Annotated in this window: 44 protein-coding genes and 1 riboswitch (2 of these 45 only partly in view); of the genes, 24 read left to right on the plus strand and 20 right to left on the minus strand. The window is 68.0% G+C overall.

What is annotated here, in order from left to right; genetic code table 11:
- Positions 1-339, plus strand: partial view of an anhydro-N-acetylmuramic acid kinase gene (locus Cte04_RS14835; protein WP_066479549.1) — the 3' portion only. Its footprint begins 798 nt before the window's first position; only the last 339 of its 1137 coding nucleotides appear in the window; the start codon falls outside the window, past its left edge; its stop codon occupies positions 337-339.
- A 104-nt stretch (positions 340-443) separates the two neighbouring features.
- A complete protein-coding gene (locus Cte04_RS14840; RefSeq protein WP_066479554.1) occupies positions 444-2918 on the plus strand; it encodes a putative bifunctional diguanylate cyclase/phosphodiesterase in 2475 nt (824 codons plus the stop codon).
- 129 nt (positions 2919-3047) lie between these two features.
- On the opposite strand, the gene Cte04_RS14845 is transcribed toward Cte04_RS14840, so the two are convergent.
- The 5 genes from Cte04_RS14845 to erpA all read right to left on the minus strand — a co-directional run bounded on the left by Cte04_RS14845 (position 3048) and on the right by erpA (position 10865).
- Complete coding sequence (locus Cte04_RS14845; RefSeq protein WP_066479559.1) at positions 3048-4349, minus strand: NCS2 family permease; 1302 nt, start codon at positions 4347-4349, stop codon at positions 3048-3050.
- Positions 4350-4529: 180 nt separating this feature from the next.
- Positions 4530-6986, minus strand: coding sequence for a xanthine dehydrogenase molybdopterin binding subunit (gene xdhB / locus Cte04_RS14850; RefSeq protein ID WP_066479567.1), 2457 nt, complete (start codon positions 6984-6986; stop codon positions 4530-4532).
- A gap of 17 nt (positions 6987-7003) precedes the next feature.
- Entirely contained in the window at positions 7004-8617 is a 1614-nt protein-coding gene (gene xdhA / locus Cte04_RS14855) for a xanthine dehydrogenase small subunit (RefSeq protein ID WP_066479570.1), read from the minus strand.
- A gap of 330 nt (positions 8618-8947) precedes the next feature.
- On the minus strand, positions 8948-10375 hold the full coding sequence (gene mdtD / locus Cte04_RS14860; RefSeq protein WP_066479573.1) for a multidrug transporter subunit MdtD: 1428 nt from the start codon (positions 10373-10375) through the stop codon (positions 8948-8950).
- A 124-nt stretch (positions 10376-10499) separates the two neighbouring features.
- A complete protein-coding gene (gene erpA / locus Cte04_RS14865; RefSeq protein WP_066479575.1) occupies positions 10500-10865 on the minus strand; it encodes an iron-sulfur cluster insertion protein ErpA in 366 nt (121 codons plus the stop codon).
- A gap of 258 nt (positions 10866-11123) precedes the next feature.
- On the opposite strand from erpA, the gene Cte04_RS14870 reads away from it, so the two are divergent.
- A complete protein-coding gene (locus tag Cte04_RS14870; protein WP_066479577.1) occupies positions 11124-12101 on the plus strand; it encodes a Bug family tripartite tricarboxylate transporter substrate binding protein in 978 nt (325 codons plus the stop codon).
- A gap of 42 nt (positions 12102-12143) precedes the next feature.
- Positions 12144-13337 (plus strand): amidohydrolase family protein, encoded by a 1194-nt coding sequence (locus tag Cte04_RS14875; protein ID WP_083526686.1) that lies wholly within the window; start codon positions 12144-12146, stop codon positions 13335-13337.
- An 80-nt stretch (positions 13338-13417) separates the two neighbouring features.
- On the opposite strand, the gene rpsI is transcribed toward Cte04_RS14875, so the two are convergent.
- Together rpsI and rplM are read right to left on the minus strand one after the other, a co-directional pair.
- On the minus strand, positions 13418-13810 hold the full coding sequence (gene rpsI, locus Cte04_RS14880) for a 30S ribosomal protein S9 (RefSeq protein WP_066479580.1): 393 nt from the start codon (positions 13808-13810) through the stop codon (positions 13418-13420).
- 10 nt (positions 13811-13820) lie between these two features.
- On the minus strand, positions 13821-14249 hold the full coding sequence (gene rplM / locus Cte04_RS14885) for a 50S ribosomal protein L13 (RefSeq protein ID WP_003059004.1): 429 nt from the start codon (positions 14247-14249) through the stop codon (positions 13821-13823).
- Positions 14250-14580: 331 nt separating this feature from the next.
- On the opposite strand from rplM, the gene Cte04_RS14890 reads away from it, so the two are divergent.
- A complete protein-coding gene (locus Cte04_RS14890) occupies positions 14581-15447 on the plus strand; it encodes a 23S rRNA (adenine(2030)-N(6))-methyltransferase RlmJ (protein WP_066479583.1) in 867 nt (288 codons plus the stop codon).
- Between the two features lie 122 nt (positions 15448-15569).
- Here the strand turns inward: Cte04_RS14890 and Cte04_RS14895 are convergent, their stop codons facing one another.
- From Cte04_RS14895 to Cte04_RS14915, 5 genes are all read right to left on the minus strand, one after another.
- Positions 15570-16313: a septal ring lytic transglycosylase RlpA family protein gene (locus Cte04_RS14895; protein WP_245633395.1), complete on the minus strand. Its 744-nt coding sequence runs from the start codon at positions 16311-16313 to the stop codon at positions 15570-15572.
- A 69-nt stretch (positions 16314-16382) separates the two neighbouring features.
- Positions 16383-17210 (minus strand): methylenetetrahydrofolate reductase [NAD(P)H], encoded by an 828-nt coding sequence (gene metF / locus Cte04_RS14900; protein ID WP_066479589.1) that lies wholly within the window; start codon positions 17208-17210, stop codon positions 16383-16385.
- Positions 17211-17279: 69 nt separating this feature from the next.
- Positions 17280-18464 (minus strand): TlyA family RNA methyltransferase, encoded by a 1185-nt coding sequence (locus Cte04_RS14905; RefSeq protein ID WP_066479592.1) that lies wholly within the window; start codon positions 18462-18464, stop codon positions 17280-17282.
- Positions 18465-18646: 182 nt separating this feature from the next.
- Positions 18647-20062, minus strand: a complete 1416-nt coding sequence (ahcY, locus tag Cte04_RS14910) for an adenosylhomocysteinase (RefSeq protein ID WP_066479599.1) — start codon at positions 20060-20062, stop codon at positions 18647-18649.
- An 81-nt stretch (positions 20063-20143) separates the two neighbouring features.
- A riboswitch (S-adenosyl-L-homocysteine riboswitch) is annotated at positions 20144-20223 on the minus strand.
- 7 nt (positions 20224-20230) lie between these two features.
- A complete protein-coding gene (locus tag Cte04_RS14915; protein WP_066479605.1) occupies positions 20231-21487 on the minus strand; it encodes an MFS transporter in 1257 nt (418 codons plus the stop codon).
- A gap of 135 nt (positions 21488-21622) precedes the next feature.
- Between Cte04_RS14915 and Cte04_RS14920 the strand changes: the two genes are divergently transcribed.
- Genes Cte04_RS14920 through cobJ form a run of 4 tightly spaced genes read left to right on the plus strand, consistent with a single transcriptional unit; the run spans position 21623 to position 25188 of the window.
- Positions 21623-23056: a ferredoxin-like domain-containing protein gene (locus Cte04_RS14920; protein ID WP_245633396.1), complete on the plus strand. Its 1434-nt coding sequence runs from the start codon at positions 21623-21625 to the stop codon at positions 23054-23056.
- Entirely contained in the window at positions 22978-23607 is a 630-nt protein-coding gene (locus Cte04_RS14925; RefSeq protein ID WP_066479608.1) for a precorrin-8X methylmutase, read from the plus strand. Before Cte04_RS14920 ends, Cte04_RS14925 begins: the two co-directional genes overlap by 79 nt.
- Positions 23597-24361 (plus strand): precorrin-2 C(20)-methyltransferase, encoded by a 765-nt coding sequence (gene cobI, locus Cte04_RS14930; RefSeq protein ID WP_066479610.1) that lies wholly within the window; start codon positions 23597-23599, stop codon positions 24359-24361. Before Cte04_RS14925 ends, cobI begins: the two co-directional genes overlap by 11 nt.
- A complete protein-coding gene (gene cobJ / locus Cte04_RS14935; RefSeq protein WP_066479619.1) occupies positions 24355-25188 on the plus strand; it encodes a precorrin-3B C(17)-methyltransferase in 834 nt (277 codons plus the stop codon). Before cobI ends, cobJ begins: the two co-directional genes overlap by 7 nt.
- Here cobJ and Cte04_RS14940 read toward each other — a convergent pair.
- On the minus strand, positions 25140-25916 hold the full coding sequence (locus tag Cte04_RS14940) for a cobalt-precorrin-6A reductase (protein WP_066479627.1): 777 nt from the start codon (positions 25914-25916) through the stop codon (positions 25140-25142). The genes cobJ and Cte04_RS14940 overlap by 49 nt on opposite strands.
- On the opposite strand from Cte04_RS14940, the gene Cte04_RS14945 reads away from it, so the two are divergent.
- The 12 genes from Cte04_RS14945 to Cte04_RS15005 all read left to right on the plus strand — a co-directional run bounded on the left by Cte04_RS14945 (position 25915) and on the right by Cte04_RS15005 (position 42791).
- Entirely contained in the window at positions 25915-27138 is a 1224-nt protein-coding gene (locus tag Cte04_RS14945) for a bifunctional cobalt-precorrin-7 (C(5))-methyltransferase/cobalt-precorrin-6B (C(15))-methyltransferase (protein WP_066479632.1), read from the plus strand. The genes Cte04_RS14940 and Cte04_RS14945 overlap by 2 nt on opposite strands.
- Complete coding sequence (locus tag Cte04_RS14950) at positions 27135-27917, plus strand: cobalamin biosynthesis protein (RefSeq protein ID WP_083526688.1); 783 nt, start codon at positions 27135-27137, stop codon at positions 27915-27917. Before Cte04_RS14945 ends, Cte04_RS14950 begins: the two co-directional genes overlap by 4 nt.
- Positions 27914-28744 carry a precorrin-4 C(11)-methyltransferase gene (gene cobM, locus Cte04_RS14955; RefSeq protein ID WP_066479640.1) on the plus strand — a complete coding sequence of 277 codons (831 nt, stop codon included), beginning with the start codon at positions 27914-27916 and terminating at the stop codon, positions 28742-28744. The genes Cte04_RS14950 and cobM overlap by 4 nt, the downstream gene beginning before the upstream one ends.
- Positions 28741-29562 carry a precorrin-6A synthase (deacetylating) gene (gene cobF / locus Cte04_RS14960; RefSeq protein WP_066479655.1) on the plus strand — a complete coding sequence of 274 codons (822 nt, stop codon included), beginning with the start codon at positions 28741-28743 and terminating at the stop codon, positions 29560-29562. Before cobM ends, cobF begins: the two co-directional genes overlap by 4 nt.
- Before the next feature lie 230 nt (positions 29563-29792).
- Positions 29793-31421 carry a peptide chain release factor 3 gene (locus Cte04_RS14965; RefSeq protein ID WP_066479663.1) on the plus strand — a complete coding sequence of 543 codons (1629 nt, stop codon included), beginning with the start codon at positions 29793-29795 and terminating at the stop codon, positions 31419-31421.
- 161 nt (positions 31422-31582) lie between these two features.
- On the plus strand, positions 31583-32386 hold the full coding sequence (locus Cte04_RS14970; RefSeq protein ID WP_066479672.1) for an HAD-IIB family hydrolase: 804 nt from the start codon (positions 31583-31585) through the stop codon (positions 32384-32386).
- Between the two features lie 254 nt (positions 32387-32640).
- Positions 32641-36639: a trifunctional transcriptional regulator/proline dehydrogenase/L-glutamate gamma-semialdehyde dehydrogenase gene (gene putA / locus Cte04_RS14975; protein WP_066479674.1), complete on the plus strand. Its 3999-nt coding sequence runs from the start codon at positions 32641-32643 to the stop codon at positions 36637-36639.
- A 202-nt stretch (positions 36640-36841) separates the two neighbouring features.
- Positions 36842-38344 (plus strand): sodium/proline symporter PutP, encoded by a 1503-nt coding sequence (gene putP, locus Cte04_RS14985; RefSeq protein WP_066479679.1) that lies wholly within the window; start codon positions 36842-36844, stop codon positions 38342-38344.
- A gap of 186 nt (positions 38345-38530) precedes the next feature.
- Entirely contained in the window at positions 38531-39517 is a 987-nt protein-coding gene (locus Cte04_RS14990) for a TRAP transporter substrate-binding protein (protein ID WP_066479680.1), read from the plus strand.
- 192 nt (positions 39518-39709) lie between these two features.
- Positions 39710-40225 carry a TRAP transporter small permease gene (locus Cte04_RS14995; protein WP_066479688.1) on the plus strand — a complete coding sequence of 172 codons (516 nt, stop codon included), beginning with the start codon at positions 39710-39712 and terminating at the stop codon, positions 40223-40225.
- A gap of 13 nt (positions 40226-40238) precedes the next feature.
- Positions 40239-41525, plus strand: a complete 1287-nt coding sequence (locus tag Cte04_RS15000) for a TRAP transporter large permease (RefSeq protein WP_066479690.1) — start codon at positions 40239-40241, stop codon at positions 41523-41525.
- Positions 41526-41594: 69 nt separating this feature from the next.
- Complete coding sequence (locus tag Cte04_RS15005) at positions 41595-42791, plus strand: low temperature requirement protein A (RefSeq protein WP_066479693.1); 1197 nt, start codon at positions 41595-41597, stop codon at positions 42789-42791.
- Positions 42792-42805: 14 nt separating this feature from the next.
- Here Cte04_RS15005 and Cte04_RS15010 read toward each other — a convergent pair whose 3' ends face one another.
- Positions 42806-43243: a hypothetical protein gene (locus tag Cte04_RS15010; protein ID WP_066479696.1), complete on the minus strand. Its 438-nt coding sequence runs from the start codon at positions 43241-43243 to the stop codon at positions 42806-42808.
- A 94-nt stretch (positions 43244-43337) separates the two neighbouring features.
- On the opposite strand from Cte04_RS15010, the gene Cte04_RS15015 reads away from it, so the two are divergent.
- A complete protein-coding gene (locus Cte04_RS15015; RefSeq protein ID WP_066479705.1) occupies positions 43338-43709 on the plus strand; it encodes a hemerythrin domain-containing protein in 372 nt (123 codons plus the stop codon).
- A 6-nt stretch (positions 43710-43715) separates the two neighbouring features.
- Here Cte04_RS15015 and Cte04_RS15020 read toward each other — a convergent pair whose 3' ends face one another.
- The 4 genes from Cte04_RS15020 to Cte04_RS15035 all read right to left on the minus strand — a co-directional run bounded on the left by Cte04_RS15020 (position 43716) and on the right by Cte04_RS15035 (position 53387).
- A complete protein-coding gene (locus tag Cte04_RS15020; protein WP_066479708.1) occupies positions 43716-44057 on the minus strand; it encodes a hypothetical protein in 342 nt (113 codons plus the stop codon).
- Between the two features lie 10 nt (positions 44058-44067).
- On the minus strand, positions 44068-50019 hold the full coding sequence (locus Cte04_RS15025; protein WP_066479711.1) for an excinuclease ABC subunit UvrA: 5952 nt from the start codon (positions 50017-50019) through the stop codon (positions 44068-44070).
- A 408-nt stretch (positions 50020-50427) separates the two neighbouring features.
- Entirely contained in the window at positions 50428-51441 is a 1014-nt protein-coding gene (locus Cte04_RS15030) for a porin (protein ID WP_066479717.1), read from the minus strand.
- 263 nt (positions 51442-51704) lie between these two features.
- Positions 51705-53387 carry an MFS transporter gene (locus Cte04_RS15035; RefSeq protein WP_066479720.1) on the minus strand — a complete coding sequence of 561 codons (1683 nt, stop codon included), beginning with the start codon at positions 53385-53387 and terminating at the stop codon, positions 51705-51707.
- 302 nt (positions 53388-53689) lie between these two features.
- Between Cte04_RS15035 and Cte04_RS15040 the strand changes: the two genes are divergently transcribed.
- Both Cte04_RS15040 and Cte04_RS15045 read left to right on the plus strand, forming a co-directional pair.
- Positions 53690-53998, plus strand: a complete 309-nt coding sequence (locus Cte04_RS15040; RefSeq protein ID WP_066479722.1) for a DUF485 domain-containing protein — start codon at positions 53690-53692, stop codon at positions 53996-53998.
- Complete coding sequence (locus tag Cte04_RS15045) at positions 53995-55725, plus strand: cation acetate symporter (protein WP_066479724.1); 1731 nt, start codon at positions 53995-53997, stop codon at positions 55723-55725. Before Cte04_RS15040 ends, Cte04_RS15045 begins: the two co-directional genes overlap by 4 nt.
- Before the next feature lie 282 nt (positions 55726-56007).
- Here Cte04_RS15045 and Cte04_RS15050 read toward each other — a convergent pair whose 3' ends face one another.
- Positions 56008-56670: a 3'-5' exonuclease gene (locus Cte04_RS15050; protein ID WP_066479726.1), complete on the minus strand. Its 663-nt coding sequence runs from the start codon at positions 56668-56670 to the stop codon at positions 56008-56010.
- On the minus strand, positions 56667-57671 hold the 3' portion of the coding sequence (locus Cte04_RS15055; RefSeq protein WP_066479734.1) for a putative nucleotidyltransferase substrate binding domain-containing protein. Its footprint extends 828 nt past the window's final position; 1005 of the gene's 1833 nt are visible here — the last part of the coding sequence; its start codon lies beyond the right edge, outside the window; it ends in the stop codon at positions 56667-56669. The genes Cte04_RS15050 and Cte04_RS15055 overlap by 4 nt, the downstream gene beginning before the upstream one ends.

The following is a 57671-nucleotide window of genomic DNA, read 5'->3' on the forward strand; positions in this document are numbered from 1 at the left end:
GCGGCCGGGCGCGCGCCAGCGGCCGACATCCAGGCCACGCTGACCGAATTCACCGCCGCCAGCTGTGCCGATGCCGTACGGCGCTTCGGCCGGGGCGGCGTCGAGCTGCTGGTCTGCGGCGGCGGCGCGCTCAACACCCATCTGATGCACCGGCTGGCGGCGCTGCTGCCTGGCGTGCAGGTCGCGACGACGGCGGCGCGCGGGCTGCCGCCGCTGCAGGTGGAGGCCGCGGCCTTTGCCTGGCTCGCGCGCCAGGCACTGCTGGGCCTGCCCGGCAACCTGCCCAGCGTGACCGGTGCGCGCGGCCCGCGCATTCTCGGCGCCATCTACCCGGCCTGAGAGCGGACCCGCCGGCCGCCAACATGCTGTTGCAGAGGGCGCCATGCCCGTATGACAGAATGCCGTAACAACTCGCAACGCTCACGAGGCCCGACCACTCTTCCATGCCCCGCACCTTCGTCCATCTGCATGCCTGGCGGCTTCGTGGCCTGATCCGCACCACGGCCTGTGCCGCGGCCTGCATGCTGATCGCCGCCGCGCCTGCCAGCCAGGCGGGACCGGGCGCACAGGCTGCACGCCCCCAGGTGCTGGTGCTGATGTCCTACCATCCGGGGCACAGCTGGGAAGACCGCATCCTGGCCGGCCTCAACGAATGGGGCGGCAATGGGCCAGCCAAGCCGGTGTTTCATACCGAGTGGATGGACACCAAGCGCTACCCGGGCATGGAGCAGCGCCAGCGCCTGGCCCGCTATCTGAGGGACAAATACGCGCACCAGCGCTTCGACCTGATCGCCACGGTCGACGACAACGCCCTCGAATTCGTGGCCCGTCAGGATGCGCTCTTCGGCGGCACGCCCGTGGTGTTCAGCGGCATCAACGGCGATCCGGCCCAGATCGTCGGCGACCGGCCCAAGGTCACGGGCATCCTGGAACGCTTCGACCTGACGCGCACGCTGCGCACTGCCCTGTCCCTGCATCCGGGGACACGGCACCTGGTGTTCATCACGCCGCAGGACGAGACCGGCGCCGAACTGCGCAACGGTGTCGACACCGCCCTGGCGCTGCTGCCGCCCGGCCCGCAGGTGGAGCACTGGATAGCGCCCGATCTGTCGCGCATCGGCGAGCGCCTGCAGCAGCAGCCGCGGGACACGCTGGTCTTCGTGCTCGGCTCCATCCCCGCGCAGGCGGACCAGCCGCCGCTGGAGCCCGAGGAGGTGACGGCCTTTGTGCACGAGCGCACCGCGCTGCCCGTGTATTCCGACCTGGACACCTCGGTCGGCCGCGGCGCCGTGGGCGGCTACCTGAACAGCGGACTGGAAACCGGCCGGCTGCAGGCCGCCATGGCTCGGCGGATACTGGAGGGCCAGGCACCCTCGCAGATCCCCTATGTGCGCGAGACGCCGCTGGCCCTGCTGTTCGACTACCAGCAGTTGCACCGGCTGGGCGTGAACACCCGCCACCTGCCCGAAGGCAGCACGCTGCTCAACGAGCCCGCGTCGATCTTCGATTCCGAATACCGCCAGCCGCTGATCGGCTTTTCGCTGGTGGTGCTCCTGCTGCTGGCCAGCGTGGCCATCCTGGTCATCCGCAGCCGCGTGCTGGCCGAGCGCCAGCAGGCCCTGCACTACCAGGCCACGCATGACGACCTCACGGGCCTGCCCAACCGCCAGGGCCTGCCCGAGCTGCTGCAGCAGGCCGCCCGCAATGCGGCCGGCGAACAGGAGCATGTGGCGCTGGTGATGCTGGGCCTGAACCGCTTCAAGCTCATCAACGACACCTACGGCCATGCGTTCGGCGATGCCATCGTCGCCGCCATGGCCGAGCGGCTGCGGCGCTGGCGCGCGCAGCGCGAGGCGCTGGTGCGCTTCGGCGGCGACTCCTTCGTCATCGTTTCGCCCTTCCGCGGCGAGCAGGCGCTGGAGCACCTGCGCGCGCGCTGCGAAGCCCTGTTCAGCACGCCCTTCGTCATCAACGGCCAGCGCATTCCCGTCACCGCGGCCTTCGGCATGAGCTCGGCACCGCCGAACGCCCTGGACCCCGAACGCCTGCTGCGCGAGGCCGACACGGCCATGTACGAAGCCAAGCGCAACCGCCGCACGCAGGTCGTGACCTTCGACCGCCGCATCCATGTGCGCACCACGCGCCAGTTCCAGATCGAGGCCAGCCTGCCCGATGCCATCGCCCGCGGCGAGATCGAGGTGTATTTCCAGCCCATTCTCGACACCACGCGCGGCTGCATCGCGGGCTTCGAGGCGCTGGCGCGCTGGCAGCATCCCGAGCTTGGCGCCATACCGCCGCCCGAATTCATCCGCGCCGCCACCGAGTCGGGTCACATCGGCGCGCTCACGCAATGCGTGCTGCGCAAGGCCTGCCTCGATTTCCTGCCGCACCTGGCCAGCCCCGCCCAGCCATACCTGGCCGTGAACGTGTCGGTCAGCGACATCTACGGCGGCGAATTTCCCGCACAGCTGGCCAAGACCCTGGCCAGCCTGGGCATGCCGGCGAACCGCCTGGTGCTCGAGGTGACCGAGGACATGCTGCTGGGCGACGAACAGCTGGCGGCCGAGACACTGGCGCAGCTGCGCGCCCAGGGCGTGCGCATCGCGATCGACGACTTCGGCACCGGTTATTCGTCCATGGGCTATCTGTCGCACTACCAGGTCCACATCATCAAGATCGACCGCAGCTTCGTGCGCAACATCGCTACCAGCCCCCAGGACCAGAAGATCGTGCGCGCCATCATCTCCATGGCCGCCGACCTGGACCTCAGCGTGATCACCGAAGGCGTGGAAACCCAGGAGCAGTCGGCGCTGCTGCGCTCCATGGGCTGCGTGCTGCAGCAGGGCTATGTGTTCAGCCGCCCGCAGCCGGCCGCGCAGTGGGCCGGCATGACCCGGCTGCCGGCCGCCGCCGGATAGGCCGCCGCGGCAGCCCGGGCACAAGGAAAAAAGAAAAGGGAACGTGGCGACACGTTCCCTTTTGCGCTTTTTCGCGCTTCTCCTCCTCCCGGGTGACCGCCCGGGAGTCCCTGTATTTTTATGCGGGCGTCAATGTCCGCCGAGGTAAATGAACTTGAACAGGAAAACGGCGGCGATCAGCCACACGATCCAGTGCACCTCGCGGGCCTTGCCGGTGAACAGCTTGAGCACGGCATAGGTGATGAAGCCGAAGGCCAGGCCGTTGGCGATGGAGTAGGTGAACGGCATCATCAGGGCCGTGACCACGGCGGGCACGGCTTCCGTGGTTTCGTCCCACTGCACTTCGGTCAGGTCCTTGAGCATCAGGCAGGCCACGAACAGCAGCGCCGGCGCCGTGGCATAGCCGGGCACCACGCCGGCCAGCGGCGCGATGAACAGGCAGGCCAGGAACAGCACGGCCACGGTGAGGGCCGTCAGGCCGGTGCGCCCGCCGGCCTGCACGCCGGCAGCGCTTTCCACATAGGCCGTGGTGCTGGAAGTGCCCAGCATGGAGCCCACGAAGATGGCGCCGGAGTCGGCCAGCAGCGAACGGTTGAAGCGGCCCATGCGCTCGGGCACCAGCAGGCCCGCGCGGCGCGCCACGCCCATCAGCGTGCCCGTGGCGTCGAACAGCTCCACCAGGAAGAACACCAGCACCACGTTGAGGATGCCGCCCGTCAGCGCGGCCTTGATGTCCAGCTTGAACAGCGTGGGCTCGATGGAAGGCGGCATGGAGAACACGCCCTTGAACTCGTTGCCGCCGAAGAAGAACGAAGCCACCGTGACGGCCAGGATGCCGATCAGCAGCGCGCCCGGCACCTTCAGACGGTCCAGCACCACGATCAGCAGAAAGCCCAGCGAAGCCATGATGACCTCGGGCTTGTGCAGATCGCCCAGCGTCACATAGGTGGCGCCGTCGGCCGCCACCACGCCGGCCGTCTTGAGCGCGATCAGCGCCAGGAACAGGCCGATGCCCACGGTGATGGCCACGCGTATCGAGTGCGGAATGCCCTTGATGATGAGCTCGCGCAGGCCGAACACCGTGGCAAGCAGGAACAGGCAGCCCGAGACGAAGACCGCGCCCAGCGCCGCCTCCCAGGTGAAGCCCATCTTGAGCACCACCACATAGGCGAAGTAGGCGTTGAGCCCCATGCCCGGCGCCAGCGCGATCGGGTAGTTGGCATACAGCGCCATGATGGTGGTGCCCAGCGCCGCGATCAGGCAGGTGGCCACAAAGACCGAGCCCTTGGGCATGCCCGCATCCCCGAGGATCGAGGGATTGACGAACATGATGTAGGCCATGGTGAGAAACGTGGTCAGGCCCGCGACCAGTTCCGTGCGCACGTTCGTTCCGTGCTCACTGAGTTTGAAAACCCGTTCTGTCAGATTCATCGCATTGTCTCCGTGTTGTTTTCGCGTGCGAGGCGCAACGGTCAGTGAACGCGCCAAGGTCCGGCGCCACGCAAGCCGTGGCGCTAGGAGGACCGCACCGCCAGGAGCGGCGGGCAGCCCGGGACGTCTGCATCCTCCTGCCGCGGGCCAGCGCTGCAGGCGGATGCCAATAGGGTCGGTTTATGCCGCCTGGGCCTGCAGCGCCTGCACGGCGCGCAGGATGGCCTCGGGGGTGGCCGGTGCGCGCAGCGGCGGATTGCTGCACTCGCCGCCCGCAGGCGCCACGGACGCCACCGCATCGCGAATGGCGAAGAATACCGAAAACGGCAGCAGCAGCGGGGGCTCGCCCACCGCCTTGCTGCGGTGGATGGAATCCTCGTGGTTCTGGCCCTCGAACAGGCGCACGTTGAACACGGGCGGGCAATCGTTGGCCGTGGGGATTTTGTAGGTGCTGGGCGCGTGGGTGGTGAGCTTGCCGCTTTGCGGATGCCAGACCAGCTCCTCGGTGGTCAGCCAGCCCATGCCCTGGATGAAGGCACCCTCGACCTGGCCCACGTCCACGGCCGGGTTCAGCGACTTGCCCACGTCGTGCAACACGTCGGCGCGCAGCAGCTTGAATTCACCGGTCAGCGTATCGACCACCACCTCGCTCACGGCCGCGCCATAGGCAAAGTAGAAGAAGGGCCTTCCCTTCATGGTCTTGCCGTCCCAGTGCAGGCCGGGCGTGGCATAGAAGCCGTCCGACCACAGCTGAACGCGGCGCAGATAGGCGTTGCGCACCAGCTCGGGAAAGTCCACGGCCTTGCCGTTCACATGCACCTGGTCGTTGGCAAAGCGCACGTCCCCGGCATCGCCGCCATGCATCTCGGCCGCACAGGCCGCCAGGCGCTCGCGCAGCTGGCGCGCCGCATCCTGGGCCGCCTTGCCGTTGAGGTCGGCGCCCGTGGAGGCCGCCGTGGCCGAGGTGTTGGCCACCTTGGTCGTGTCGGTGGCCGTGACGCGCACGCGCTCGAAGGCCACGCCCAGCTCGTGCGCCACCACCTGGGCCACCTTGGTGTTCAGGCCCTGGCCCATTTCGGTGCCGCCATGGTTCACGAGGATGGAGCCGTCGGTGTAGATGTGCACCAGCGCGCCGGCTTGGTTGAAGTGGGCCACGTTGAAAGAGATGCCGAACTTCAGCGGCGTCAGCGACAGCCCGCGCTTGAGCACCGGGCTTTGCGCATTGAAGGCGTTCACGGCCTCGCGGCGCGCGCGGTAGTCGCTGCTGGCCTCCAGTTCGGCCACGAGATCGTGGATCACGTTGTCCACCACGGTCTGTTCGTAGGGCGTGACGTTGTTGCCGTCCGTGCCGTAGAAGTTCACGCGGCGCACGTCCAGCGCATCGCGGCCCAGGTTGCGCGCAATCGTCTCCATGATGTTCTCGATGGCGATCGCGCCCTGCGGGCCGCCGAAGCCGCGGAAGGCCGTGTTGCTCTGGGTGTTGGTCTTGCCCATGTGGCCGTGCATGGACACGTCGGGCAGCCAGTAGGCATTGTCGAAGTGGCACAGCGCGCGCGTCATCACCGGCGCCGACAGGTCGGCCGAGTGGCCGGCGCGCGAGACCATGGTGATCTCCGCGCCCAGGATTCGGCCTTCGTCGTCGTAGCCCACCTCGTACTCGTACCAGAAGCAGTGGCGGCGGCCGGTGATCATGAAGTCGTCGTCACGGTCCAGGCGCAGCTTCACGGGGCGGCGCAGGCGCGTCGCGGCCACGGCGGCCACGCAGGCGAACAGCGCCGATTGCGACTCCTTGCCGCCGAAGCCGCCGCCCATGCGGCGGCACTCCACATGCACCGCATGCGAGGCCACGCCCAGCGCATGGGCGACCAGGTGCTGCATTTCGCTCGGGTGCTGGGTGGAGCAGTGGATGTGCACCGCGCCGTCTTCCTTGGGTATGGCGTAGCTGATCTGGCCTTCCAGGTAGAACTGCTCCTGGCCGCCCACATCCAGCGTGCTCTTGAGGCGGTGCGGCGCCCTGGCGATCGCGGCGCGCGCGCCGCCTTCGCTGGTGCTGCGCTCCAGGTGCATGGAAGGCATCACGTACTGGCCCAGCGCATGCGCCTGCTGCGGCGTCAGCACGGGCGGCGCCTCGGTGATCGTGGCCACGCTCTTGGCCAGGGCGGCCGCGCGGCGTGCGGCATCGCGGCTTCTGGCGATGACGGCGAACAGGGGCTGGCCCACGTAGCGGATCTCGCCGTCGCAAAGGATGGGGTCGTCGTGGATGATGGAGCCGCAGTCGTTGGCGCCGGGGATGTCGGCCGCCGTGATCACGTCCACCACCTCGGGCATGGCGCGCACGGATTCCAGCGCCAGCGCCGTCAGGCGGCCATTGGCGACCGGCGACAGGCCCAGCGCGCAGTGCAGCGTGCCTTCCAGCTCGGGCAGGTCGTCGATATAGGCGGCCTCGCCGGCCACATGCAGGTGCGCCGACTCATGGGGGCGGCTGATGCCCACGCGGGCGCCGCCCTGCAGCGCATGGGCCTCGGTCTTCACATCGATGCGGGACGCCGTGTTCTTCAGGTAGTGGGCAAAGGCCTCGGCCGAGCCGGCGGCGGGCGTGGCGACCAGGGACGCAATGGGTTCGCGGAGGTTGTTCATTTCAGGCTCCTACAGTCTCAGGCCACGGCATGGGGCATGACGCTCCAGACGCTGGTTCCGGCGCTCGGGACGGGCTGCTGGACACGAGTCTCCAGCCACAGGCGCTGGATCAGGTTCTGCGCCACCTGCAGCCGGTATTCGGCGCTGGCACGCATGTCGGACATGGGCTTGAAATCCTCGGCCAGCGCGGCCTTGGCGGCATTCACGCTGTCCTGGTTCCAGGGCTTGCCGAGCAAGGCGGCCTCGGCCCCCGCGCCGCGCTTGACGGTGGCGGCCATGCCGCCGAAGGCCAGGCGCACGGTCTTGACCATCTCGCCGTCCAGCTCGATCGAGAAGCCCGCGCACAGCGCCGAGATGTCGCAGTCGAAGCGCTTGCTGATCTTGTAGGCACGCACCTGGCGGCTCAGCACATGCAGCGGAATCGCCAGGCCCTGCACGAATTCGCCGGGCTCCAGCTGGTTCTTCATGTAGTCGAGGTAGAACTCGGGCAGCGGCATGCGGCGCACGCGCGCGCCCTTGCGCAGCTCGATCTGCGCATCCAGCGACATCAGCACCGGCGGCGAGTCGCCAATGGGCGAGCCGTTGGCCACGTTGCCGCCCATGGTGCCCGCATGGCGGATGGGCACGGAGGCAAAGCGCAGCCACACGTCGGTCAGGCTGGGAAAGCGCTGCACCAGCGCGCCCCAGGCCGCTTCCAGCGAGGCGCCGGCGCCGATATAGAGCTCGCCGCCTTCGGCATCGGGGCGTTCCTCGATGCGCTTCATCTCGGCCACGTCGCCCACATAGATCATGTCGCCCAGGTCGCGGAACTGCTTGTTGACCCACAGGCCCACGTCGGTGGAGCCGGCGACGATGCGCGCCTTGGGCTTGGCCTCGCAGAGGGCGGCCAGCGCCTCCAGCGTGCGCGGTGCGTGGAAATGGTCGGTGCGCGCGTTCCGGGTCGCGGCGTAGTCGAACGAGGCGGCGCCCTGTTGCTGCTGCAGCCCTTGCAGCGCCGCCACCACGGGCGCGGCGTCCAGGCGCACGGCGGGCAGGTCGAACATGCGCTGGCCGGCGTCCAGGATGGGGCGGTAGCCCGTGCAGCGGCACAGATTGCCCGACAGCTCGTCGGCCAGTTGCTGGCGCGTGGGCACGGTGCCCTGCTGCTGGTGGTGCTCGTAGGCCGACCACAGCGACATCACGAAGCCCGGCGTGCAGAAGCCGCACTGCGAGCCGTGGCACTCCACCAGAGCCTGCTGCACGGGATGCAGTGCATGGCCCTGGACCTGGCCGCTCGCATGGCCGCAGGCACTTTTGCCGGGCTGGCCGGCCTTGCCCGGGCACTGGCCCTTGAGGTCTTCGACGGTGAACAGGGCCTTGCCCTGCAGGCTGGGCAGGAACTGGATGCAGGCGTTGACGGTCTGCAGGCGCAGGCCGTTCACCGCATCCGGCGCGCCGGGTTCGGCCAGTTCGCCGATGACCACGGTGCAGGCGCCGCAGTCGCCTTCGTTGCAGCCTTCCTTGGTGCCGGTGCAATGGGCATCCTCGCGCAGCCACTGCAGCACCGAGCGCGTGGGATGCGGGCCCTGGACTTCGACGATTTCACCGCGGTGGAAAAAGCGTATGGGCTGTGAACTATGGGTTGTGCTCATGATCGTGGGACAGACACGCTGCCGTGGTTGACGAGCCTGCATGCAGACGCCTGCGCAGGCCATGGTGCAAGCCTAAGTCCGAGCGCCTGCTTGCTCATATTGCGCTATCCATATTGCCTATGTGTCACCGCATATATCTGCGCCGAAATCCAAGGGTGAACCCGTAAAAAAAGGCCGCACCTGGTACAAATACCTAGATTGGTGCGACCCTGCCATGGCCCTTGGTGGCTTGGTTTTTTGATAGCTGTCAGCGCTCGCTACATCTCATTTTCACATTCATTTCCATCTGAAGACAAGAAATAACGCGCGCAGGCAGCTATCGCTTTTCATTCATGCATCGCCGCCGTCGGGCGCGGGACGCACGGGCTCGTCCTTTTCGAGCTGGCTGAACACCATGGTCGCGGCCAGCGTCATCAAGGCCACGGTGGCAAAGGTGGCGCGGATGGCGGACATGCGAAAGCCCTCGTGGCTGTGCCACATGTCGGTATAGCCGGTCAGCAGCGCGCCGGCCAGGGCCACGCCCATGCTCATGGCCAGCATCTGCACCATGGACAGCAGGCTGTTGCCGCTGCTGGCGAAGGCGCCCTCGATGTCCTTGAGCGTGACCGAGTTCATGGCCGAGAACTGCATGGAGTTGAAGCCGCCGAAGATGAACAGCTGCAAGAGCAGCAGCCACAGCGGCGTGCCCGCCGAGACCAGGCCGAACGAGCCCAGCATCAGCGCCAGCATCACGGAGTTGACCTGCAGCACGCGCTTGTAGCCGAAACGGTGCACGGTGCGCACCGCGATGCGCTTGACCAGCATGCTGCCCACCACCGTGGCCAGCATCATCAGGCCGGCGTTCATGGGCGACATCTTCAGGCCCACCTGCAGCAGCAGCGGTATCAGGTAGGGCGCGGCGCCGCTGCCGAAGCGCGCGAACAGATTGCCCAGCAGCCCCACGCGCAGCGAGCGTACCTTGAACAGGTCGGGCGCGAACAGCGGCTCGGCCACGCGCAGCGCATGCATCCAGTAGCTGGCCAGGCTGGCCAGGCCGAACACCATGAGAACCACCACCAGCGCCATGCCCAGGCCCATGCCCGAAAGGCCGTCCAGCGCGATCGAGATGCTGACCATGCCAAAGGCCAGCATGGCATAGCCGGCCGTGTCGAACTTGCGCACCGCCACGAGCGCGCCGCGCGGGAACCAGCGCCAGGTGGCCCACAGGCCGATCAGGCCCACGGGCACGTTGATCCAGAAGATCCAGTGCCAGGAGGCGTACTCCACCATCCAGCCGCCCAGCGCGGGGCCGATCAGCGGCCCCACCTGGCCGGGAATCGCGATGAAGCTCATGGCGCGGATGAATTCGTCGCGCGGATAGGTGCGCAGCACGGCCAGCCGCCCCACGGGCAGCATCATGGCGCCGCCCACGCCCTGCACCACGCGCGCCGCCACGAGGAAGCTGAGGTTGGGCGAGAGCGCGCACAGCACCGAGCCCAGCACGAACAGCGCAATGGCCGTGCCGTACACGCGCCGCGTGCCGAAGCGATCGGCCACCCAGCCCGTGGCCGGGATCAGCATGGCGGTCGTCAGCGCATAGGCGACGATGACGGACTGCATCTTCAGCGGGCTCTCGCCCAATGCCTCGGCCATGGACGGCAGGGCCGTGTTCAGAATGGTGGCATCGAGCGACTGCATGAAAAAGCCGATTGCCACCAGCCACAAAAGCCGCTCCTTGCGCTGTGCGGGCGCAGCGGTTGTTGCGGTCAGCTCTGCCATGGACTACATCCTCTCGTGGGCCGGGTCGGAAAAACAAAAAGCCGCTGACGGGCAGCGGCTGGCGGGGAGTGCGGGCACCAGGCGTGGACGACTGGCGCTGCAACAAGCATGGGGTTCGGGGAATTCAGACCGAGAAGCTCGAACCGCAGCCGCAGGTGGTGGTGGCGTTCGGGTTCTTGATCACGAACTGGGCACCCTGCAGGTCTTCCTTGTAGTCGATCTCGGCGCCGACCAGATACTGGTAGCTCATGGCGTCGATCAGCAGGGACACGCCATTCTTGGTCATGGTCGTGTCGTCCTCGTTGGTGATCTCGTCGAAGGTGAAGCCGTACTGGAAGCCCGAGCAGCCGCCGCCCTGCACGAACACGCGCAGCTTCAGATCGGGATTGCCCTCTTCGGCAATCAGATCCGCCACCTTGGCGGCAGCGCTGTCGGTGAAGACGATGGGCGCAGGCATTTCCGTCACGGGGGTTTCTGCAACATCACTCATGGCGATAACTCCGGGGGATAGGTCAAAACTGCCCACATGCTACTGCATGCACCCCAGGCATGCAGCGGCGCGCAGACGAGACGGCGACTGCAGTAAGGGCATTGAACAGCGCTGCCCGGAGGGCCGGCGCCTGTCTCCTGCGGGATAGCCGCCGCAGCCATTGCACCGGCGCCGGCGATAGAGTTTTCCGCTGCGGTTGCGTGTGCGCAGCCGCCTTGCCCCCGATACTGCACAGCCCCCATATCCAGCGAGACCCGCATGGCGCAGACCTTCCACCTTTCCAAGACATTGCTGTCCCTGCCGCTGGCCGGCGCCTGCCTGCTTGCGCATGCCGCCTGGCCGGAACGGCCCGTCACTATGGTGGTCGGCTTCACCGCAGGCGGATCGGCCGACATCCTGGCGCGCACGATCGCCGATCCGCTGGCGCGGCGCCTGGGCGTGCCGGTGATCGTGGACAACGTGGCCGGCGCCGGCGGCAGCATCGCCGCGCAGAAGGTGGTGCGCGCACGCCCCGACGGCTACACCATCTTCCTGGGCTCCAGCAGCGAGGTCATCCTGTCGCGCCATTTCAACAATGCCATTGCCTACGACGGCGCCAGGGATCTGCGCGCCGTGACGCTGGTCGGCGTCATGCCCATGGTGCTGGTGGCCGGCCCCCGGACTCCTGCCACCACGGTGGACGCCATGCTCGCGCGCGCCAGGTCCCACCCGGGGCAGGAGAACTACGCCTCCTCGGGCACCGGCACCGCCTTGCACATTGCCGGCGCGCTGATCAACCAGCAGGCCCATGTCTCGCTGCAGCACGTGCCGTACAAGGGCGCCGTGCCCATGCTCACGGACATCGTCGGCGGCAATGTGGACTACGGCTTTTTCATGGTGCCATCCATACTCGGCTATCTGAAGGAAGGCAAGGTCAAGCCCATAGGCACCACGTCCAGGACCTCGTGCGCCGTGCTGGCCGGCGTGCCGGCCTTGTCCTCCGCCAAGGCCCTGGCCGGCTACGACTTCGGCATCTGGACCGGAATCTTCACGCCGAAAGCCGTGCCCGATGCCGTGGTCGCCCGCCTCAACCAGGAGATCAATGCCGTGCTGCATGAGCCTCCGGTGGCCGACAAGCTCGACCAGGCCTGCATCGAACATGCGGGCGGCACGCCGGCCGAATTCGAGCGCCTGATCCAGGCCGACGTGCAGAAGGTGCGACAGGTCGCCAGGCCCGAAATCGGCGCGGTGCGGTGAACAGTGGGGCCGGCCCCGGTACGGCCATTACAGGAAATGCAAATGAACACTCCCGACCTGCTGCTGCAGAACGTCCGCCCCATGGGCGAAGCAATCTGCGATGTACTGATTGAACAAGGCCGCATCACCCGCATCGGGCGGGCACTGGCGGCCCCGCCAGGCGTGCAGCCCATCGACGGCCAGGACCAGCTGCTGCTGCCCGGCCTGGTCGAGTCCCATACCCATCTGGACAAGACGCTGTGGAACCTGGACTGGTACCGCAACGAGGTCGGCAACCAGCTCATCGACCGCATCGAGAACGAGCGCGCCTACCGGGCGCAGACCGGGCACGACAGCGCCGCGCAGTCGCTGGCCCTGGCCCGCGAGTTCCTGGCCCAGGGCACCACGCGCATCCGCAGCCATGCCGACGTCGATACCGAGATCGGCCTGAGGCATGTGGAAGGCGTGCTGCAGACCCGCGAGGCCATGGCGCCCTGGCAGGAGATCCAGATCGTGGCCTTCCCGCAATCGGGCCTGCTGCAGCGCCCGGGCACCGCACAGCTGCTGGACGAGGCACTGGCGCTGGGCGCCGACGTGCTGGGCGGGCTGGACCCCTGCGCCATCGACGAAGACCCGGTGCGCTCGCTCGACGTGCTGTTCGAGATTGCCGAGCGCCATGACAAGCCGCTCGACATCCATTTGCACGAAGCCGGCGACATGGGCGCGTTCTCGCTGAAGCTGATCCTGGACCGCACCGAGGCCCACGGCCTGCAGGGCCGCGTGGCCATCAGCCACGGCTTCTGCCTGGGCGATCTGGCGCCACCGGCGCGCGACGCCCTGCTGGCGCGCATGGCCCGGCTGGGCGTCACGCTCATCACCAGCGCCTCGCCGTCCCGCTCGGTGCCGCCGCTGCTGACCTGCGTTGCGGCCGGCGTGCGCGTGGCCGGTGGCAACGACGGCATACGCGACACCTGGTCGCCCTATGGGCGGCCCGATATGCTGGAACGCGCCATGTTCATCGGCATGCGCTACAACCTGCGCCGCGACGACGAGATCGCGCAGGCCCTGCACTGCGTGACCCGGGCCGGGGCCGAGGTCTGCGGCTTTGCCGGCTACGGCCTCGCACCCGGCTGCCGCGCCGACCTGGTGCTGGTGCCCGCGCAAGGCATTGCCCACGCCGTCTGCGCCAGGCCGCCCCGCTCGTTGGTCATTGCCAACGGCCACGTCGCAGCCCGCGACGGACAGTGGATGCTCTGAAACAGAAAAGCCGCCGGAACTTGCGTTCCAGGCGGCTTTTGGGGAAAGGCCCCGAAGGGCCTTTCTCGCAGGGCAAGCGATTAACGCTTGGAGAACTGCTTGGCGCGGCGTGCGGAGTGCAGACCGACCTTCTTACGCTCGACTTCGCGGGCGTCGCGGGTCACGAAGCCGGCTTGGCTCAGGACGGGCTTGAGCGCTGCGTCGTAGTCGATCAGGGCGCGGGTGATGCCGTGGCGGGCAGCGCCAGCCTGGCCGGATTCACCACCACCGTGGACGTTGATCTGGATGTCGAAGGTCTCGACGTTGCCAGTCAGCACCAGGGGCTGCTTCGCGATCATGATGGAGGTTTCGCGGCCGAAGTACTGCTGAATGTCCTTGCCATTCACAGTGATCTTGCCGGAGCCCTTCTTCAGAAACACGCGGGCGACGCTGGACTTGCGACGGCCGGTGCCATTGTTCCAATCACCAATCATCTAGCTCTCCTTAGATTTCCAGAGCCTTGGGCTGCTGTGCGGTATGGGGGTGCTCGGCACCGCCGTACACCTTCAGCTTCTTGATCATGGCGTAGCCCAGGGGACCCTTGGGCAGCATGCCCTTGACGGCCTTTTCCAGAGCGCGGCCAGGGAACTTAGCCTGCAGGTCGCGGAAGTTGGTGGCAGTGATGCCGCCGGGGAAACCGGAGTGACGGTAGTACACCTTGTCCAGGTTCTTGGTGCCGGTGACCTTGAGCTTGGAGGCGTTGATGATGACGATGTAGTCGCCGGTGTCAACGTGAGGTGTGTAAATGGCCTTGTGCTTGCCGCGCAGACGGAGTGCCACTTCGCTGGCGACACGTCCGAGCACCTTGTCGGTGGCGTCAATCACAAACCACTCGTGTTGCACCTCAGCGGGCTTTGCGCTGAATGTAGACATGAGTTTTCTCTTTCAGAGGGTTTGGTGGATCCTTTTCCGCGGTCGGTGCTTCTTCTTGAAAAAGACGGATCTTTTAAAGGAAGCCTCTTAGGCGGGGTTTCCCGGACCGGCTTACACTCGGCCCAAGACTTCGCCGCGGGACCCATAAAATCGCTGCGAAGCCCGCCATTATACAAAAGCAGCCGTTTTCTGGCTTTTTTCTTGCACCCCTTGTTGCAAACAGGGGTTTAGCGGCCTCTCGCCACCGGGCGAGCGGGCCGGACAACCTTTCAGCCGCCAAGGGCATCGAGGCCTTTATGCGCCCTGCCCGGCTGGTTACCATCCCGCTTGTATGTTCAGCTACCGCCACGCCTTCCATGCCGGCAACCATGCCGATGTGCTCAAACACACCGTGCTGATTGCCACCGTGCAATACCTCACGCAGAAGGAGGCCGCCCTCATGGTGCTGGACACCCATGGCGGTGCCGGCCTGTACCGCCTGGACGGCGACTACGCGAGCAAGAGCGGCGAAGCCAGCGAAGGCGTGCTGCGCCTGGCCGAGGCCTCCCCGGCCGAACTGGCGCCGGTGCTGCAGGCCTATATGGAAAAGGTGCGCTCCTTCAACCAGGGCAGCAGCGTGCGCAACTATCCGGGCTCGCCCTTCATCACCCAGTCGCTGCTGCGCGGCCACGACCGGCTCAAGGCCTTCGAGCTGCACCCCACCGACATGCGCTCGCTGACCGGCAACCTGGCGCAGCTGGAAGTGGGCCGGCAGGTCGCTGTGCTGCACGAGGACGGCTTCGAGGGCGTGAAGAAGTTCCTGCCCCCGCCGTCGCGCCGCGCGCTGCTGCTGTGCGATCCCAGCTATGAACTCAAGAGCGACTACGGCCGCGTGCTGGACATGGTGACGGACAGCCTCAAGCGCTTTCCCACCGGCACCTATGCCATCTGGTATCCCATCATTCCGCGCCCCGAGGCCCACGACCTGCCCAAGCGCCTCAAGACCATGGCCACCAAGGCCGGCAAGAGCTGGCTGCATGCGACCTTGACGGTCAAGAGCAACAAGACCTCCGAGCGCGGCGGCCTGCCCGCCAGCGGCATGTTCCTGATCAACCCGCCGTACAACCTCAAGGACCAGCTCAAGCCGGCCATGCCCCAGCTCGTCAAGCTGCTGGGCCAGGACAGCAATGCGGCCTATACGCTGGAGTCTGGCGGGTAGACATTCTTGCCCTTGGGGTGCTTCGCACCCTCGCGCAAAGGGACAACGGCCTTGGCTGGAGCCGCCCTGCTGCGGCGCAGTGCGGCCGCCTGGGGCTCTTGCCGGCCGTCTCCGGGAGAAGCTCAGTGACCGCGCCTGGCGGTCTGCGAGACCTTGCGCGCCGGCTTGGAAGCCGATGCCGAGCGCACCTTGGCGGCCGCAGCGCCGGCCACCGCGCTGGGATGGCGCTTCTTGCCCGAGGCCGTGAGCCGGGTCGGGCATTCGTCCTCGTCCTCGTCGAGCTGCCACAGCTCCACGGGCTTGATGCCCAGGCCCAGCATGCCCAGCTCCTGAGCGGCGGCCTTGCTCAGGTCGATGACCCGGCCGGGCGCGAAGGGGCCGCGGTCGTTGATGCGCACGATCACGCTCTTGCCGGTGACCGAGCTGCGCACGCAGACACGGCTGCCGAACGGCAGGCTGCGATGGGCGGCGGTGAAATCCGAGCTGTCGAAGCGTTCGCCGCTGGCGGTCTTGCGGCCATGGAACTGCTCGCCATACCAGGAGGCCAAGCCCTGCTGGTCGCTCTCGCGCGGCGGGTTGAGATCGTATTTGTTGGCGTCCTCGGGGGTGTCGCTGTCATCCGAGGGAGCGGGCTTGTTGGCGCGGATGCCCAGGCCTTTTTCGCGGTAGTTGCTGCGCGCATAGGCGTCGGGCCGTGCGGTCCTGGACAACGTGGTCGAGGACTTGAGCTCGGCCGAGTTGCTCACCAGGGCCGGGCCCTCGCCATCGGCCGCTTCCGGGGTGGGTGCGCAGCCGACCAGCACGACCGACATGCACGCCAGGAACAGCCATTGGCAACAGCGCCGATGCGGGGGTTGCGAATGCATGGGCGGGATCTCCTTGATAGCTCAAGTGAGTGCCGCCCAAGACTGCCCCGAGGGCCTGCGCAAGAATGCTTACAGGCCCAGACGGTCGCAGATCTCCAGAGTGGCGACGCTCTGGTTCATCGTATAGAAGTGCAGCCCGGGAGCGCCCTGGCTGCGCAACTGCTCGCATAGATGGGTCACCACATCCAGGCCGAACGCACGAATGGATGCCGTGTCATCTCCGAACGCCTGCAGACGCAGGCGAATCCAGCGCGGGATCTCGGCGCCGCAGGCGTCCGAGAAGCGCATCAGCTGTGTAGAGCTGGTGATGGGCATGATTCCCGGCACGACGGGAACCTCAAGGCCCAGGCCCTGCACATCTTCCACAAAGCGGTAATACGCGTCGGCATTGTAGAAGTATTGGGTAATGGCGGAATCAGCGCCAGCGCGTACTTTAGCAACAAATGCCTCCAGATCGGCGCGTGGGGATTTGGCCTGGGGGTGGCTTTCGGGATAGGCGGCCACTTCGATGTGGAACCAGTCGCCGAATTCCCGGCGCACAAAGGCGACCAGATCGCTGGCGTACTGGAACTCGCCGCCCAGGCCGTAGCCGCTGGGCAGGTCGCCGCGCAGGGCCACGATGCGCTTGACGCCCATGGCCTTGAGCTGCGTCAGTTCCTCGCGCACCTTGTCGTGCGTGGCGCCGATGCAGGAAAAGTGCGAGGCCGCGCTCACGCCTTCGTTCTGGATGTCGCGCACCATGGTGAAGGTGCCGGCCTGGGTGGAGCCGCCGGCGCCATAGGTGACCGAGCAGAACTCGGGCTTGCGCGCATACAGCTGCTGGCGCACGTTCACATGCTTGGCCGCGCCTTCGGGCGTCTTGGTCGGGAAAAACTCGAAGCTGATCGGGAAGCTCATGGCGGATTGGTCTCTGGATCGGGTACGGGGCGGCACGGTGCCCGAGGGCACAGGCCGTGCCGGCGGCGCTCAGCGCTCGTTGCGTTTCTTCTGCTTGGGGCGTGCAGGTCCGGGCTGGCCGAAGCTGGCGCCTTCCGGGTCCTCGTTGATCACGCGCTCGTTGCGCTGCTCGCGCAGCACGGTGCGGGACACGCGCTTGGCTGCAGGCTTTGCGGGAGCCTCCTCCTCGGCCGGCGCCTGGGCCGGCTTCACCTCGGCGCCCTGCTGGGCATGGACGAAGAATTCATGGTTGCCGTCGCCGCCCTCAATGGGCGAATCCAGCCACTGCAGCACCTTCAGGCCCTGTTCGGCCAGGCATGCGCGGATGCGCTGCTCCACCTCGGCATACAGCGCCGCATCGCGCACGATGCCGCCCTTGCCCACCTGGCCCGGCTGCAGCTCGAACTGCGGCTTGACCAGCATCAGCAGATGGCCGTGCGGCTTGAGCAGCCGCGTGACCGCGGGCAGCACCAGCGTGAGCGAGATGAAGGACACGTCGCCCGTGACGAAGTCGAACTCGGGCGTCACGTCCACGTCGGCGAACTCGGCCTTGCGGCGGCGCTCGGTGGCCACAGCGCCCTCTTCGCGCGCCCGGGCCTTGCTGGCACGCTCGAGCTTGAAGTTCTCGATGTCCTGCTCCTTGGCGTCGTCGCTGTCGTCGTAGTCCTCGTCGACCACGCCGCCGTTGCGCATCCATGCATAGGGCGCGACGGGCTGGGTATCGTTGTCTTCGGGGTCTTCCTCCCAGCGCTCGGACAGCACTTCCTCGCAGGCATCCTGCAGGCTCTCTGCGGTCATGGCGCGGGCGTTCAGGCCTTCCACGCAGATCACGCGCACATCGGCGCGCAGCCTTTCGTGCAGCTGGCCGTGGCCCACGTCCACGCCGATCACCTGCGCCGCGCCCTGCTGCAGCAGGCAGTCGGTGAAGCCGCCGGTGCTCTGGCCCACGTCCAGGCAGCGCAGGCCCGCGACCTTGAGGCCCGTGGCCGCCAGCGCGCCCTCGAGCTTCAGGCCGCCGCGCGAGATGTACTTGGCCTCGGCCGCATCGAGCAGCTGCAGCTCGGCGCCGGCCGGGATGTCGTCGCCGTTCTTAGCCACCTTCTTCCAGGGCGCCAGCGGCGTGAGCCGCCATTCGACGCCCGAGGCAATCAGGCGCTGGGCCTGGGAACGGGTGGAGGCATGGCCGGCTTCCACCAAAAACACATCTGCGCGCATCGCGTCGCTTCCTTAGAGATCAACCAGGGCCGGGGCCGCCAGCGGCGGTCGCCCAGCTTATGCTTTGTTTATTGCAGCAGCTTGCGCCTGCCTGCCCTGCATTTCTGCTTGAAATACATCGCAAGACAAGGCAGACCGTGCGCAAGCTGCTACAAAGCTTGCGCACCGGAACCGATCAAGGATCAGTAGCGGTAGGTGTCGGGCTTGTAAGGGCCTTCCTTCTTCACGCCGATGTAGTCGGCCTGGGCCTGGGTCAGCTCGGTCAGCTGGGCACCGACCTTCTTCAGGTGCAGGCGGGCGACCTTCTCGTCCAGGATCTTGGGCAGCACGTAGACCTTGCCGACCTGGTAGGCGTCGGGGCGCGTGAACAGCTCGATCTGCGCCAGCGTCTGGTTGGCGAAGGAGTTGCTCATCACGAAGCTGGGGTGGCCGGTGGCGCAGCCCAGGTTCACCAGGCGGCCCTTGGCCAGCAGGATGATCTTCTTGCCGTCGGGGAAGGTGATGTGGTCGACCTGGGGCTTGATCTCTTCCCACTCGTACTTCTCGATCGACGCCACGTCGATCTCGTTGTCGAAGTGGCCGATGTTGCAGACGATGGCCTCGTTCTTCATGGCCACCATGTGCTCGTGGCGGATGATGTCGCGGTTGCCGGTGGTGGTCACGAAGATGTCGCACTTGTCGGCGGCATATTCCATGGTCACCACGCGGTAGCCTTCCATCGCGGCCTGCAGGGCGTTGATGGGGTCGATCTCGGTCACCCACACCTGAGCGCTGAGCGCGCGCAGGGCCTGGGCGCAGCCCTTGCCCACGTCGCCGTAGCCGGCCACCACGGCCACCTTGCCGGCGATCATCACGTCGGTGGCGCGCTTGATGCCGTCCACCAGCGACTCGCGGCAGCCGTACAGGTTGTCGAACTTGCTCTTGGTCACCGAGTCGTTGACGTTGATGGCGCGGAACTTGAGCGTGCCCTTGGCCGACATCTCGTTGAGGCGGTGCACGCCGGTCGTGGTTTCCTCGGTCACGCCGATGATCTGGGCGCTCTTGCGGCTGTACCAGGTCGGGTCCTCGGCCAGCTTGGCCTTGATGGCGGCGAAGACGATCTTCTCTTCCTCGCTGGTCGGGCTGGCCAGCACGGACAGGTCCTTCTCGGCGCGCATGCCCAGGTGCATGAGCATGGTGGCATCGCCGCCGTCGTCCAGGATCATGTTCGGGCCTTCGCCTTCGGTGCCCTTGGCGCCGAACTCGAAGATGCGGTGGGTGTAGTCCCAGTAGTCCTTGAGCGACTCGCCCTTGATGGCGAACACGGGCACGCCGGTCTCGGCAATCGCCGCCGCGGCATGGTCCTGCGTGGAGAAGATGTTGCACGAAGCCCAGCGCACCTGCGCGCCCAGAGCCGTCAGCGTCTCGATCAGCACGGCGGTCTGGATGGTCATGTGCAGCGAGCCTGTGATGCGCGCGCCCTTGAGCGGCTGGGCGGCGGCGAATTCCTCGCGCACGGCCATCAGGCCGGGCATTTCGGTTTCGGCGATGCGGATTTCCTTGCGGCCCCAGTCGGCCAGGGAAATGTCGGCGATCGCGCGGTCTTGGGTATTGCTCATGAAAACTCCTGCTCGGAACAAACTTGGAAACGGTCCACGATCTGCAGCAGGAGGGGAAAAAGCGCCGCACCGCACAGAAAGCGTGGGTGAGCGTCGTTGCGAGTGTCGGGTCCGAGCCTCACGCCCCGCCTGATGGGGACGCTGCAACGCTCCTCGGATAATCGCCGATTATAAGGGCTTGCCCGAGGCCTGCACACGCCCGGCCAGAGCCGCGACCAGCGCCAGCACCGCCAGCGAGACCAGGCCGACCCCGTTCCATCCCCAGCGCCCCCAGAACCAGCCGACGCCAGCGCCCAGCACGCTGGAGCCCATGTAGTAGCCCCAGAGATAGAGCGAGGAAGCATGGCCCTTGGCCTGGGCGGCCAGCCGCCCGACCCAGCCGCTGGCCACGGAGTGTGCGACGAAGAAGCCCGCCGTCATCAGCACGATGCCGGCCACGACGGCCGCGAAGGCGGGCAGCAGGGTCAATGCCACGCCGGCGGCCATGAGCAGCGTGCCTGCGACCAGCACCGGCCCGCGCCCCAGCCGGTCGGCCAGCGCGCCGGCCACGGGCGAGGCGACGATGCCGAACAGATAGGCATAGAAGACATGGCTGATCTGCAGCTGGCTCATGTGGTATGGCGCTCCGCCCAGCAGAAAGCCCGCGTAGTTGTAGACGCTGACGAACACGCCCATCAGACCGAAGGCGACCAGGAACAGCAGGCGCAGCCCCGGATGGCGCAGATGCTGCCCCCAGGCCTGCAGGTGATGGCGGGCGCCCAGGCCTGCGCGGCGCACGAAGTTGCGCGAAGGGGGCAGCAACCAGGCAAAGCCCAGCGCCGCAGCCAGATCGATCGCCGACAGCAGGGCCAGCGCGTGGCGCCAGCCCCAGAATTCCGTCATGGCGCTCATGCCCACGCGGCCCAGCATGCCGCCCAGGGCCGTGCCGCCCACATACAGGCCCATGGCAAAGCCCAGCCCCTTGGGGTCTATCTCCTCGGACAGATAGGCCATGGCCACGGCCGGCACGCCACCCAGCAGGATGCCTTCGAGCGCGCGCGCCGCCAGCAGCGCATGCCACTGCGGCAGATAGGAGGCCACCAGATTGCATACGGCCGCCAGCGCCATGGAGATGAACATCAGCTTGCGCCGCCCCAGCCCTTCGGACAGCGCCCCGGCCAGCACGATGGAGACCGCCAGGCAGGCCGTGGAGACCGACAGCGCCAGCGCGCTCTGCGCCGGGCTCACGGCAAAGGTGACGGCCAGCTCGGGCAGCAGCGGCTGCACGCAGTACAGCAGCGAGAACGTGGCAAAGCCGGCCAGGAACAGGGCCAGGCTCACGCGCCGGTATTCGGGCGTGCCGCGCCGTATCCAGACCGGCAAGGCACTGGCGGTCCCGGTGGCGGGCTGGGAAGAAGGAGTCACATCCGGCGTGGCGCGGTTCATGGCAAGAGGCAATCAGCTGACCGCGCGATTGTGCGCCGCACAGTCCTGCCTGGCTGGCTGCGGGTTGTTTGGCGCGTGGCCGCGCAGTGCCAGCCGTTACAGTCTCGTCCTGTGCGCAATGCCTGACACCCCATCGTGACCCCTGCTCCCCAGATCAAAGGCTGGTGCCCCGGCGCCTGGCAACCCATGGCCTCCGGCGACGGCCTGGTGGTGCGCGTGCGCCCGCCCCAGGGAAGGCTGAGCGCCGGCCAGGCACTGCAGCTGGCCGAGCTGGCCCGTGTGCACGGCAGCGGCGTCCTGGAGCTGTCCAGCCGGGCCAATGTGCAGCTGCGCGGCATTGCGCCCGACCGCCATGCCGCAGTGCTCGATATCCTGGCCGGCTGCGGACTGCTGGACGCCGATGCGCGCCGCGAAAGCCTGCGCACCATCGTGCTCGACCCCCTGTGGCAGCCCGGCGACGGCGTGCGCGAGACAGCCCAGGCCCTGGAGGCCGCACTTTTTCAGCCTGAAGCACAGGCCGCACTGCAAGGGCTGCCCGCGAAATTCGGCTGGCTGGTCGCAGGACGCGGCCACCGGGCGCTTGCCGGCGTGCCCGCGGACATCCGCCTGCTATGCCTGCCCGCAGGCCGGGCCGCCGACACCGGGCACCGCTGGCATCTTCTGGTCCAGGGCCTGCCCCGGCTGCTGGCCGCAAGCACGCTGCCGGCCGCCATTGCCGCGGCCCTGGAGCTGGCGCGCTGGTGCGCGGACCAATCCCGCACACGCAAGGCAAAGGGCCTGCACCCGGGCCGCATGGCTGGCCTGCTGGCGCAATACCAGGCCGCCCATCACCGGCTGCCCGACTGGCAGTTGCCCGCAGGCGCCAGCCTGCAGGCTTTGGAGGACGCCGCCTTCTGCATGCCATCGGCACCTGATCCGGCTCCGGGTCGGCAAGGCCCGGACGGCCCCTATCCGGGCCTGCTGGCCGGCGCGCCGCTGGGACGGCTGTCCGCCAACGCCCTGTCCCGGCTGGCGCGGGTGCTGCGGGATACCCGGGACCGGGACGGGCAGGCGCCCCATCTGCGCATCACGCCGTGGCGCATGCTGCTGATCGAAGGCCGCGCCTGGTCCCCTGCTGCGCTCAGGCAGGCCGGACTGGACGATGCCCGGGAATGGATCACCGATGCCGGCGACGCGCGCCTGCGGGTATGCGCCTGCACGGGCGCACCGGGCTGCAGCCAGGCGCTGGCGCCCACCCTGGACCTGGCCTTGCAGCTCGCGCCCCAGGTGCCGCCCGGTGCCCTGCTGCATGTCTCCGGCTGCGCCAAGGGCTGCGCCCGGCAACGCCCCGCCGACATCACCCTGCGGGCCCAGGCCGGCACGGCAGCCGACGGAACGCCTACCGCCTCGTTCGCCGTGGTGCAAAACGGCACGGCACGCGACGTGGCGCAGCAGGAGCTGGAAGCCTGCGCCCTGCGCGACAATCCCCGCCTGTTCTCCGAAAAGATCGAATGGCTCACGTCTACGAAACCAATGGCGCCGAAATCTATCGCCAGTCCTTTGCCACCATACGCCGCGAAGCCGACCTGACCCGCTTCACCCCTGACGAGGAACGCGTGGTGGTCCGCATGATCCATGCCGCCGGCATGGTGGAGCTGGCGCCCCATGTGCAGTTTTCCGGGGAACTGGCCGCGGCCGGCCAGCGCGCCCTGCAGGCCGGCGCGCCCGTGCTGTGCGATGTGCGCATGGTCAGCGAAGGCATCACGCGCTCGCGCCTGCCTGCGGGCAATCCCGTGATCTGCACCCTGCACGAGCCCGGCGTGGCCGAACTCGCCCAGCGCCTGCAGACCACGCGCAGCGCCGCGGCGCTGGAGCTGTGGCGTCCCCACCTGGAGGGCGCGGTGGTGGCCATCGGCAACGCGCCCACGGCCTTGTTCCATCTGCTCAACATGCTGCAGCAGCCCGGCTGCCCGCGGCCCGCGGCCATCATCGGCTGCCCCGTGGGCTTCATCGGCGCGGCGGAATCCAAGGAGGCGCTGATGCAGGACCTGCCCGCGCCCGCCATGATCGTGCGCGGCCGCCTGGGCGGCTCGGCCATGACCGTGGCCGCCGTCAACGCACTCGCCAGCCATGCAGAGTAAGCCCGAGCACGCCGCGACCGCCGGCATCGTCTGCGTGGGCCTGGGCCCCGGAGACCCCGATCTCATGAGCGTCAAGGCCGACCGCCTCGTGCGCCAGGCGCGCCATGTGGCCTTCTTCCGCAAGAAGGGGCGTCCCGGCAAGGCCCGCCAGGCCGTGCAGGGCATGCTGGCCGAGGGGGCCGCCGAGTACGCGATGGAATACCCGGTGACCACCGAGCTTCCCGTGGAAAGCGAGGCCTACGTCGAGCTGCTGTCCCGGTTCTACGACGACTGGTGCCTGCGGCTGGCCGAGCTGGCACGGCACGAGCAGGTCATCGTGCTGTGCGAGGGCGACCCCTTCCTCTACGGCTCCTTCATGCACCTGTACACGCGGCTCAGGGAGCGGGGCGACGTGCGGCTGGAGGTCGTTCCCGGCATCCCCGGCATGGTGGGCTGCTGGCACGCGACGGGCCTGCCCATCACCTGGGGCGACGATGTGCTCAGCGTCATGACCGGCACGCTGCCCGAGGACGAACTGGTGCGGCGCATGCAGGCCGCCGAAGCCCTGGTGGTGATGAAGGTGGGCCGCAACCTGCCGCGCATCCGCCGCGCGCTGCAGCGCTGCGGCCGCGCCGATGCCGCCTGGCTGGTGCAGAACGGCACCACGGCCGCCCAGCAGGTGGCCAGGCTGAGCGAGGTGGGGGACGAGGTCTGTCCCTACTTCGCCATCGTGCTGGTGCACGGCCAGGGCCGCCGTCCGGAGGCCGCATGGTGACGGCCTCCCCCATCCGGCAGGGCCGCCTGACGATTGCCGGCCTGGGCCCGGGCGCGCTGTCCCAGGTCACGCCCGAGGCGGCCGGCGCCCTGCGCCAGGCCAGCGATGTGATCGGCTATCTGCCCTATGTGGAGCGGGCCCGCGCCCTGCTGCAGGCGCAGGGCGGCGCGCCACCATCCATCGGCTTTCATGCCTCGGACAACCGCGTGGAGCTGGAGCGGGCGCGCCTGGCCCTGGAGCTTGCGGCCCAGGGACGCCAGGTGGTCGTCGTGTCCTCGGGCGACCCGGGCGTCTTCGCCATGGCCAGCGCCGTCTTCGAAGCCATGGAGCGGGCCACCCCGCAGCAGGCGGCCGCATGGCACGCGCTGGACGTGCAGGTGCTTCCCGGCATCACGGCCATGCTGGCCGCCGCCGCGCGCGCCGGTGCGCCGCTGGGCCATGACTTCTGCTGCATCAATCTCTCGGACAACCTCAAGCCCTGGCCCGTGATCGCCAGGCGCGTGCAGCTGGCCGCCGAAGCCGACTTCGCCATGGCCTTCTACAACCCGCGCTCGCGCAGCCGCCCCGAAGGCTTTGTGCGCCTGCTGCAGCTGCTGCGCAGCCACTGCGAGCCCCAGCGCCTGCTGGTCTTTGCGCGCGCCGTCTCCACGCCCCAGGAATCGCTGCAGGTCTGCAGCCTGCAGGACGCCCACCCGGACATGGCCGACATGCGCACCGTGGTGCTGGTCGGCAGCAGCACCACGCGCCGCGTCGGCCCCTGGGTGTATACGCCGCGCTCCTATGCCGCGGAGTCCCCTGCCCCGGCGGCCGCCGGCAGCGCGCCATGAGCAATCCAGTGCAGGACTTCGCCCGCGCTGCCCGTGCGCAGGCGCTGCGGCAGCGCGGGCCGCTGCACCATGACGACCGTCAGGCCCAGGTCCCGCGCCGCGTCCAGCTTGCCGCGCGTGGCCTCGCCGCCCGCATTCTTGGTGACCAGCCACTCGATGCCGTGCGCCTCGAGCAAGGCCCTGTCATGCGCGGCGCTGAACGGGCCGCGCTCCACCAGGACCGTGGCACCGTCCAGCGGCAGCTCGCCCGGCCCGGGCGCATCCACCACGCGCAGCAGGTAGCGGTGCTGCCGCTGCGCCGCGAACGCCGCGAGCTGCTTGCGTCCCACGGACAGAAAGACCTTCGCGGCCCGGACCGGCAGGGCAAGCGCCGCGGCCTCCATGTCGGGCACGCAGATCCAGCGGTCGCCCTCGCCGGCCTGCCAGGGTGCGCGCTCCAGCGCGATCAGCGGCGTGCCCGTGAGGGCGCAGGCCTCGCAGGCATTGCGGCTCATCTGGGCGGCAAACGGATGCGTGGCATCGACCACATGGGTGATGCCGTGCTCCCGGATGAACCGCGCCAGCCCCGCGGCACCGCCAAAGCCGCCGCTGCGCGTGGGCAGGGGCTGGGCCACGGGGTTGCGGGTCGCGCCCGCATAGGAAAACACGGCCCGCACGGCCGCGCCGTGCAGGGCCCGGGCCAACTGGCTGGCGTCGCTGGTGCCGCCCAGCAGGAGAACATGTGTCATGGCTGATCCGTGGCTGACCTTGATCGGAATGAATGAAGACGGGCTGCAAGGCCTGAACGCGGCCGCACGCCGCGCGCTGGACGCCGCGCACACTGTGTTCGGCGCCCCCCGCCACCTGGCGCTGGCCCAGGCCGGCGAACGCGGCCGGCCCTGGCCCGTGCCCTTCGATGCGGCGCCCGTTCTGGCGCTGCGCGGACAACCGGTCGCGGTCCTGGCCTCCGGCGATCCGTTCTGGTTCGGCGCAGGCGGCAGCCTTGCCAGGCTGCTCGAGCCCCACGAATGGCGCTGCCATGCCCAGACCTCCACATTCTCGCTGGTCGCCGCACGCCTGGGCTGGCGCCTGGAAAACACCGACTGCCTGGGCCTGCATGCCAGCCCCATGGAGCAGGTGCTGCCGCGCCTGGGCCGGGAGCGCCAGCTCATCGTGCTGCTGCGCGATGGCGACGCCGCCGCCGCCCTGGCGCGCTGGCTGCAGGAGGAAGGCTGGGGCGCGAGCACGCTGTGGGTGATGGAATCCGTGGGCGGCCCGCAGGAGCGCTGCCGCATGTTCACCGCCGGGCAGGCAGGCGACGCACTGGCCCTGCAGCCCGCGCAGGCGCCGGTCTGCGTGGCCCTGCTGGCGCGCGGCAGCGACGGACAGGCCGGCCTGCCCGCCACGCCCGGGCGGCCCGACAGCTGGTATGCGCACGACGGCCAGATCACCAAGGCGCCCGCGCGCGCCATGACGCTGGCCGCCCTGGCCCCGCGGCGCGGCCAGTGCCTGTGGGACCTGGGCGCCGGCTCGGGCTCGGTGTCCGTGGAATGGTGCCTTGCGGGCGGCCAGGCCGTGGCCGTGGAGCAGCACGCCGCGCGGGTGGACAACATACGCCGCAACGCCGGGCGCTTCGGACTGCAGCAGGCCCTGCACATCGTCCACGGCCAGGCGCTGCAGGCCTTGCAGCTGGTGCAGACCTGGCCCGGAACGCATGCCGTCCCGCAGGCGATCTTCGTGGGCGGCGGCTTCGACGCCGTTCTCTTCGAGGCGCTGCAGGCATGCATGCCGCCCGGCTGCCGCCTGGTCGTCAATGCCGTGACGCTGGAAACCCAGGCCTTGCTGGTGCAGCTGCACGGCAGGCATGGCGGCCAGCTGCTGCGTCTGGAGCTATCCAGCGTGGAGCCCCTGGGCCGCCTGCACAGCTGGAAGGCCGCGCGGCCGCTGGTGCAATGGGTCTGGCAGCGATGAGTTTGCAGCCTCCCTCCCACGGCGCCGGGCCGCAGCCGCAGATACCGCATGGGCAGACCGCCCGCATCGTCCTGGGCCTGGGGCTGCGCGCCAGCGCCACCTCCCGCAGCCTGCAGGGCCTGTGGCTGCAGGCCTCGCAGCGGCTGGCCTGTCCGGCCTTTGCCGCGGCCGCCGTGCTGCAGGCCAAGGCCGCGCACCCCGCACTGCACGCCTGGCTGGCGCAACTGCCCTTCGAGGCCCTTCTGGTACCCATTGCGCCGGCGCAACTGCCGGGCCAGGCCGTGGCCACGCACTCGGCGCGCCTGCAGGCGCGCTACGGCACGGGCAGCGTGGCCGAGGCCGCGGCCCTGGCCGCCGCCGGCCGCGGCGCCACGCTGATCCTGCCCCGCCTGGTGAGCCAGGACGGCTGCGCCACGCTGGCCGCCGCGCTGGCCGCCGGCGACTCCATGGAACGTGTTGACGATCTCCACGCAGCCGCGTTGGAGTGCCCTCGGGATGCGTTCGAAGCGATGCGCTCGCTGCCTGCACCGGGGTGCAGGCAAGAGGCAGCGCGAAGAATTCGCCCGATTTCGCTCCAACCGTTCGGGACAGCGGCTTTGCGGCCATCCGGGTCAGGGGCGGTCTGCGGCGTTGCCAATCCTCGCAACAGCACAGCCATGGCTGCGGTATGGCGCGCGGGCGGCCGCTCCCCAGCACCCTATCCCGCCAAGTCGCTGTCGTGGCGCGAGGAGAGCGTCAACACGTTCTTCAACCCCATATCCCAAGGAGCGACGGAATGACCGTGCACTTCATAGGCGCCGGACCTGGCGCCGCCGACCTGATCACCCTGCGCGGCCGCGACCTGATGGCGCGCTGCCCGGTGTGCCTGTATGCAGGCTCCCTGATTCCGCGCGAGCTGCTGGCCCACTGCCCGCCCGGCGCGCGCATCATCAACACCGCGCCGCTGAGCCTGGAGCAGATCATGGAAGAGATCGGCGCCGCCGAGGCCCGCGGCGAGGACGTGGCCCGCCTGCATTCGGGCGACCTGTCGGTGTGGTCGGCCATGGGCGAGCAGCTGCGCCGCCTGCGCGCCCTGGGCATTGCCTACACGGTCACGCCCGGCGTGCCTTCCTTCGCCGCCGCTGCCGCCACGCTAGGCGCGGAGCTGACCCTGCCCGGCCTGTGCCAGTCGGTGGTGCTGACCCGCACCTCGGGCCGCGCCACGGCCATGCCCGAGGGCGAGAACCTGGCCGCCTTTGCCGCCACCGGCGCCGTGCTGGCCATCCACCTGTCCATACACGTGGCGGGGAAAGTGCAGTCCGAGCTGCTGCCCCACTATGGCGCGGACTGCCCGGCCGCCATCGTCTGGCGCGCCAGCTGGCCCGATGAAACCGTGGTGCGCACCACCGTGGGCGAACTGGCCCGCGCCGTGGCCGCCAGCATGGAGCGCACGGCCCTGATCCTCGTGGGGCGCAGCCTGCAGGCCGAGGACTTTGCCGAAAGCCGCCTCTACGCCGCGGACTACGACCGCCGCTACCGTCCCCTGGGCAGGGAGCCGCGCTTTCCCGCGCCGGGCGCCGAAATGGACACGGCTACCGACAGGCCGCTGCCCGAGGGCCGCGCATGAGCCCGCCGATCCGGCCCCTGCCGCCCCTGGAGCTGAGTCTGATCGGCATTGGCACGGGCAACCCCGACCATCTCACGCGCCAGGCCATGGCCGCCATGAACGCGGCTGACCTCATACTGCTGCCGCACAAGGGCGAGGACAAGGCCGAGCTGGCCGCGCTGCGCCGCCAGCTGTGCGATGCCGTGCTCGCGCATGCCCCGCGCATCGCAGGCTTCGACATGCCGGTGCGCCGCAGCCACGGAGACGATTACCTGGAGCAGGTCGACGAGTGGCATGCGGCCATCGCCCGCTGCTGGCAGCAGGCCATCGCCCGGGCGCTGGAGAGCGGACCGCCGCCGGAAGGCGGCCCTGCATCGCCGCTGCGCGTGGCCCTGCTGGTCTGGGGCGACCCCTCCCTCTACGACAGCACGCTGCGCATCGCTGCGCGCATGCAGCCCGCGCCCGTGCGCGTCACCGTGGTCGCCGGCATCACCGCCATGCAGGCCCTGACGGCCGCCCATGCGCTGGCCGTCAACGAGATCGGCCAGCCCTTCATGGTCACCACGGGCCGCCAGCTGCGCGACCACGGCTGGCCTGTGGGCGCGGACACGCTGGTGGTGATGCTGGACGGCCAGTGCAGCTTCACCACGCTGGCGCCCGAGCTGGCGCGCGAGGTGCGGATTTGGTGGGGCGCCTACCTGGGCATGCCCCAGCAGCTGCTGGAGCACGGCCCCCTGCCCGAAGCCGCGCCGCGCATTCTCAGCCGGCGTGCCGCCGCGCGGGCGCAGCACGGCTGGATCATGGACATCTACCTGCTGCGCCGCGGCACCGCGGCCTGAGGGCTGGCACGAGACGGGCCGACAGGAGCGAGTCCCTGCCTTGGGCCCTGGCTTCATGGGGTCCGCAGGACGCCACCGGGCAGCAACGGGCCGCCAAAGTTAGAATATCGGCCTCTGGCCCATGCCGCTTTCCGGCACGCCCTGGCACAGCGCCTGCCGTGCCGTCAGCGCCGCGGCCCCCGTCTTTTCCACTGGCCGGCTCCACCCTGCCACCAAGCGCACCCATTACCGTGTCATACGCCTCAGAAACCCGGCGCCGCCGCACCTTCGCCATCATTTCCCACCCGGACGCGGGCAAGACCACGCTGACCGAAAAGCTGCTGCTGTTCTCGGGCGCGATCCAGATCGCCGGCGCCGTCAAGGGCCGCAAGGCCAGCCGCCATGCGACCTCCGACTGGATGGAGATCGAAAAGCAGCGCGGCATCTCGGTGGCCTCGTCGGTGATGCAGATGAGCTACCGCGACCACGTGATCAACCTGCTCGACACCCCCGGCCACAAGGACTTCTCGGAAGACACCTACCGCGTGCTCACGGCCGTGGACTCGGCGCTGATGGTGATCGATGCGGCCAACGGCGTGGAAGCGCAGACCCGCCGCCTGATCGAGGTCTGCCGCCAGCGCGACACGCCCATCATCACCTTCGTCAACAAGATGGACCGCGAAGTGCGCGACCCGCTGGACATCATGGACGAGGTCGAGCGCGAGCTGGGCATGCCCTGCTGCCCCATCACCTGGCCCGTGGGCCAGGGCAAGAGCTTCGGCGGCATCATCAACCTGCGCACGCAGAGCATGACGGTCTTCACTGCCGGCAGCGAAAAGCGCCCCCAGGACTTCGAGGTGATCCCGCTGGCCGAGGCCGACAAGCTGCGCGCGCGCTTTGGCCAGGCCTTCGACGATGCGCTGGAGAGCATGGAGCTGGCCGTGGGCGCCTCGGCCGAGTGGGACCATGAAGCCTTCCTGGCCGGCAAGCTCACGCCCGTGTTTTTCGGCTCCGGCGTGAACAACTTCGGCGTGATGGAAGTGCTGGACGCGGTGGTCGACATGTCGCCCCCGCCCGGCCCGCGCGTGGCCTTCGCCGAGGTCAACCGCAACCGCGAGGAGCGCATCGTGCGCCCCGAGGACGAAAGCTTTTCGGGCGTGGTCTTCAAGGTGCAGGCCAACATGGATGCCAACCACCGCGACCGCATCGCCTTCGTGCGCGTGGCCAGCGGCAAGTACACGCCGGGCATGAAGATGAAGGTGCAGCGCACCGGCAAGGAGCTGCGCCCCACGTCCGTCGTGACCTTCATGAGCCAGCGCCGCGAAGCCGTCGACGAAGCCTATGCCGGCGACATCATCGGCTTCACCATCCACGGCGGCGTGCAGTTGGGCGACTCCATCACCGACGGCCCCAATCTGCAGTTCACCGGCCTGCCCTTCTTCGCGCCCGAAATGTTCATGACCGTGGTGCTCAAGAACCCGCTGCGCACCAAGCAGCTGCAGCAGGGCTTGATGCAGCTGGGCGAGGAAGGCGCGATCCAGGTCTTCAAGCCCGATGTCGGCGGCAACATGCTGCTGGGTGCCGTGGGCCAGCTGCAGTTCGAAGTGGTGCAGCACCGCCTCAAGACCGAGTACGACTGCGACGTGCGCCTGGAAGGCTGCCAATACACCGGGGCCCGCTGGATCACGGCCGACTCGCCCGCCGAGTTGCGCGAATTCGAGAACGCCTACCCCATGCGCCTGGCGCACGATGCGGCCGATACCCTGGCCTATCTGTGCACCAGCCCCTACGACGTGCGGCTGGCGCAGGAGCGCTTCCCCAAGATCCACTTCCATCCGCTGCGCGAGCATGCGGGGCTGTCGCTGGGCAGCGCGAACTAGCCTGCCCCCGAGCGGCTTTGCCCAGGCGGCACCGCCGCCTCCCCTGGAAGGGGTCGACATCTTCGCTGCGAGGCGGCGCGGCCGGCTTGGGCATCTTGCGCGGTGCCTCTGAGCGGGACCGCGCCGGCTTCCAGCGACGATCACCTTGAGAGAGTTTTGTTGTGAGCCAAGAATTCCTGCGTCCCTTGTCCGAACTGCCTGTCCCCGCGAACCTGCTGGGCGTGCTGACCGATATCGACGACACGCTGACCACCGAGGGCGTGGTGCCCGAGCACGTGGTGGCAGCCATTGCCCGCCTCAAGAAGGCGGGCCTCAAGGTCGTGCCGATCACGGGCCGCCCGGTAGGCTGGAGCGTGCCGTTTGCCCAGGCCTGGCCCGTGGATGCCATCGTGGCCGAGAACGGCGCCGTGGCGCTGCGCCGCCATGCCGGTGAGGACAGCGCGCTCGAAAAGCTCTACCAGCAGGACGACGCCACGCGCGCGGCCAACTTCGCGCGCATGCAGCAGGTGCTGGCCGAGGTGGAGGCGCGCGTGCCCGGCGCCAGCCGCGCCACCGACTCGGCCGGCCGCGAATGCGACATTGCCGTGGACCACAGCGAGTTCACGCAGATGGCGCAGGCCGATATCGACGCCTGCGTGGCCATCATGAAGGCTGCGGGCATGAATGCCACGGTCAGCTCCATCCACATCAACGGCTGGTTCGGCGAGCACAACAAGCTCGAAGGCGCGCGCTGGATCGTCAAGGCGCTGTTCGGCCTCGACCTGGACGCCACGCTGGACCGCTGGGTCTACATCGGCGACTCGACCAACGACCAGCTGATGTTCGAGCACATGCCCCACAGTGTGGGCGTGGCCAACATCGCGCGCTTCGTGCCCCAGCTCCAGCACCTGCCGCGCTATGTGACCCAGGCCGAGCGCGGCGACGGCTTCGTCGAGCTGGCCGAACATTTGCTGCAGCAGAAATAAGAGCAGCTTGCGGCTGAGGCAGCTGCATTTCAGTATGAATCTCTGCTGAAATCCTCTAGGAACAAGCGCCAGCCGCTATCCATTTGAAGCATGGCTGCCCGGAACGGCCGTGCTCTCGGCCGCACCTGCACGAAATTCAAGGGTTTACCCGATTTTCATAAAGGCGCAACCTCTGCGACATTTCACGCCACAAAAGGTTGCACCTCGCTTTTGCAGTCGCTTCCGAGAGCCCGCTTTTCCATTCATTCCCAACCATGTCCACCACCATAGGCATCAAAGTCGATGACGCTTTGCGCGAGCGTATCCGCGCGTCTGCGCAGCAAATGGGCCGCACCCCGCACTGGCTGATCAAGCAGGCCGTCGTGCAATATGTCGATGCGCTGGAGCGCGGCGCCTCCACCATCCGCCTGGCCGGCATGCAGGATGCGGGCGACGAGGCCGGGCACGAGGAGGTGCAACCCGAAGCTTCGCAGGAGGTGCAACCTTTTCTCGCCTTCGCCCAGTCCATCCTGCCGCAGACGCCGCTGCGCGCGGCCATCACCGCCGCCTGGCACCGGCCCGAGCCCGAGTGCCTGCCCGTGCTGCTGCCGCTGGCCCGCGCCCAGGATGCCGAGCAAGCCGCCAAGGTGCGCGAGCTGGCCACGCGCCTGGTGCAGGGCCTGCGCGATGCGCCCGCCGGCAGCGGCGTGGCCGCGCTGGTGCAGGAGTTCTCGTTGTCCAGCCAGGAAGGCGTGGCACTGATGTGCCTGGCCGAGGCGCTGCTGCGCATCCCCGACCGCGCCACGCGCGATGCGCTGATCCGCGACAAGATCAGCAAGGGCGACTGGAAGTCGCACGTCGGCCGCTCGCCCTCGCTGTTCGTCAACGCCGCGGCCTGGGGCCTGGTGCTCACGGGCAAGCTCACCGCCACCAGCAGCGAGAAAAGCCTGTCGTCGGCGCTCACCCGCGTGATCGGCAAGGGCGGCGAGCCGCTGATCCGCCAGGGCGTGCACCGCGCCATGAAGCTCATGGGCGAGCAGTTCGTCACCGGCCAGGACATCGCCGAGGCGCTGGCCAACAGCCGCGCCTATGAGAAGCAGGGCTTCCGCTACAGCTACGACATGCTGGGCGAGGCCGCCACCACCGATACCGACGCGCTGCGCTACCTGCAGGCCTACGAGCAGGCCATCCACGCCATCGGCGCGGCATCCAACGGGCGCGGCATCTTCGAGGGCCCGGGCATCTCGATCAAGCTCTCGGCCCTGCACCCGCGCTACAGCCGCGCCCAGTACGAACGCGTGATGGGCGAGCTGCTGCCGCGCGTGCTGCACCTGGCCGAGCTGGCCAAGCACTACGACATCGGCATGAACATCGACGCCGAGGAGGCCGACCGCCTGGAGCTGTCGCTGGACCTGCTCGAAGCCCTGTGCGCCGCGCCCTCGCTCAAGGGCTGGAGCGGCATAGGCTTCGTGGTCCAGGCCTACCAGAAGCGCTGCCCGCACGTCATCGACTACCTGATCGACCTGGCGCGCCGCAGCCGCCGCCGCCTGATGGTGCGCCTGGTCAAGGGCGCCTACTGGGACAGCGAGATCAAGCGCGCCCAGGTCGACGGCCTGGCCGGCTACCCGGTCTACACGCGCAAGGTCTACACCGACGTGAGCTACCTGGCCTGCGCCCGCAAGCTGCTGTCCGCGCCCGATGCCGTCTACCCGCAGTTCGCCACGCACAACGCGCAGACGCTGGCCAGCATCTACCACATGGCCCAGGCCGTGGGCGGCAGCTACTACAGCGGCCAGTACGAGTTCCAGTGCCTGCACGGCATGGGCGAGCCGCTGTACCAGCAGGTGACCGGCCCCACCAGCGAAGGCCAGCTGGCGCGCCCCTGCCGCATCTACGCGCCAGTGGGCAGCCACGAGACGCTGCTGGCCTACCTGGTGCGCCGCCTGCTCGAGAACGGCGCCAACACCTCGTTCGTGAACCGCATCGGCGATGCCAGCGTGCCCATCGGCGACCTGGTGGCCGACCCGGTGGAGGAAGCCCTGCAGATCGCGCGCCAGGAGGGCCGCCTGGGCGCGCCGCATCCGCGCATCGCGCTGCCCTCGGAGCTGTTCGCCCAGCAGGGCACCGCCGCGCGCGCGAATTCGCAGGGCATGAACCTGGCGCACGAGCAGCAGCTGGCCTCGCTGGCCGCTGCCCTGCTCTACAGCACGCGCCAGACCTATCTGGCCTATCCAAGTGTTCTGCCCGATGCCGAGCTGCCCGCCGACCCGGCCCGGGCCGAGGGCTGGCAGCCCCTGCGCAATCCGGCCGAGCTGTCCGACACCGTGGGCTGGGTGCGCGAGGCCACGCCCGACGAGGTGCAGGCCGCCGCCGCCCGCGCCTCCCAGGCCGCGCCCATCTGGGCCGGCACGCCGCCCGCGGCCCGCGCCGACGTGCTGGAGCGCGCCGCCGACCTGCTGGAGCAGCGCAGCCAGCCGCTGATGGGCCTGATCATGCGCGAGGCCGGCAAGACCCTGCCCAATGCCGTGGCCGAGATCCGCGAGGCCGTGGACTTCCTGCGCTACTACGCCGCCCAGGTGGCCGCGCAGTTCGACAACGCCACGCAGCGCCCGCTGGGCGTGGTGCTGGCCATCAGCCCCTGGAACTTCCCGCTGGCCATCTTCTGCGGCCAGGCCGTGGCCGCGCTGGCCGCAGGCAACACCGTGCTCGCCAAGCCGGCCGAGCAGACGCCGCTGACGGCCGCCGCCATGGTGGCGATCCTGCACGAGGCCGGCGTGCCGCGCGACGTGCTGCAGCTGGTGCCGGGCCCCGGCGAGACCGTGGGCGCGGCCCTGGTGGCGCACCCGCAGGTGGCGGGCGTGATGTTCACCGGCTCCACCGAAGTGGCGCGCATCATCGCGCGCCAGCTGAGCGCCCGCCTGTCGCCCTCGGGCCGGCCGATACCGCTGATCGCCGAGACCGGCGGCCAGAACGCCATGGTCGTGGACTCCTCCGCGCTGACCGAGCAGGTCGTGGGCGACGTGCTGACCTCGGCCTTCGACTCGGCCGGCCAGCGCTGCTCGGCGCTGCGCCTGCTGTGCCTGCAGGAAGACGTGGCCGAACGCACGCTGAGCATGCTGCGCGCCGCACTGCAGGAATGGACGCTGGGCAACCCCGACCGCCTGTCCACCGACGTGGGCCCCGTGATCGACGACGCGGCGCGCGCCCAGATCGAGGCGCACATCGCGCGCATGGCGGCGGCGGGCCAGAAGGTCACCCGCGTCGAGCGCAAGGACGGCGCGCTCAACGGGCATTACGTGGCCCCGGCCATCATCGAGATCGACAGCACCAAGCGCCTGACCCGCGAAGTCTTCGGCCCGGTGCTGCATGTGATCCGCTTCCAGCGCGACCAACTCGACGCGCTGGTGGACGGCATCAACGCCACGGGCTATGGCCTGACCTTCGGCATGCACAGCCGCATCGACGAAACCATTGCCCACCTGAGCCAGCGCGTGCATGCGGGCAACCTCTACGTGAACCGCAACGTGGTCGGCGCCGTGGTCGGCGTGCAGCCCTTCGGCGGCATGGGCCTGTCGGGCACCGGACCCAAGGCCGGCGGCCCGCTGTACCTGCACCGCCTGGCGCACGGCCCGGCGAATGCGGCGCTGGCGCCCTTCGAGCGCGCCGATGCGGCAGGCCAGCCCGCGCTGCAGCTGCTCGAAGCGCTGCAGCAGCTGCCCCTGCCCGCCCCCGACGCGCAGGCCGCCCGGCAGGTGCTGGCGACCACCCGCGAGGCCTCGCGCCTGGGCGCCAGCCAGCTGCTGCCCGGCCCCACCGGCGAATCCAACCGCTACCGCCTGCTGCCGCGCGGCCCCGTCTGGGCGCTGCCGCGCACGCCGCTGGGCCTCGCCGCCCAGGTGGCCGCGGCCCTGGCCAGCGGCAACCCCTGCCATGTGGTGCTGCCGGACGGCGATGCCGGCTGCGCGGCGCTGTGGAAGGCATGGACGGCCCAGCCGGGCGCCGCCCCATGGCTGCACCGCGCCGGCGCCGAGACGCTGGCCGACGCGAAAGCCCCCATGGCCGCCCTGCTGTTCGAGGGCGATGGCGATGCGCTGCTGCAGGTCGCCACCGCCGTGGCCGCCCGCGACGGCGCCATCGTGCGCATCGAGGCGCGCAGCAGCGACGAGCTGCACGCGGGCCGCGGCTACGACCTGGCCGCGCTGTGCCACGAGCAGTCGATCAGCACCAACACGGCCGCCGCCGGCGGCAATGCGCAGCTGATGACCATGGCTTGAAAGGTTAAGCATCCCCTGAGCGGCTACGCCGCTTCCCCCTCTCTCGCTACGCGGGAGGGGGACGACACCTTCGGTGCGGGGCGGCCCTTCCTCGGTGTCTCTGAGTTGGGCCGCGCAGTTGCATAGCTTGTCACCCATGGCTGACAAGCCTGTGTGATCACTGCGCTTATTTATTCAAACGAACTCAACACTAGGACACTCCATGCAATTTTCCTGGAACGATCCCACGGCGATCATGTTCGCCATCTACCTGGTGGCCATGCTGGCCATTGGCTGGCTCGGCTACCTGGGTACCAAGAACCTGTCGGACTACATCCTCGGCGGACGCAGCCTGGGCAGCTTCGTGACGGCGCTGTCGGCCGGCGCCTCGGACATGAGCGGCTGGCTGCTCATGGGCCTGCCCGGAGCCATCTACGCCTCGGGCCTGTCCGAATCGTGGATCGCCATCGGCCTGATCGCGGGCGCCTACCTGAACTGGCGCCTGGTCGCCGCGCGGCTGCGCCTGTATACCGAGCGCGCCGGCAATGCGCTGACCCTGCCCGATTACCTGGCCAACCGCTTCGAGGACCGCGCCAATGTGCTGCGCATCGTGACGGCACTGGTGATCCTGGTGTTCTTCACGCTGTACTGCGCCTCGGGCGTGGTCGCGGGTGCGCGCCTGTTCGAGAACATGTTCGGCATGCCCTACGCCACGGCGCTGTGGGTGGGCGCGGCCTGCACCATTGCCTATGTGCTGATCGGCGGCTTCCTGGCCGTGAGCTGGACCGACACCATCCAGGCCTCGCTGATGATCACCGCGCTGATCCTCGCGCCGGTCATCGCCTGGCTGGCCGTGCAGGGCCAGCTGCAGCCCGGCCAGGACCTGCATGCCATCGTGGCCGCCGAGAAGTTCGACCTGCTGCGCGGCGCCAGCTTCACCGGCATCGTGTCGCTGATGGCCTGGGGCCTGGGCTACTTCGGCCAGCCCCACATCCTGGTGCGCTTCATGGCCGCCTCGTCGGTGCAGACCATTCCGTCGGCGCGCCGCATCAGCATGACCTGGATGATCCTGTGCCTGGGCGGCGCCGTGGCCGTGGGCTTCATCGGCATTCCGTATTTCGCGGCCCACCCAGCCGGCGCTGGCGCCGTGAACGCCAACGCCGAAACCGTGTTCATGGAGATCACCAAGCAGCTGTTCAACCCCTGGATCGCCGGCGCGCTGCTGGCTGCCATCCTCGCGGCCGTGATGAGTACGCTGTCGTGCCAGCTGCTGGTGTGCTCCAGCGCGCTGACCGAGGACATCTACCGCGTATTCCTGCGCAAGAACGCCAGCCAGACCGAGCTGGTGTGGGTCGGCCGCGCCATGGTGCTGCTGGTGGCGCTGGTGGCCATCGCCATCGCGAGCAACCCCGAGGCCAAGGTGCTGGGCATGGTCAGCTACGCCTGGGCCGGCTTCGGCGCGGCCTTCGGCCCGGTGCTCATCCTGTCGCTGTTCTGGGGCCGCATGACGCGCGGCGGCGCGCTGGCCGGCATCGTCGTCGGCGCGGTCACCGTGCTGGTGTGGAAGCAGTTCGGCTGGCTCGGCCTGTACGAGATCATTCCCGGCTTCATTCTGGCCTGGATCGCTGCCGTGGCCGTGAGCCGCATGGGCCCGCCGCCCTCGCCGGCCATGCTGGCCGCCCATGAAGCCGTGGAGCGCGAGTTCACGCAGATCGGCGCCCGCTGAGCTTCCGGCGCTGCGGCAGCACGCCCGATGACGCATGCGCGCATCGGGCGTTCTTCATTCCATCATCGCCATCCGCGATGCGACCCGGCGCGCAAGACGATTGCGCTCCAAGGGCAAACCCAGGGTTGGTACTCACTACAATTTTTATGTTCATTTCCAACAACATATCAAGGGAGAGTCCGTGCCATGCGCATGATCCGCCGTACCTTTGTCGCCACCGCCGTGGCTGCAACCGCCACTCTTGCAGCAGGTGCTGTTTTTGCCCAGGTCAAGGAAGTGAAGATTGGCTACGCGCTGGCCGTGAACTCGCACTACGGCGCCGCCGCCAATGCCTGGGCCGAAGGCGTGGAAAAAGGCACCAATGGCGCCTACAAGTTCAAGCAGTTCCCCTCCTCGGCCCTGGGCGGCGAGCGTGAACTGATCGAAGGCCTGCAGCTGGGTACCGTGGAAGCGGCCATCGTCTCCACCGGCGCGCTGAGCAACTTCGTGCCCGACGTGGGCGTGGTGGACATTCCCTTCCTGTTCCGCGACACCCAGCATGCACGCGCGGTGATGGACGGCGCCTTCGGCCAGGAGCTGCTGGCCAAGTTCCAGAAACGCGGCCTGGTGGCTCTGGCCTGGGGCGAGCAGGGCTTTCGCCACCTGACCAACAACAAGCACGCCGTCAACACCGTGGCCGACCTCAAGGGCCTGAAGATCCGCGTGACCGAGAACCCCGTGCACATCACCGCCTTCCGCACGCTGGGCGCCTCGCCCACGCCCATGTCCTGGCCCGAGGTGATCGGCGCGCTGCAGCAGGGCACCATCGACGGCCAGGAGAACCCGATCTCCGTGCTGAGCTCGGCCAAGCTGTGGCAGGTGCAGAAGCACCTGACGCTGACTGCCCACGTCTATGCACCCATGGCCCTGCTGGTCTCGCCCTCGTTCTGGGGCACCCTGAACGCCAGCCAGAAGGCGGCGTTCACCGAAGGCGCCAAGAAGGGCGCCGTCGCTTCGCGCGCCTTCGTGGATACCGTGGAGAAGAAGGGCGTGGAAGAGGCCAAGGCCAATGGCATGCAGGTCGTCGAGAAGGTGGACCAGGCTGCATTCCGCACGGCGCTGGAGCCCGCCTACAAGGAATACGCGAAGAAGTTCGGCCAGAAGACCCTGGACGCCATCGCCGCCGCCAAGTAAATCGGCCCATTCCATGGACAAGGCCGGGCCTCGCCCGGCCTTGTTCGTTGAGGCACCGCCCGCAGCGGCAACAACGGCTGCGGGCATTACCAATGGCTTTATGGCGCCCGCTCACGGATGATTGCGCCGCCAAACAACCCGGCGTGGGCGGCACGGCGCATGCCGCCGCGTCCGCACCCCGCCCCGACCCCTATGCTTGATCGTATCGAACGCATTCTGGTGGCCTGCAACCGCTGGCTGCTCATAGTCCTGCTGCTGGCCATGGCCTGCATCGTCTTCGCCAACGTGGTGCTGCGCTACACCACGGGCGACTCCATCGTCTGGGCCGAGGAAGTGGCCCGCCACATGATGATCTGGGTCACCTTCCTGGGCGCCGGCCTGGTGCTGCGCTTCGGCGGCCATGTGGCCATCGACAACCTGCACCGCGCCGTCAGCACCCGCAGCGCGCAGGTCATCCGCGCGCTGGTGGTCGCCGGCCTGGCGCTGTTCTTCGTCGTGATGACCGTGACTTCCTCGCAGTATGTGTATGCCACGCGCTTCCAGACCACGGCGGCCACCGATATTCCCATTTCCTATATCTACGCCGCCATGCCCGCGGGCTTCGTGCTGATGCTGGTGCACCTGCTGTTCATTGCGCGCGGCTACATCGCGGCCGGCAACTTTGCCGAGTCCGACGAAATGGACGCAGACGCCGCAGCGTCGATCTGAACGGGAAGACACCATGGGACTCACTCTTTTCATCGCCATCGTCGTCCTGCTCGCGCTGGGCTTTCCGGTGGCTTTCGCTCTGGCCATCTCGGCCGCGCTGGCCGTGTTCGTCGGCGGCCGCTATCCCCAGCTCATCGTCTTCAAGGAAATGTTCACGGGCATCGACAGCTTTCCGCTGATGGCCGTGCCCTTCTTCATCCTGGCGGCCGAGCTGATGTCGGGCGGCGCGCTCACGCATGTGCTGCTGCGCTTCGCGGCCCAGTTCGTCGGCCATCTGCGCGGCGGCCTGGGCTATGCCAACGTGCTGTCGCTGACGCTGTTCTCGGGCATCTCGGGCTCGGCCCTGGCCGACGCGGCCGGCCCCGGCTCCATGATGGTCAAGATGATGGACAAGGCCGGCTACGGCCGTCCCTATGCAGCCGCGCTGACGGCCAGCACCGCCATCGTCGGCCCCATCATCCCGCCCTCGGTCAGCATGATCATCTATGCGCTGCAGGACGAGCATGTCTCGGTCGGCGGCCTGTTCATGGCCGGCTTCATCCCCGGCATCCTGATCGCGCTGGCCATGGCGGCCGTCAACTGGTGGGTCTGCAGGAAGCGCGACTATCGCTCCACCGAGCCGCGCCCCAGCGCGCGCGAGATGTGGGCCAACAGCTTCAAGGCCATTCCCGCGCTGATGCTCATCGTGCTCATCGTGGTCGGCATCCGCTTCGGCATCTTCACGCCCACCGAGGCCTCGGTGGTCGCGGTGTTCTATGCGCTGATCTGCGGCAAGTGGATCTACCGCACGCTGCAGTGGTCGGCCGTGCCCGGCATCCTGGCGCGCTCGGCCATGCTCACGGCCTCGGTGCTGCTGGTCATGGCCACGTCGGCGGCCTTTGCCTGGGTGCTGACGGTGGAAGGCATTCCGCAGTACCTGTCCGAGCTCATCGTGAGCTGGCAGCTCTCGCCCGTGATGTTCCTGATCGCGGTGAACATCCTGCTGCTGGTCTTCGGCATCTTCATGGAGCCGCTGCCCGGCGTGATGATCCTGGTGCCCATCCTGGCGCCCATCGCAGCCAGCTTGGGGCTAGATCCCACGCACTTCGCCATGGTGGTCATCGTCAACCTCACGCTGGGCATGATCACGCCGCCCGTGGGCGGCCTGCTGTTCGTGACCTCGGTGGCCACGCGCGTGTCCATCACCGAGCTCACGCGCGAGATGCCGCTGTTCCTGCTGGCCCACTTCGTGGTGCTGTGCCTGCTGACCTTCATCCCCGCGCTGTCGACCTGGCTGCCGCATACACTGGGCTTCCAGTAAGCGCGGGGAGCCGCCGGCCACGGAAGGCCGTGGCATGGCGGCACACTCGCAGACGACAGAGGGGCGGAGATGGACACCAGGCATGCACATGGATACCCCGCGCTGCGCCACCGCAACGGCCAGCACGCGCATGTGACCTTCGAGGAGCTGTTCTTCGATCTGGTCTATGTGTTCGCGGTCACGCAGCTCAGCCACGAGCTGCTGCACCACCTGGGCCTGGGCGGCCTGATCGAGACGCTGGTGCTGTGGTTCGCAGTCTGGCTGGGCTGGCAATACACCTGCTGGACCACCAACTGGTTCGACCCGGAGACGCCGCGCATCCGCGGACTGCTGTTCACGACGATGCTGCTGGCCCTGCTGATGGCCTGCGCCATCCCCGGGGCCTTCGGCGACCGGGGACTGATCTTCGCCGGCTGCTATGCGGCCATGCAGGTCGGGCGCACCGCCTTCCTCCTGCTGGAACTGGGCCCGGACCACCCGCTGGCGGCCAACCATCGCCGCATTCTGGCCTGGCTGCTTATCGCCGCCGTGTTCTGGATCGCGGGCGGCCTGCTGCAGGGCGAGGCACGCATCGCCTGCTGGATCGCGGCCGCCGCCTGCGAATATCTCTCTCCGATGTTCGGCTTCGCCTTCCCCGGTCTGGGACGCTCCTCGACCCGCGAATGGACCATCGAAGGCGGCCACCTGGCCGAGCGCTGCCAGCTCTTCGTGATCGTCGCGCTCGGCGAAACCCTGCTGGCCAGCGGCGCCACGCTGGCGGACACGCCGTCCTGGGGAGCCGACATCCTGCTGGCGCTGGGCGCCACCTTCATCGGCACGCTGGCCATGTGGTGGCTGTATTTCGGCACCTCCAGCAAGCATGCCACGGCCGTCATCACCAGCTCGGCCGACCCCGGGCGCATAGGCGCCTACTTCCACTACATCCACGCGATCCTCGTGGCCGGCATCATAGGATGCGCGGTGGGCAACGACCTGGTGATGGCGCATCCGCATGCCGGCCTGCAGACCACGCAGGTGCTGACGCTGGTAGGCGGCCCGGCCCTGTACCTGCTCGGCAGCGCCGTCTACAAGCATGTGGTGTATGGCTGCATCCCGCTGTCCCACATCGTGGGCGTCCTGCTCTTGCTCGCGCTGGTGCCCGTGGGCTATGGCAGCAGCCTGCTCGTCATGGGCTGGCTGACCACCGCCGTCCTGCTGCTGGTCGGCCTGTGGGAAATGCGCACGCACCGCCAGCCGGTCATGGGCCCCGGGCACGGCGGCCATTGATCTGCGCCGGCCGATCAGGCCGGTTCGCCGCCGGCGGCCTCCAGCCTCAGGGCCCGCTCCGTCACCAGTTCGTAGCAGCCGCGGCGCAGCCTGCGGATCTGCAGCGGCCCGCCCCAGTCGGCCAGCCGGCGCTGCAACAGCAGCAGGCGCACGCCCAGGTTGTCCTGCACATCGGGCAGGCCCAGGGCGCTGCCGGCCAGGCGCAGCTCCCGCGTGGAAAAATCCCGGCGCCCACTGCGCTGCATATCGCCGGCGACCTTCCAGAGAATGGCGCCGGCCACGCCCTTGATCAGGTACTGGCCGTCGACGAACACCGTGCCGTCGCGCGCGAAATAGCGCAGGAGCAGGGGCGGTCCATACCGGGGCGGTCCACACCGGGGCGGCCCCTGCTCCACCGGAGCGACAGCACGCGCATCTTCCGGCAGCGCAGCCGCGGCCTCCAGCGCACGCATCGCGGCCGAGCATGGGGAGCACCTGGCCGCCATCGCGCAGCTGCGCGAAGCGGTATCAAGCCTGTGCGCCGCTGACCCCGGCCCCGCGCAGGACTTGGCCGCACTGCATCTGTACCGCCAGCTCGCGCTTTTCGTGGGCGAGAACCTTGCCCACATGCATGTCGAGGAAACGCAGCACAACCAGCTGCTGTGGTCCTGCTACAGCGACGACGAACTGCGCGCGCTGGAAGGCGCCATCGTGGCCTCGCTGCCGCCGGCCGAAAACCTCATGTACATGCGCTGGATGATTCCAGCCGTGACGCCCGCCGAACGCGCCGGGCTGCTGGGCGGCATGCAGGCCGCCGCGCCGGCCCCCGTCTTTGCGGCCGTGCTCGACACGGTGCAGCCGCACCTGAGTCAGCAGGACTGGGCCAAGCTGACCCTGGCGCTGGCGCCCGCCCAGGCACCGGCCTGGATCGTGGCCTGATCCGTTTCAAGGATTCGGCCGGGTCATTTCCGCGGGCTCGGCCCGCAGGTCGGCATCGCAGCCCACGCCCGCCGCGATCCAGCGCCTGGCCAGAGCCAGCCTGAGCCGGCCCAGCCCGCGGCGCCAGGCCGAGGAATGAGAGACCTCCTGCAGCACGCCGCAGCGGTACTGGCGTGCCGCATCGTCCCAGCGCAGCGCCGCGCAAGCCCCTTTGCGCCGGCGCGAGATCAGCATGCCCATGGGGCAGGGCTCGGCCAGGCAGCACAGGCCGCAGCCGTTGCATGGCGCACCCCAGGCGGGCTTGGCGGGCGCCTCTACCTGCCAGAACACCCTTTGCTCGCGGGCCATGCCGGGCGCCTCAGGTGCGCGCCAGCACGGGCGCCAGCGCCTTGCCAGTATGCGTGGCAGCGCGGACCAGGTCCTCGGGCGTGCCGGCCGCGACGATGCGGCCGCCGTCCCGGCCGCCCTCGGGGCCCAGGTCGATGATCCAGTCGGCCTCGGCGATCACGTCGAGATCGTGCTCGATCACGATCACGCTGTGGCCGGCATGGACCAGGCGGTGCAGCACGCGGATCAGCTTGTCCACGTCGGCCATGTGCAGGCCCACCGTAGGCTCGTCGAGCACGTACAGCGTGTGCGGCGCCTTCTGGCCGCGCCGGGTCACGTCGTCGCGCACCTTGGTCAGCTCGGTCACCAGCTTGATGCGCTGGGCCTCGCCGCCCGAGAGCGTGGGCGAAGGCTGGCCCAGCGTGAGATAGCCCAGGCCCACGTCCTTCAAGAGCTGCAGCGGGTGGGCGATGCTGGGCATGGAGGCAAAGAACTCCACGGCCTCGTCCACCTCCATCTGCAGCACGTCGCCAATGCTCTTGCCGCGCCAGGTCACGGCCAGGGTCTCGGGATTGAAGCGCGCGCCGTGGCAGACCTCGCAAGGCACTTTTACATCGGGCAGAAAGCTCATCTCGATGGTGCGCATGCCCTGGCCTTCGCAGGCCGGGCAGCGGCCTTCGCCGGTGTTGAACGAGAAGCGCCCGGCCGCATAGCCGCGCGCCTTGGCCTCCAGCGTCTCGGCGAAGAGCTTGCGGATGGTGTCCCAGAAACCGATGTAGGTGGCCGGGCAGGAGCGCGGCGTCTTGCCGATCGGCGTCTGGTCCACCTCGAGCACGCGGTCCACGGTCTCGAAGCCCTGCAGGCCCTTGCAGCCCACCAGCGGCGGCGCCTTGCCGGCATCCATCGCGTCGCGCCCGGCCTTGGTGGCGCGCTGGCCCACCCAGGCCGCCACATTGGCCAGCAGCACGTCGCGCGCCAGGGTGGACTTGCCCGAGCCCGAGACGCCCGTCACCGCCACCAGCCGCTCCAGCGGCACGCGCGCATCCACGTTCTGCAGGTTGTGCATATGGGCGCCGAGCACGCTCAGCCACTTGAGCCCAGAGGATTCCGGCGCCGCTTCAACTTCCGTAGCAGCTGGCGCCTTCTTCTTGCGGGTTTTGGGGACTTTTACCTCCGCAACGACCTCCTGCTCTGCGGCAGCCGCTTCCGTTTTCGGAGCAGCCTCCGCCGCTGCCGGCGGCTCGCCCTGGCCCACCCAGCGGCGCGGCTGGAACGGATGGCGCATGGCATGCAGCAGATAGCGGCCCGTGACCGAATCCCCGGCCGCCATGATGTCGGCCGCCGTGCCCTGGGCCACCAGGCGCCCGCCGCGTATGCCGGCGCTGGGACCGATGTCGATGATGTGGTCGGCGCGGCGTATGGTGTCCTCGTCGTGCTCCACGACGACCAGCGTATTGCCCTTGTCGCCGAGCTTGTGCAGGGCGTTGAGCAGGATCTGGTTGTCGCGCGCATGCAGGCCGATGGTGGGCTCGTCCAGCACGTAGCAGACACCTTGCAGATTGCTGCCCAGCTGGGCCGCCAGGCGGATGCGCTGGGCTTCGCCGCCGGAGAGCGTGGGCGCGCCGCGGTCCAGCGTGAGATAACCCAGGCCCACTTCCTCGAGGAATTCAAGACGGCTCTGGATTTCGGGAATCAGGTCGCGCGCGATATCGCTTTCACGGCCCGACAGCGCCAGCGCCTGCACCCAGCGGCGCACGTCGGACACGGACAGCCGGGCAATGTCGGTAATGCCCGTGCCGTGGAACTTCACCGCGCGCGCCGTGGGGTTCAGGCGCGTGCCGTGGCAGGTCGGGCATTCGACCTCTGCCAGGTCTTCCACCTCCTGGCCCTCGAACTTCACCTCGCGGCCGCGGTTGTCGTCGGCCAGCAGCGTGTCGTCATAGACCTTGCGCTGGTCCTTGGTCAGCTTCACGCCCGTGCCCACGCAGTCGGGACACCAGCCATGCTTGCTGTTGTACGAGAACAGGCGCGGGTCCAGCTCGGCATAGCTGGTGGCGCAGACCGGGCAGGCGCGCTGGGTGGAAAACACCTGCAGATTGCCTATGCCCGCCGTGCTTTGCCCGCCCTGCATGGCCTCGGCCAGGTTCTCCAGGCCCGAGAGCACGTGCAGCACGCCCTTGCCGATCTCCAGCGCCTGGCGCAGATGTGCGCGCACCTCGCCCTCGTTGGCGGCCGTCACCGTCACGCTGGCCACGGGCAGCTCGATGGTGTGCTCCTTGAAACGGTCGATGCGCGGAAAGCCCGCGGTCGGCAGGAACTCGCCGTCCACGCGCAGATGCGTGTAGCCGCGCGGTCGCGCCCAGTCGGCCAGCTCGGTATAGACGCCCTTGCGGTTGACCACCAGGGGACTCAGCAGGCCTATGGTCTGGCCGCGGAAGCTCGTCATCAGCTGGGCGGCGATGCTTTCCTCGGTCTGGGGCTGGACCACGGCATCGTCATGGATGCAATGCTGCACGCCCAGCTTCACGTAGAGCAGGCGCAGGAAGTGCCAGACCTCGGTGGTCGTGCCCACGGTGGACTTGCGCCCGCCGCGCGACAGCCGCTGCTCGATGGCCACGGTGGGCGGGATGCCGTAGACCGCGTCCACCTCGGGCCGCCCCGCGGGCTGCACGATGGAGCGTGCGTAGGCATTGAGCGATTCAAGGTAGCGGCGCTGGCCTTCGTTGAACAGGATGTCGAAGGCCAGCGTGGACTTGCCCGAACCCGACACGCCGGTGACCACGTTGAACTTGCCGCGCGGCACATCCACGCTCATGCTCTTGAGGTTGTGTTCCTTGGCGTTGACGATCTCGATCGCATTCTTGGCCGGCGGCACCTGGCTGGCCCTGGCCTTGCGCTCGGGCTTGTAGAGCATGGGCGCCACTTCGCGCACGGCCTCGCCGCCCACGCCCATGGCCAGGTCATACTCGCGCAGCGCCTGGGCCGTGTGCGAGCCGGGGACGTGGCGCACATCCTCGGGCGTGCCTTCGGCCACGACCAGGCCGCCGCCGTCGCCGCCTTCGGGGCCCAGGTCGATCAGCCAGTCGCTGGCGCGGATCACGTCGAGGTTGTGCTCGATCACGATCAGCGAATGCCCGGCCTCCAGCAGCTTCCTCAGCGCGCGCATGAGCTTGGCGATGTCCTCGAAGTGCAGGCCCGTGGTCGGCTCGTCGAACAGGAACAGCGTGCCCTTTTTGGCCAGCGACTGCTTGGACTTGGACTGCGTCTTGGCCGCTTCGGCCAGAAAACCCGCGAGCTTGAGGCGCTGCGCCTCGCCGCCGCTGAGCGTGGGCACGGGCTGGCCCAGCTTCACGTATTCCAGGCCCACGTCGACAATCGGCTGCAGCGCGCGGATCACGTCTCTATCCTGGGAGAAGAGAAGGGCCGCCTCGGCCACGGTGAGCTCCAGGACATCGGCCACGTTCAAGGCCTGGTCGCCGCGCTCTATCGTGATCTCGAGGATTTCGGGCCGGTAGCGCGAGCCGTTGCAGTCCGGGCAGCGCAGGTACACGTCCGAAAGGAACTGCATCTCCACATGCTCGAAGCCCGAGCCGCCGCAGGTGGGGCAGCGGCCGTCGCCGCTGTTGAAGCTGAACTTGGCGGCCGTGTAGCCGCGCTGGCGCGACAGCGGTGCCACCGCGAACAGCTCGCGGATCGCATCCCAGGCGCCCACATAGCTCACGGGATTGGAGCGCGCCGTCTTGCCGATGGGCGACTGGTCCACGAACATCACGTCGGCCAGATGGTCGGCGCCCAGCAGGCGGTCGAATGCACCCGCCGATTCGGTGGGCTTGCCGAAGTGGCGCATCAGCGCCGGCACCAGCACATCCTGGATCAGCGTGGACTTGCCCGAGCCCGACACGCCGGTGATGGTCACTAGGCGCTGCAGCGGGAACTCCACGCTGATGCCCTGCAGATTGTGTTCGCGCGCGCCTTCGAGGATCAGGCGCGGCGTGGATTCGGTCACCATGCGCTTGAAGCCGAAGCCCACTTGCTTGCGTCCGCCCAGGTAGGCGCCGGTCAGCGTGTCCGCCTGGCGCAGCTCCTCGGGCGTGCCGTCGAACACGATCTGGCCGCCGCGCGCACCGGGGCCCGGCCCCATGTCGATCATGCGGTCGGCCGCGAACATCACGGCCGGGTCGTGCTCCACCACCACCAGGGTGTTGCCCGCGTCGCGCAGGCGCTGCATGGCCTCGGTGATGCGCTCCATGTCGCGCGGGTGCAGGCCGATGGAAGGCTCGTCGAGCACGAACAGCGTGTTGACCAGCGAGGTGCCCAGGGCCGTGGTCAGGTTGATGCGCTGCACCTCGCCGCCCGAGAGCGTGCGGCTTTGCCGGTCCAGCGTGAGGTAGCCGATGCCCACGTCGCACAGGTACTGCACGCGCGTCATGATTTCCTCGTGCAGCATGCGTAGCGCCTGTGCATCGCCATCGCTCCTGTCGGCCGCGGTGCCGGGCGCCAGCTGCGCGAAGAAATCGCGCAAGCGTGTGATCGGCAGGCGCATCAGGTCGTGCAGGCACAGGCCCGGCAGGCTGTCGAGCTGCTCGCGGCTCCAGCCCGTGCCCCGGGGCATGAAGCGCTGGTAGCGGCCTTCGGCGCCCTCGCCATGGGTGGACAGCACGCTGTCCGCCGCCTGCTTGCTGCCGATGCGCCACAGCAGGCTCTCGGTCTTGAGGCGCGCGCCGCCGCAGGTCGGGCATTCGGTATAGCTGCGGTACTTGGACAGCAGCACCCGGATATGCATTTTGTAGGCCTTGCTCTCCAGGTATTCGAAGAAGCGCCGTATGCCGTACCAGGTCTGGTTCCACTTGCCGTTCCAGTTCGGCGAGCCTTCGATGACCCAGTCCTTCTGCGCCTGGGTCAGCTTGGCCCAGGCCGTGTCGCGCGGAATGCCTTCGGCCTCGGCATGGCGCATCAGGTCGTCCTGGATCTCTTTCCAGGCCGGCGTCTGCACGGGCTTGATGGCGCCGGTGCGCAGCGTGAGTTTGTCGTTGGGAATCACCAGGCCCCAGTCCACGCCGATCACCCGTCCGAAGCCGCGGCAGGCCTCGCAGGCGCCCACGGCCGAGTTGAACGAGAACATGGACGGAATCGGCTCGTGATAGGACAGATTGCTCTCGGGGCAATGCAGGCCTTGCGAGAATTTCCACAGCTCTGGCTCGGCCGCATCTGCCTCACCGCTTTCCGGCAGCACGTAAACCGTCAACCTGCCGCTGCCACGCTTGAGCCCGACTTCGATGGCCTCCATGGCCCGTGCGCGCTCTGCCTTGCCGAGACGGAAACGGTCGGCCACCACGTCGAGCACCTTGATCTTCTCGGGCGCAGCCTTGGCCTTCTTCGCACCCTTGGCGGGCACTTCGCCGGCCCGCTGCGCACGCTCGACTTCGCGCTCGGCCTGCACCTTGGTGAAGCCGCTGGCCGACAGCCATTGTTCCACTTCGGCCGGCGACGTGTTGGCCGGCAGCTCGACCGGGAAGGTGATGGCAATGCGCGGATCGCCCGCCGCCGCGCAGCGCCGGGCCAGCTCGGCGTAAATGGTCTCGGGCGTGTCGTGGCGCACCAGTTGGGCCGTTTCGCGGTCGAACAGCTGGGTGGCGCGCGCGAACAGCAGCTTGAGGTGGTCGTTGAGCTCGGTCATCGTGCCCACCGTGGAGCGCGAATTGCGCACCGGATTCGTCTGGTCGATGGCGATCGCGGGCGGCACGCCTTCGACCTTGTCCACGGCCGGCTTGTCCATGCGGTCCAGGAACTGGCGCGCATAGGCCGAGAAGGTCTCGACGTAGCGGCGCTGGCCTTCGGCATACAGCGTGTCGAACACCAGGCTGGATTTGCCCGAACCGCTGGGTCCGGTCACCACCGTGAGCTCGCCGGTGCGGATGTCGATATCCAGATTGCGGAGATTGTGCTGGCGTGCACCACGGATGCGAATCAGGCCCTGCGTCATAGTGTTTGGTCTTCAGTAGAGGCCAAACATTCTAGGCAGTCTTGCCAAGCACCCTGCGTGCGCATGTGCATTCCGCTGCGGCCGCACATTCCCGGCAGGCAAATGCGCCACCCCGGCAGAGCCCTCCGGATTCCAGAATATCCGCGGCTTTGAAAACCGCCACCGGATTATGTCCGGCAGCACATGCATTGAGGCATGGCAACAGGACCACATATAAAGCCGCCGCCGGCCTTGGAAGAGCTGCGCGGAAACCCGGGATTTTCTTTCGCAAGACATTGCCCTGCCACTTTCAACAGCCTTGCCTCGCAAGAAAAAAGCCCCGCGCCTTGCGGCACGGGGCTGGAACTTGGAGTAATGCCTGCATTATCAGCTGCAGGTGCTGCAGGCACCGCTTGCGCGGTGCACCAGTTAGAAGGCGTGGCGAACACCCACGGCGAAGGAACTGAAGTCGGCACCCTTCACTGCGGAACCATAGGAAGCATTGCTGCTGTTGTTCACACGGGTGTAGTAACCGTACACCTTGGTGCGCTTGCTCAGGTTGTAGTTGTAGCCCACGGTGTACTGGGTAGCGGCAGAGCTGGACAGATTGCTCCAGCTGTTGGCACGGCCGGCATTCAGGTGGAACTCGGAGGCGCCCAGAGTGTACATGCCGGACAAGCGGAAGTTGTTGCGCGAGCCCAGGAGGTTTTCGTCGTTACGCTGGTAGTAACCACCCACCGTGAACTGGCCGAAAGTGTACAGGCCACGCACCGATGCTTGCCAGTTGCCATCCCAACGGCTATAGCCTGCGCCCAAGTGCACGGGACCCGTGTTGTAGTTGGCCGCCAGGTCGTAGCCATTCTTGTTGTTGGTGCCCAGAGCCTTTTCATGCAAGGAAACGGAGCCCTCAGCCCAGAAGCCGCCCATGGAAGGAGTGCGATAGGCAATCTTGTTGGCGGTACCGACACCGCCCGCACCACCTTGGCCACCTGTAGAGACACCCATCCAGTTGGGATCCTGATACAGCGCGTCGCTGGAAGAGCCCGTGTCGTGGTTGTGCATGCTGACATAGTCAGCGGATGCAAAGTAAGACTCAGGGAAGAAGTTGCCCAGACGCACCATACCGAAGTTGCCCGACAGGTTCACTTCGCTTTGACGCTTGAAGGTCAAGCCGGTCGCCGAGCCGGTACCCATGCCGTTGTCAGAATTGAAACCAGACTCCAGCACGAAGCCAGCCTTCAGGCCGCCGCCCAGGTCTTCCGTACCCCGGAAGCCAAAACGCGATGCATTGTTGTACAAGCCGGTCACGGAATTGTCGCCGATCTTCTGGCGCTCAACGGTCGTGTTGATACGGCCATACAGCGTCACGCTGCTCTGAGCCATTGCGGTGGTGGCGCCCATCACGGCCAGCGCGGCCAGAGCGATGCGAGTCATCTTGGTCATTCAGTGCTCCTGATATTGAAATATGTGTTTTGCACCGCGTTGGCTGGTGGCATGCGCCCCCTAGCGGCTAGGCGCAATTCTAGGTTCGCACCCGTAAGAAAAAGTGACGCGCATCGCCAAAAATTCGCACTCTGATGCATTGCCGCCACACAATTGACATATTTCCAGCGCGAACATCCATAAAAAAAGCCTGCGCCAGCCGGAACTGCGCAGGCCTTTTCCCTTTTGCTGGCTTGCCCCTCGGCAAAGCCATCACGGACGCATCAATCTGCGGCGTAGATATCGCGGTCCTTGGTTTCAGGCACGAACAGAATGCCGATCACGGCGGTCATGCCCGCGATGATGATCGGATACCAGAGACCGTTATACATATTGCCGGTCTGGGCCACGATGGCGAACGACATGGTGGGCAGCAGGCCGCCGAACCAGCCGTTGCCGATGTGGTAGGGCAGGCTCATGGAGGTGTAGCGGATACGCGTGGGGAAAAGCTCCACCAGCATGGCCGCGATCGGGCCGTAGACCATGGTCACGAGCAGCACCAGATAGGTCAGGATCACGATCATCATGACCTTGTTCATCTTGGCGGGGTCGGCCTTGGTCGGGTAGCCGTCCTTGGCCAGCTCTTCGGCCACGCTCTTCTTGAAGGCGCTGTCCTTGGCCTTGGCATCCTCGGGGCTCAGGCCCTTGAGCGAGAACGCGGGGATCTCGGTGGAGCCGATGCGCACGGTGGCCGTGGTGCCCGCGGGAGCCTCCTCGGTGTCATAGCTCACGGAGCCCGCCGCCAGCACCTGCTTGGCCACGTCGCAGGAACTCGTGAACTTGCTGGTGCCCGTGGGGTTGAACTGGAACGAGCATTCCTTGGGATCGGCGACGATCACCACCTTGTTGCGGGCCTGGGCTGCAGCAAGGTCGGGGTTGGCGGCTTCGGTCAGCGCCTTGAACGCGGGGAAATAGGTCACCACGGCCAGGATGCAGCCCAGCATGATGATGGGCTTGCGTCCGATGCGGTCGGACAGCGAGCCGAAGACCACGAAGAACGGCGTGGCAATCAGCAGGGCCGCGGCAATCATCAGGTTGGCCGTCACGGCATCGACCTTGAGCTGCTGCGTCAGGAAGAACAGCGAATAGAACTGGCCGCTGTACCAGACCACGGCCTGGCCGGCGGTCAGGCCCAGCAGGGCCAGGATCACGATCTTGAGGTTCTTCCACTGGCCGAAGGATTCCTTGAGCGGCGCCTTGGAGACCTTGCCCTCGGCCTTCATCTTCTGGAAGGCCGGCGACTCGGACAGCTGCATGCGGATCCACACCGACACGCCCAGCAGCACGATGGAAACCAGGAAGGGAATGCGCCAGCCCCAGTCGGAGAAGGTCTCCTCGCCCATGGTGGTGCGCACGCCCAGGATCACCAGCAGCGACAGGAACAGGCCCAGCGTGGCCGTGGTCTGGATCCACGAGGTGTAGGCACCGCGCTTGCCATGCGGCGCATGCTCGGCCACATAGGTGGCCGCGCCGCCGTACTCGCCGCCCAGTGCCAGCCCCTGCAGCATGCGCAGCGCGATCAGGATGACCGGCGCGGCCACGCCGATGCTGGCGTAGTTGGGCAGGATGCCCACGATGAACGTGGACATGCCCATGATCAGGATGGTCACCAGGAAGGTGTACTTGCGCCCGATCATGTCGCCGAGGCGCCCGAACACCAGGGCGCCAAAGGGACGCACGATGAAGCCCGCGGCAAAGGCCAGCAGCGCGAAGATGAAGGCAGAGCCCGCATCCAGGCCGCTGAAGAACTGCTTGGCAATGATGGCTGCCAGCGAGCCATAGAGGTAGAAGTCGTACCACTCGAACACGGTACCGAGCGACGAGGCAAAGATCACCTTGCGCTCTTCGGGACTCATGGGCCGCGGAGCCGGTTTGGACCCCGCGCCTAGCGAAGCGTTGACAGCCATGTTTGTCTCCTTGATAGGTGTAATAGGACAGGCCCCTGGCACCAGCCTGCCGGTTCACTATCGATGCGGTAGCTGACGCCGTTCTGACACGCGTCTTACAGAAATTGACACCAGCCTGAACGGATTCTTACGAACTCAGCAGCAACCCTGAGGCCTTCTTTTCCGATGTGAAAACCACCGTGCAAACCCTTGGAAAACGGTCTGCGGCACGTAAGCACGCGGTCAGAAGCGCTTCGCAGAATCCGCCGCGTTTGCTGGTGCCAAAGCGGCGCCAAGCCGGCATTCCAACCAAGGAGACAAACATGACCGACCCGATGGTAGAGAAGATACAGAGCCATCCCAAATACCGGGAGCTGCGGGCCAAGCGCAACCGCCTGGGCCTGTGGCTGACGGTGCTGATGCTCGTCGTCTATTACGGCTATGTCGCGCTGATCGCATTCGACAAGCAGTTCCTGGCGCAGCCCATAGGCGCCGGCGTGACTTCGCTGGGCATTCCCATCGCCATGGGCGTGATCGTGTTCACGGTGCTGATCACCGGCTTCTATGTGCGCCGCGCCAATGGCGAATTCGACAAGCTCACCCAGGACATCCTGAAGGACGCCACGCAATGAACAAGCATCTGCAACACACGCTGGCAGGCGCGCTGGCCCTGGGCACGGCGGGCGCGGCCCTGGCCGCCGGCGGCGACGTGGGCGAGACCGCCAAGCAGGCCACCAACTGGACGGCCATCATCCTGTTCGTGGCCTTCGTGGCCGCCACGCTGTGGATCACCAAGTGGGCCGCAGCCAAGACCCGCTCGGCCGCCGATTTCTACACCGCGGGCGGCGGCATCACGGGCTTCCAGAACGGCCTGGCGATCGCGGGCGACTACATGTCGGCCGCCTCCTTCCTGGGCATCTCGGCATCGGTCATGGCCAACGGCTACGACGGCCTGATCTACTCCATCGGCTTCCTCGTGGGCTGGCCCATCCTGACCTTTCTGCTGGCCGAGCGGCTGCGCAACCTGGGCAAGTTCACCTTTGCCGATGTGGCCGGCTACCGCTTCGCCCAGACGCCGTTCCGCGCCTTCGCGGCCAGCGGCACGCTGGTGGTCGTGGCCTTCTACCTGATTGCGCAGATGGTGGGTGCCGGCCAGCTGATCAAGCTGCTGTTCGGCCTGGACTACTGGGTCGCCGTGGTGCTGGTCGGCGCGCTGATGATGATCTACGTGCTGTTCGGCGGCATGACGGCCACCACCTGGGTGCAGATCATCAAGGCCGTGATGCTGCTGGCCGGCGTGAGCTTCATGGGCTTCATGATCATGGCCAGGTACGGCTTCAGTTTCGAGGCCCTGTTCGCCGACGGCGTGCGCGTGCGCACTGAGATCGCCTCCAGCAGCGGCAAGTCGCCCGAGGAGGCGGCCAAGCTGGGCCTGGCCATCATGGGCCCGGGCGGCTTCATCAAGGACCCGATCTCGGCCATCAGCTTCGGCATGGCGCTGATGTTCGGCACGCTGGGCCTGCCCCACATCCTGATGCGCTTCTTCACCGTGCCCGACGCCAAGGAGGCGCGCAAGAGCGTGTTCTGGGCCACCACCTGGATCGGCTACTTCTACATCCTGATCTTCATCATCGGCTTCGGCGCTATCACCATGGTGCTGACCAATCCCGATATGGCCGACACGGCCAAGGGCGTGATCAAGGGCGGCGCCGGCACGGCCAACATGGCGGCCGTGCTGGTGGCCAAGAGCGTGGGCGGCGACGTGTTCTACGGCTTCATCTCGGCCGTGGCCTTCGCCACCATCCTGGCCGTGGTTGCGGGCCTGACCCTGTCCGGCGCCTCGGCCGTCTCGCACGACCTGTACGCCACCGTGTTCAAGAAGGGCAAGGCCGACAGCGCTTCCGAGCTCAAGGTCTCGCGCATCACCACGGTCTGCCTGGGCATCGTGGCCGTGCTGCTGGGCATCGTGTTCGAGAAGCAGAACATCGCCTTCATGGTGTCCCTGGCCTTCGCGGTCGCGGCTTCAGCCAACTTCCCGCCGCTGCTGCTGTCGGTGCTGTGGAAGGACTGCACGACCCGCGGCGCCGTGGTCGGCGGCTTCCTGGGCCTGATCTCCTCGGTAGGCCTGACCATCGTCTCGCCCTCGGTCTGGGAAGCCACGCTGGGCAATCCCGCAGGCTCCTCCTGGTTTCCCTACACCTCGCCGGCCCTGTTCTCCATGGCCATCGGCTTTGCGGGCGTGTGGCTGTTCTCGGTGCTCGACAAGAGCGGCCAGGCAGCCAGGGAGCGCGCGGCCTTCCCCGCGCAGCAGGTGCGCTCGGAAACCGGCCTGGGTGCCTCGGGCGCCTCCGGCCACTGATCTCGGGACCTCGCCCGGCGCCAGCCGCCGGGTGCCTTACTTCCAGGAGCGTTCGATACGCTCCTTTTTTCATACCTATTTCTTTGAGCCCAAAGCGACCCCGAGGCCATGCTCTTGCGGATGGCGGGCACTCATCTCACTTCAGAGTGCCGGGCCGAGACCCGGCGCGGCCGGCGACGACTCTGCCGCATGCAATGCACACCAGAATACGCCTAGGCAAGGCCTGGGCTTCATTGAAATTTCGATGCAATGCCCTCCCATCAAGCGTCGATAGCTATCGATTCAGGAGTCGTACCCCAGCAGCCGGCGCAGCTTGATGAAGGCCAGCCCGGCCATGACTGCGTCGTTGAGCGCGTCGTGCGCATCGCGCAGCGGCAGCTGAAGATCGCGCATCATGGTGTCGAAGCGCAGGTCGATGCCGGCATTGTCATGCTGCTGGTAAGGCGGCAGCTGAAGGAACTTGTAGTCGTGGTACAGGGCCGAGACTTCGACGGCCGGCTGAGGCAGCGGCATGCCCAGCAGCGGGCGGGCGATGCGGTTGAGCATGGCCAGGTCGAATTCGAGGTAATAGCCCACCAGCGGCCGGCTGCCGGCAAAGTGCAGCAGGCGGCGCACGGCCTCCTGGGCCGGCAGGCCCCGGGCCAGGTCGCGTTCGCGCAGGCGGTGGATGCGCACGCTCTCGGGCGATACGCCGCGTTCGGGCTGCACCAGCAGCTCCAGCCGCTCGCTGGTCAGCAGCCGATCGCCTACGATGCGCACCGCGCCTATGGAGACGATCTCGTCGCGGCGCCGGTCCAGACCCGTGGTCTCGCAGTCCAGCGCCACCCATTCACGGGGCGGCGGCTCATCGAACAGGAAAGCGAATTGCGGATCGGCCAGGCGCCGTCGCTGGCGGCCAAGCCGCCAGCGCGCCAGGCTCCCAAAGAATCCGGCGGGCGGGTTCATGGCACCAGGTCCAGCCGCAGGCGCTGGTGCAGCAGCACCTTGAAGCGCTTGACCACGGACAACGCATCCTTGAGCAGGTCGCGCTCCAGGCTGCTCAGCCGCGCGGGGTCCACATTGCCCGTGACGGTGCGCCCCAGCTCCAGCTCGGCCAGTCCCGCGCCCAGCCGCAGCCCCATCAGAAAATGCAGGCCTTCGAGCAGTTCCCCGCCCAGCCCGGCATCCAGCACACCCTGGGCCTGCAGGGCGGCAATGCGCTCGGCCGTGCCGGTTTCGGCAATGCGGTGCTGCAACGCCAGGCTGCGCACCCCGTGCACGATGGGAAAGATGCCGGCCTTCTTGAGGTTGACGGCGCGTGCCTCGTCGCCCAGGCCCAGCAGGCGGTTCCACCAGCCGGCGGCACTGCCGAAGGCGTCGATGTCCGCAGCAAAACGGGCCAGGTGCCCGTCGTTGTCAGCGGCCAGCGCCAGCAGCTGCTGGCGCACGGCCTCCAGAAGCGCGGCATCGCCGGCCACGGCATGGGCGTCCATGAAGATGGCCAGGCGCATCAGATCGCCCTCGCGCGGCAGCAGCAGCCATTCGCGCACGCGCCGGCCGAATTCGGCGGCAGCGCCGCGCCACTGCGGATTGCTGAGCATGATGCCGCCCGGGCACTCGGGATAGCCGAAACGCTCCAGCACGGCGGAAAAGCGCTCACAGATCGCACCCAGGTCCGCAGGCGGCATATAGCCGTCGCGCAGCAGCAGGCCGTTGTCCTGGTCGGTCTTGAGCAACTGCTCGCCGCGCCCTTCGCTGCCCATGACGAACAGGCAGCTGTTGGCCACCAGTTCGGCCGGCGCCAGCATCTGCCAGGCGCGCTCGAACAGGCGCGCATTGAGCTGCTGCACCAGCCTGGCCATCAGTCCCATGCGCATGCCGCTGCGGTGCAGCGCCGCCACCAGCCGCGTGACCTGGCCCGCGGCCTGCTCCAGCGCCGCCAAATCCCGGGCCTGCTCGATCTGCAC

Origin of the sequence: Comamonas terrae (assembly GCF_001544075.1) — a bacterium.
Lineage (GTDB): Bacteria > Pseudomonadota > Gammaproteobacteria > Burkholderiales > Burkholderiaceae_C > Comamonas > Comamonas terrae.

Bases quoted from the DNA above. Each gene is read 5' to 3' on its own strand.
- Cte04_RS14950 (WP_083526688.1), top strand. From the start codon at position 27,135: ATGAGTTTGCAGCCTCCCTCCCACGGCGCCGGGCCGCAGCCGCAGATA.
- erpA (WP_066479575.1), bottom strand. From the start codon at position 10,865: ATGAGTGATGTTGCAGAAACCCCCGTGACGGAAATGCCTGCGCCCATC.
- Cte04_RS14875 (WP_083526686.1), top strand. From the start codon at position 12,144: ATGAACACTCCCGACCTGCTGCTGCAGAACGTCCGCCCCATGGGCGAA.
- Cte04_RS14915 (WP_066479605.1), bottom strand. From the start codon at position 21,487: ATGAACCGCGCCACGCCGGATGTGACTCCTTCTTCCCAGCCCGCCACC.
- Cte04_RS14890 (WP_066479583.1), top strand. From the start codon at position 14,581: ATGTTCAGCTACCGCCACGCCTTCCATGCCGGCAACCATGCCGATGTG.
- metF (WP_066479589.1), bottom strand. From the start codon at position 17,210: ATGAGCTTCCCGATCAGCTTCGAGTTTTTCCCGACCAAGACGCCCGAA.
- mdtD (WP_066479573.1), bottom strand. From the start codon at position 10,375: ATGGCAGAGCTGACCGCAACAACCGCTGCGCCCGCACAGCGCAAGGAG.
- Cte04_RS15035 (WP_066479720.1), bottom strand. From the start codon at position 53,387: ATGGCTGTCAACGCTTCGCTAGGCGCGGGGTCCAAACCGGCTCCGCGG.
- Cte04_RS15020 (WP_066479708.1), bottom strand. From the start codon at position 44,057: ATGGCCCGCGAGCAAAGGGTGTTCTGGCAGGTAGAGGCGCCCGCCAAG.
- Cte04_RS14895 (WP_245633395.1), bottom strand. From the start codon at position 16,313: ATGCATTCGCAACCCCCGCATCGGCGCTGTTGCCAATGGCTGTTCCTG.
- rpsI (WP_066479580.1), bottom strand. From the start codon at position 13,810: ATGATTGGTGATTGGAACAATGGCACCGGCCGTCGCAAGTCCAGCGTC.
- Cte04_RS15005 (WP_066479693.1), top strand. From the start codon at position 41,595: ATGGACACCAGGCATGCACATGGATACCCCGCGCTGCGCCACCGCAAC.
- Cte04_RS15000 (WP_066479690.1), top strand. From the start codon at position 40,239: ATGGGACTCACTCTTTTCATCGCCATCGTCGTCCTGCTCGCGCTGGGC.
- Cte04_RS14940 (WP_066479627.1), bottom strand. From the start codon at position 25,916: ATGACACATGTTCTCCTGCTGGGCGGCACCAGCGACGCCAGCCAGTTG.
- Cte04_RS14905 (WP_066479592.1), bottom strand. From the start codon at position 18,464: ATGCGCGCAGATGTGTTTTTGGTGGAAGCCGGCCATGCCTCCACCCGT.
- Cte04_RS14845 (WP_066479559.1), bottom strand. From the start codon at position 4,349: ATGAATCTGACAGAACGGGTTTTCAAACTCAGTGAGCACGGAACGAAC.
- cobI (WP_066479610.1), top strand. From the start codon at position 23,597: ATGCAGAGTAAGCCCGAGCACGCCGCGACCGCCGGCATCGTCTGCGTG.
- xdhA (WP_066479570.1), bottom strand. From the start codon at position 8,617: ATGAGCACAACCCATAGTTCACAGCCCATACGCTTTTTCCACCGCGGT.
- Cte04_RS15025 (WP_066479711.1), bottom strand. From the start codon at position 50,019: ATGACGCAGGGCCTGATTCGCATCCGTGGTGCACGCCAGCACAATCTC.
- rplM (WP_003059004.1), bottom strand. From the start codon at position 14,249: ATGTCTACATTCAGCGCAAAGCCCGCTGAGGTGCAACACGAGTGGTTT.
- cobJ (WP_066479619.1), top strand. From the start codon at position 24,355: ATGGTGACGGCCTCCCCCATCCGGCAGGGCCGCCTGACGATTGCCGGC.
- Cte04_RS15010 (WP_066479696.1), bottom strand. From the start codon at position 43,243: ATGCGTGCGCTGGAGGCCGCGGCTGCGCTGCCGGAAGATGCGCGTGCT.
- Cte04_RS14945 (WP_066479632.1), top strand. From the start codon at position 25,915: ATGGCTGATCCGTGGCTGACCTTGATCGGAATGAATGAAGACGGGCTG.
- cobF (WP_066479655.1), top strand. From the start codon at position 28,741: ATGAGCCCGCCGATCCGGCCCCTGCCGCCCCTGGAGCTGAGTCTGATC.
- Cte04_RS15045 (WP_066479724.1), top strand. From the start codon at position 53,995: ATGAACAAGCATCTGCAACACACGCTGGCAGGCGCGCTGGCCCTGGGC.
- ahcY (WP_066479599.1), bottom strand. From the start codon at position 20,062: ATGAGCAATACCCAAGACCGCGCGATCGCCGACATTTCCCTGGCCGAC.
- putA (WP_066479674.1), top strand. From the start codon at position 32,641: ATGTCCACCACCATAGGCATCAAAGTCGATGACGCTTTGCGCGAGCGT.
- Cte04_RS15030 (WP_066479717.1), bottom strand. From the start codon at position 51,441: ATGACCAAGATGACTCGCATCGCTCTGGCCGCGCTGGCCGTGATGGGC.
- Cte04_RS15040 (WP_066479722.1), top strand. From the start codon at position 53,690: ATGACCGACCCGATGGTAGAGAAGATACAGAGCCATCCCAAATACCGG.
- Cte04_RS14870 (WP_066479577.1), top strand. From the start codon at position 11,124: ATGGCGCAGACCTTCCACCTTTCCAAGACATTGCTGTCCCTGCCGCTG.
- Cte04_RS15050 (WP_066479726.1), bottom strand. From the start codon at position 56,670: ATGAACCCGCCCGCCGGATTCTTTGGGAGCCTGGCGCGCTGGCGGCTT.
- Cte04_RS14990 (WP_066479680.1), top strand. From the start codon at position 38,531: ATGCGCATGATCCGCCGTACCTTTGTCGCCACCGCCGTGGCTGCAACC.
- xdhB (WP_066479567.1), bottom strand. From the start codon at position 6,986: ATGAACAACCTCCGCGAACCCATTGCGTCCCTGGTCGCCACGCCCGCC.
- cobM (WP_066479640.1), top strand. From the start codon at position 27,914: ATGACCGTGCACTTCATAGGCGCCGGACCTGGCGCCGCCGACCTGATC.
- putP (WP_066479679.1), top strand. From the start codon at position 36,842: ATGCAATTTTCCTGGAACGATCCCACGGCGATCATGTTCGCCATCTAC.
- Cte04_RS14925 (WP_066479608.1), top strand. From the start codon at position 22,978: ATGGCTCACGTCTACGAAACCAATGGCGCCGAAATCTATCGCCAGTCC.
- Cte04_RS14840 (WP_066479554.1), top strand. From the start codon at position 444: ATGCCCCGCACCTTCGTCCATCTGCATGCCTGGCGGCTTCGTGGCCTG.
- Cte04_RS14995 (WP_066479688.1), top strand. From the start codon at position 39,710: ATGCTTGATCGTATCGAACGCATTCTGGTGGCCTGCAACCGCTGGCTG.